Origin of the sequence: Pseudomonas guariconensis, assembly GCF_024127895.1 — a bacterium.
Lineage (GTDB): Bacteria > Pseudomonadota > Gammaproteobacteria > Pseudomonadales > Pseudomonadaceae > Aquipseudomonas > Aquipseudomonas guariconensis_B.
The window spans coordinates 1-57671 of the sequence record NZ_JAMYBK010000004.1 but is presented as its reverse complement, the minus strand read 5'-3'; the positions used below and the strand labels follow the sequence as shown (position 1 = coordinate 57671).

Sequence of the window (57671 nt, the reverse complement as noted above, 5' to 3'; positions counted from 1 at the left end):
TAGATCAGCACCGCCACCGCCGCGAACGACAGCCAGAAGCCCGGCAACAAGCTGGCCAGCGGCTCGACCAGCAGTACGCCCACCAGCGCCAGCAGCAAGGGAAACAAGGCACCGAGATGGCGAAAACGCAGGCGCCACAGCAGCACGGCCGCCAACATCAGGCACGCCCGCTGCACCGGTACCTGGAACCCCGCCAATGCGCCATAGCCCAGGGCCGCGAGCATTGCCAGGGCGCAAGCCCAAGGCAGCCAGGGCAAGCGCCTTGGCCAGGCGCCCAGACGCGCGGCCCCGGCCACCAGGCCATACACCAGCCCAGCCAGCAGGCCGATGTGCTGCCCGGAAATCACCAGCAGGTGCACCGTGCCGGTGGCCTGCAACACCTGCCATTGCTCACGCGCAAGCCCTGCGCCATCGCCCAGCACCAGCGCCGCCAGCACCGCCTCGCGCCCCTGGGCATCCACCGCCAGCAGACGCTGGCGCACGGCATCGCGCCAGGCCCCGGTGGCCGGTGCCAGCAACTGCCCGGCCTTGACCGTGCCCGTGGCGCCGACCCGCCGCGCCAGCAAGCTCGCCTCGCGGTCTGGGCCATGAGGGTTGAGCAGGCCATGGGGGCGCTTGAGCGTGACCGCCAGCCGCCAGCGTTCGCCAGCCTTGACCGGCGGGCCGTCGAACCAGCTCAGTTGCAGCCGCCGGGGCAAGCCCGCGCGGCGCGATACCGCCTCGTCCAGCTCGAAGCGCATGGCCCTCCCCGACTGGGCCGGCAGGCCCGTTACCCGCCCCTCCAGCCACAGCGTGCGGCCATCCAGCTCCGCCGCCAGGCGATCGTCCAGTGCCAACTGCGCCGACCAGCAGGCCCAGGCCAGGCCCAGCAGCAGGCAGCCCAGCGGCCAGCCGCGCGTACACAGGCCTGCCAGGCCGGCCAGGGCCAGCACGAGCAGCCACCCGACCGATGGCAAGGCCGGCAGAAAGCCCAGGCTCAACAGCCCGAGCGCGAGCGCAAACATCCCTGTGCGCATGAGGTAAGGCTCCAGAAGCACAATCGCCTTCTGAGGCATAGACGAAATGGCGACAAAGCCCGCTCAACAATTGTCACAAACTCTGAACGAGGCTGTGCGGGAATCAGGGCATACTGAGCGCCTTCGACCCGCCGGGAGCCTACATGCCGCGCCGTCTTTTCAAACGCTACATGCCGGATCCGACCAGCATTCGAGAACACAAGTCCTTACGTTTTCTCGGCCGATTGCTGCACGATCCGAACCTCTGGCACCTGAACCGCCATTCGGTGGCGCGGGCCATGGGTGTCGGCCTGTTCGCAGCGCTCATCCCCCTTCCCATGCAGATGCTGCTGGCGGCCAGCCTGGCGATCCCATTGCGCGGCAACCTGCCGATCGCGGTCAGCCTGGTGTGGCTGACCAACCCGCTGACCATGCCACCGGTGTTCTTCGTCACCTACATGACCGGCGCCTGGCTGATGCAGATCCCACCGCGCACCCTCCCCGACGAACTGACCTTCGAGTGGATCACCGCCCAGCTCGCCACCGTCTGGCAGCCGTTCCTGCTCGGTTCGGTGGTCTGCGGCGTGGTCCTGGGCGTGCTCGCCTACTTCGCGACCATGCTGTACTGGCGCTGGTGGGTGGGCCGGCAGTGGCGCCGGCGCAAGCAGCGGCTGTCAGGCACGCATGCCGCGGCCGCTGACCAGCAGGCGGACACACAGCAGGTAGAGCACCGCGGTGGCCACCAGCATGAACGTAATCGCCGTGCCAATACGGATATCCGACACCCCTAGGATGCCGTAGCGGAACGAATTGACCATGTGCAGCACCGGGTTGGCCAGCGACACGGTCTGCCAGAACGGCGGCAGCAGGTTGATCGAGTAGAACACCCCGCCCAGGTAGGTCAGCGGCGTGAGCACGAAGGTCGGGATGATCGAGATATCGTCGAAGTTGCGCGCGAATACCGCGTTGACGAAGCCCAGCAGCGAGAAGATGGTCGCGGTCAACAGCACCACGACGATGGTCACGCCCAGGTGATGCACCTGCAATTGGGTGAAGAACAGCGACAGCAAGGTGACGATCACCCCCACGGCCAGCCCCCGCAACACACCGCCCAGCACATAGCCGACGAGAATGGTGTGCGGCGACACCGGCGAGACCATCAGTTCCTCGATCGAGCGCTGGAACTTGCTGCCGAAGAAACTCGACACCACGTTGCCGTAGGAGTTGGTGATCACCGACATCATGATCAGCCCCGGGACGATGTACTCCATGTAGCTGAAGCCGCCCATGTCGCCGATCTGCCGGCCGATCAGGTTACCGAAGATCACGAAGTACAGGACCATGGTGATCGCCGGGGGCAGCAGGGTCTGTGGCCAGATGCGCAGGAAACGCCGGACTTCGCGGTAGACGATGGTATTGAGGGCGACCCAGTTGGTGCGCAGTTCCAGGTTCATACGGCCACCTTCGACAGGTTCTTTTCCACCAGGGCCACGAACAGTTCCTCGAGTCGGTTGGTCTTGTTGCGCAGGCTCTGCACCTCGATGTTGCGCAGCGCCAGCTGGCCGAACAGCGCGGTGATACCGATGTCCTTGTCCACTTGCACCTCGAGGGTGTGCGGGGTGATCAGCCGGCACGGATATCCCTCCAGCGCCGGTGCGGCGGGCAAGTCGTGCTTGAGGTCGAGGACGAAGGTCTCGACGTGCAGCTTGCCGAGCAGCTTGCGCATGCTGGTGTTCTCGACGATGGTGCCGTGGTCGATGATGCCGATGTTGCGGCACAGTTGCTCGGCTTCCTCCAGGTAGTGCGTGGTCAGGATGATGGTGATGCCCTTCTGGTTCAGCTCGGTGAGAAAGCTCCACATCGAGCGGCGCAGCTCGATGTCCACCCCGGCGGTCGGCTCGTCGAGGATCAGCAGGCGCGGCTCGTGGATCAGCGCCCTAGCGATCATCAGCCGGCGCTTCATGCCACCGGACAGCGAACGCGATGGCACGTCGCGCTTGTCCCACAGGCCGAGCTGGGTCAGGTACTGTTCGGCGCGCTCCTTGGCCAGCTTGGCCGGGATACCGTAGTAACCCGCCTGGGTGACGACGATATCGAAGGTCTTCTCGAACTGGTTGAAGTTGAACTCCTGGGGCACCACGCCCAGGCAGCGCTTGAGCGCCGCAGGCTCGCGGTCCAGGTCGTGGCCGAAGACATTCACCGTGCCGCTGGTTTTGTTCACCAGGGTCGAGAGAATGCCGATGGTGGTGGATTTGCCGGCGCCGTTGGGGCCGAGCAAGGCGAAGAAGTCGCCCTCGGCAACCTCCAGGTCGATGCCCTTGAGGGCCTGGAAGCCATTGCCGTAGGTCTTGGTCAACTGTCGTATGGACAGGGCGGAACTCATAGCGGGTCACTTACCGAAGAAAAAGGTGCAGGACACGCCAGGTAAAGTCACTGGCGCAGTGAGTGCGGCCAATGGTGCAAGGCCTGGCCGCACAAGTACAGTCATGTCTATTGATAATGACTATCGAAGAAGCCGAGGTGTTCGATCAGGTCAGCGCGGTCATCACCGCTGCCTGGTAGGCCGGGCGCGCCGTCAGGCGCTCGTACCAGGCCTGCAGGTGGTGCATGGCCGGGCGCTCGATGGGCATCTCGAACCAGGCATAGATGAAACTCCCCAATGGGATGTCGCCCATGCCGATCTGGTCACCAGACAAGTACGGCTGGTGGGCCAGGGTTTCATCGGCGATGGCCAGCAGTTGGGCACATTGCTTGTGCGCGGCGTTGATCGCCACCCAGTCGCGCTGCTCTTCGGGCGTGCGCAGCAGGCCCCAGAACAGCGGGCGGAACGGGCCGGCGAAGGACGAGGTGGCCCAGTCCATCCACTTGTCGGCCTGGGCGCGCTGGCGAGGATCGTCCAGGTACCAGCCCTGCTCCTGGCCGTACTCGGCGCAAAGGTAGCGGACGATGGCGTTGGACTCCCACAGCACCAGGTCGCCGTCCTCGAGCATCGGCACCAGGCCGTTGGGGTTGCGCGCCCGGTAGTGAGGCTCGTCGACCACGCCGAAGGCGCCGCCGGCATCGATGGATTCGAAATCGAGGCCCAGTTCATGGGCGATCCACAGCGCCTTGCGCACATTGCTCGAGTTCTTGCGGCCCCAGATCTTCAGCATGACCCTGTCCTTGTGAATGCGGAGGGTGACCAGTCTACTCCAGAGAACCGCTTCGTGCCCCATCGCCGGCAAGCCCCAGGTTCGGCAACGCCCCCAAGAACGGCTCGGTCCGTGTGGAGCTTGCCAGCGATGGGCTGCAAGGCAGCCCCAGGATGACGAACCCGACAGAACGCCTGCAACCACACCCTGTCATCGTTCAGACCCTACCCTTCATGCCGTTGCGTCTAAGCTCTGTGGGACGGCTCAAGCCCCTGGTTCCAAGGAGGACCGATTATGTTGCTGTTGTGGTTGGTGGTGCTGGTGATCGGCGCGGCGTACCTCACGCACCGGCGCCTGGCGCCCTTGCAGATCCTGGGTATCCTCGCGGCCTATGTGCTGCTGATGGGCATTTTCAGCAGCGCCCCCGGCTGGCTGCTGACCCTGCTGTGGATCGTGCTGGCACTGAAGATCGCCCTGGTGGCATTGCCGCAGTGGCGGCGCAAGGTATTCACAGGCCCGGTGTTCGAATGGTTCCAGCGCACCCTGCCGCCCATGTCGCAGACCGAGCGCGAGGCCATCGACGCCGGCACCGTGTGGTGGGACGGCGAGCTGTTCAGCGGCCGCCCGAACTGGAACACCCTGCTCGACTATCCGGCACCGAAACTGACCGACGAAGAACAAGCCTTCATCGACGGCCCAACCGAAGCACTCTGCGCCATGGTCAGCGACTGGCAGATCGGCCAGGACCTGGACCTGCCGCCCGAAGCCTGGCAGCACATCAAGGATCAAGGTTTCTTCGCCCTGATCATCCCCAAGGAATACGGCGGCAAGGGCTTCTCCGCCTACGCCCACTCCCAGGTGGCGATGAAGCTGGCCACCCGCAGCGGCGACCTGGCCTCCACGGTGATGGTGCCCAACTCCCTGGGCCCGGCCGAACTGCTGCTGCACTACGGCACCGACGAGCAGCGCAATCACTACCTGCCACGCCTGGCCCGTGGCGAGGAAATCCCCTGCTTCGCCCTCACCGGCCCCTTGGCCGGCTCCGACGCCGGTGCGATGCCTGATACCGGTATCGTCTGCAAGGGCCAGTGGAATGGCGAAGAGGTCATCGGCCTGCGCCTGAACTGGGAAAAGCGCTACATCACCCTCGGCCCGATCGCCACCCTGCTGGGCCTGGCGTTCAAGGCCTACGACCCGGACCACCTGCTGGGCGAGGAAGAAGAGCTGGGCATCAGCCTGGCGCTGATCCCCACCGACACCCCCGGCGTCGAGATCGGCAAGCGCCACCTGCCCCTGGGCGCCGCCTTCATGAACGGCCCCAACAGCGGCAAGGACGTGTTCGTGCCGCTGGACTTCCTCATCGGCGGCCAGGGTATGCTCGGCAAGGGCTGGATGATGCTGATGAACTGCCTATCGGTAGGCCGCTCGATCTCCTTGCCTGCCGTGGGCACCGGGGTGGGCAAGTACACCAGCCTGGTCACCGGCCAGTACGCCAACATCCGTGAGCAGTTCAACGTACCGCTGGCGGCCTTCGAGGGTATCCAGGAATCCCTCGCCCGCATCGGCGGCAACGCCTGGCTGATGGACAGCGCCCGCCTGCTCACCGCCAAGGCCGTGGACCTGGGCGAGAAGCCCTCGGTGTTGTCGGCGATCCTCAAGTATCACCTGACCGAACGTGGCCGCGAGTGCATCCAGCACGCCATGGACGTGCATGGCGGCAAGGCCATCATCATGGGCCCGAACAACTACCTGGGCCGCAACTGGCAAGGTGCGCCGATCTTCATCACCGTCGAGGGCGCCAACATCCTCTCGCGCAACCTGATGATCTTCGGCCAGGGCGCGATCCGCTGCCACCCGTTCGTGCTCGAGGAAATGGCCCTGGCCGGGCGCGAGGACCGCGGGCAGGCGCTGGTCGAGTTCGATGAGCTGCTGATGAAGCACATCATGTTCGCCGCCGGCAACGCGGCCAGCACCCTGGTCTACAACCTCGGCCTGGGCCGCCTGGAGAACGTCCCTGGCGATGCCCTGAGCCAAGGCTACTTCCGTGCGCTCAACCGCCAGGCCGCGGCCTTCGCCCTGCTGGCCGACCTGTCGATGATGCTGCTCGGCGGTGCGCTGAAGCGCCGCGAACGGCTGAGCGCACGCCTGGGCGATGTGCTGAGCCACCTGTACCTGGGCTCGGCGGCGCTCAAGCGCTATCACGACCTGGGTTCGCCCGAGCACATGCAGCCCCTGTTGCGCTGGGCCATGGAAGAAAGCCTGGGCCAGGCGGAAAACGCCCTGGACCGGTTGCTCGATAACTTCCCTAACCGTTTCGTCGGTTGTGCCTTGCGCGTCCTGGTGTTTCCGTTCGGCCGTCGGCATACCGGGCCGAGCGACGAGCTGGACGCCGAGGTGGCGGCGCTGATCGGCCGAAGCAAAGGTGACCCGGCGCTCGAAGAATTGTTGACCGGTTGCTTCCGGCCCCAGGCGGAAGGCGACCCGGTGGCGGCACTGCAGCGGGCCTGCGACCTGCTGGATGAAACCGGGCCTTTGCACAAGACGCTGCACCACGCCATCAAGGAGGGGGGGGTACGGCTAGCGAACGGGCAATCGGCTATCGACGAAGCCGTCGCAGCCGGTGTCCTGCAGCCAGCCGAGGGCCAGCGTTTGCACGAAGCCGAAAGAGCCCGACGGGCAGTGATCGACGTCGATGCATTCGAAAAAGACGCGCTCACGCTCAACCCAGACCAGGTGCGATAGCCGGCATAAGCCAGATAGCAGCGAGCGGTCATTCATTGAACAGCTCGCTCACTTTCTCCGCTGAGAACAACGGGACGGGAATGATCGTGAACGCCCAATACATGAACCGGGTGTCACTCAGGTCGCGCGCCCACACGGCAGTGAAAGCAGTGGGCAAGACAGCGGCGGGCGTGAACACGCCCGCCCGAGAGATCTTTCCATTGCCCGAAACGATCTTCCACTCGAGCTCGTCGACTGGAACTTGTACTTGCTCATCGGATTCAGCGCTCACGTACCATAGCGACAGCGACAGTTTGCCTGCTGACACCTTGGCCTTGAAAAAATGCGTCTGGGGCGCATAACGGGAAATGAATGTTGAGAAGGCAATGCTCTCACCTCGGCTGGCCTTGATCACATCCACCGTCACAGGCTCCCGGACCGTCGCCGACAGCGCGGCAGGGCGGTCGGTCTTGTTGTCAGGCTCCAGTTCGGCGGCTGGTTGCAGCGCCGCTGGCGGGAAGTAGTACTGCCTACCGTTTTCACGCCCCATCGTCCCCAGATGGGCACCTTCGAAAGCAAAGGTGGCTTCACCGGCAGGCTCAAGCACAAGTTCCTGCTTGGCATCGAAACTGCCAATCGCGCGGACCAGAGGCGTGATGGCCATTGTGTTCGTCAAACCGGCTATCTCATCGTCGGACGATCGTGGCGTTGCCGCCGTACCAGCCGCATAGAATGCCCAGTAACTGTAGAGGCTGGCTTCAAAGACACCGCCCTCGAATTCGAACGATGACGGCGGAGCCAAAAGCGAAGCGATCCATTGACTATCGCTCGGCGGCAGATCTTTATAAACCTCGGGGTACATCAACGATGAAATAATGATCACATTGTAATCACTGGCGATCTCTGCTGATGGCGGTGCTGCTGCAAAAGCGCGCGTGTCCTCGCCGAACAGCCAAAGCCAGGGCGAAAACTTACCAGCGTTTTCGAAATGCACCGATATATCATGCATGAGCGGGTTCAACGGTGGCGTAAGGCGATACAACAGCGTTTGCCCCCGACGTTCGAAATAGCCTCTGAAAAACGCAAGATCCGCATCGCTACCATTAAAGGTGTACTCGGCCGGGCTCGACCACTCCAGGCGCAGCGCCCCCAGGTCCAAGGTCCTGTAGCGTAACCGACTGTCCCCCAGCAAGGCCTTGATCGACAGGGTCTTATCGTCACCGGGCCATGTCTGGCTTATGTCACTGACCCAACCATGACTTGTGCCTGCTTCGTGGGTCAGGGTCATCTCCAAGTCACTCAGCAGGTGCTTGCTCACTTCAATATGCTTATCGGTATAGAGAAGCGATGGGTAACCCAGCCACACCAGCCTGATTTTCCTACTGACCGGGCCGGTGATGCGGTCAAAATAGACCCTCTCGCTTTTTGCAGTTGCTTTGTCGGCATGCAGCCTCCACTGGCGATTGGTCGTGTCCCGATCAATCAGGAAAAACACCGGCGAAGGCTCGAGCTCCATGATTTTCATCGCAACTCTCCTCTTTCGTCCAAGTGGAACACCTTTCCCCTCGGCTCGAAACTGGCAGAATTGTCAGGTACGAAAAATCTGGCTGGCCGGTGATGCACCGACCTCTATAATCCCGTCCCACTCAATTTCCTCGAGGACTTTTTCATGGCGACCGACTACCAAGCCTACCACCTGCAGTTGCTGCATCATCTGCGCACCATCCTGGTAGCACTCGGCGACGCCGAGCAGGTGCCTGAAGAAAGCCACACGCTGTTCCTGGAGCGCTTCGATGAACTGCTTGCCGTGCTTCCCAAGGACCCGCTCGAAAGCCAGTACCTCGGCCAGGACCTGATCTGCCAGGTGATCCAGCGCTACCCGCAGATTGCCCATCTGGTCCCCCGTGACCTGCTGTGGTTCTTCGGCGGGGATTGCCTGCATTTCATGCCTGACGAAGAACTGGACCTGTATCAGCGACTGGAAGAACTCCGGTACGAGGCAGAGCAGAAAGGCGAAGCGTTCGACTGGCACCAGCAAAAGCAACGGCTCAGCCTGCCAGACGGTGACGGCCGGCACTGAGGTGCCCTCGTGCGTCACGCTCGAGCGCCTGAGCCTTAACGGGCTGCAGAGTAACCGTCCATATTTCCACGCCCCTCGGGTGAAGAGCCTTACATTTTTGTAGAGCCATCCCACCTATCCTGCGAGCCGAACATGCGCGTCCATGTTTGAGCATCGTTTTTCACCTTCAGGATCTATGGATATGAAAAAGACTTTGGCAGCCCTCGCCTTGGGCTTAGCAAGCAGCGCCGCAGTGGCCAATACAGGCAACATCAATTTTCACGGCACGGTCACACCGGGGGGCACCTGCCCCATCGAAATCGTCGAGCCCGGCAGCGGCGGCACCATTCTCCCCCGCGTGGTGATTGGTAACTTTCACCCCAGTTATTTCGACAGCGTTGGCAAGCGAACCCCGCATATTCCATTCGCCCTGCGTGTCACACCGGGAGCCGGTTGCACCATCAACCCAGGTGAGCAAGGTTACGTGACCTTCTCGCCCCTCCACGGCCCCAGCGGCACCGATCTCTATGCACTGCGACCAGGCGGTGCCGAGGGGCTGGCACTGGCCATTCAAGACAAGAGCAGGACCAACCTGGCGCCCGATGCGGAGTCGGCAGGCTACGCGCTCGACGATACCAAGCCCACTGACATGCTGTTCTACGCCATGTACCAGGCTACCAACGCAACCGTCACCCCAGGTTATGCTGCCGCTGATGTGACCTTCCTGGTCGACATCAAGTAATACGTTGCTCCAGGCAGTCTCGAACCAGCCTGGAGCATTCCGTTACCCGCCCACCACGAGATTCTTCCATGTTTCGCAAGATCCTGCGCGGTTGCCAGTTGCCAGTAGCGGTGGCAGCCTGCCTGGGCCTGCTCTCGCCGCTCGACGCCCAAGCAGCCCTGACCATCAGCGCAACCCGCCTTATCCAGCCCAGCGACAAGCACAGTACGTCCTTGATCGTCGCCAACCCCAGTCAGCGCACTTATGCCGCGCAAGCCTGGGTCAACACCAGCACCGACGACAACACCACCGCTGTCCCGTTGATCGCGTCGCCAGCCTTGTTCCGTATCGATCCGGGCAGCGAGCAGACCGTGCAGATCAACCGTCTGCCCAATGACCTGCCGCAAGATCGCGAGTCATTGTTTTTCTTCAATCTGCAGGAGATTCCCCAGTCGGATGCCGAACCAGGCAACGCCTTGACCATCGCCATGCGCACCCGTATCAAGGTCTTCTACCGCCCAAGCCAGCTCAAAGGTCGCCCGCAAGATCGGCTGGCGGAGCTGGCCTGGTCAGTGCAGTCGATAGAGGGCAAGGCGCATCTGGTGGTGGACAACCCCTCCCCTTTTCACTTCACCTTCAACCAACTCACCGTCACCGGCCCCCAAGCGAGCGAGAAAATCGAATCCAGGCACATGGCGCTCCCCTTGGGCCGTCAAACCTATCCACTCCATACGTTGTCGGTCCAGGATGGACTGAAGGTCGAGTTCACCACCGTCAATGACTATGGTGGTATCACTCCCAAAGTGATCAGCCCCGTGAGCCGATCCTGATGCGTCTCATGCCTTCAGCATCGGGCTATAGGTGGGGAAGTCGACCCATGTCTTGCCCGCGTCGAAACTCACCCCCACATGCAGCGTGAAGGTGTGGTTACGGCGCAGTTGCGCCAGATACGTCTTGGGAACTGTCACGCTATCGTTCATCCCGATACCCTGGCTGACCTCGCCCGGTGTGACGACATGCGCTTCGAGCACAGGGTAAGGCTGTGCATCACCACCACTTTGCAGGACGCCAGTGATGGTGATCCTGACCTGCTGGCCAACGGCCATCCATGACCAGATCCCCAACCTGACAGGTACCAGCGCTGGCGCCGGCCCGAGACTGAAACCATTACCATCGGCCCCTTGCAACTGCACTTGGGGCAAGTGCTCCGACAATGGGCTTACAGCAAGATTACGCGCAGCAGAGGGGAAGGTCTCCACCCCATCAAACACGTGGTAGCCGACAACCACCGTTTGCCGACTGTAGGCCAGGAGGCTCTTCACCGGGATGAGAAAATGCCGCTCGGTTCCAGGCTGCGGCTCGGCTGTGGAGAAATAACCATAATCGCCAGGATCGCCCCACGTCACCGTCACCGTCTCGTCCGGAAACAACCGTGCTGTCTCAGGGATTTCTACCAATAAAGGCTCGACGAATGCATTCATCGACAACGTAAGGTCTGGCCCTGCGCCGGTTGCCTGGGGAATTTCCACCCAGCCCAGGTCGCGTGGTATTGGCTGAGCGTTCACCCCCATCTCCAACGAACGAGCCTGCGCGCTCAGATTGCCCGCGCGATCCTCTATCTCGTAGTAGGCATAACGTTGGCCGTCTTGACGCTCACGAATCATCTGGCCTTGAAAGTCGATGAACAAGGGCTGCGCGATGTCATCGACGTTCAGGGTTCTACTGTCGACGCGTTCCGAATCATCAGCGCTCGCTCCCCAGTACCACGTGATGATGTCGCCCGGCATGGGGGTTTCGTAATCGGGGACCCGGGTACGTAAACGGTCTTGGTGACGCTCCAGATAACGAGCGGTCAGCCCGTCCCTCTCGATCTGCTCGGCATCCTCGACGATTTCGAGTCGACCACGTTGGCCGCCTAGCGCAGGTGCTGTCTTGTCGATGTACAGCGTAAGCGGCTCGGACGCTTCCGTCCCTTCGTTGCCCAGTGTCACCCGGTACGTCAAGCTATGCCGCCCCTCGACCAGTTTCTCCACCGGCACCTCGAAATCCAGGTCTTCTTCACGCACCGGAACGGTCCAACACCTGGAGTCGAGAAACTGGCCATCCCACTGCAACTCCAGGGTTTCTGGTTCCTCTTCACTGGGGTCGGATATCAGCCACTTGGGAACGCTGACCAGAAGCGGCCTTCGCACAGCCCTGACGGGCAACAAGTTAGGCTCACCTCCCGGAATATCCTCCAGCAGATCAGGAACAATCACCGGTTTGAGCAAGAGCAGGCTTTCATCGGACTGGCGCATCGTCGACCTCTCCCCAAAAAAAAAGGAAGACTCGGCGTCTTCCTCTTCAGCGTTGTTCACCAGCTGTAGCGCAGCCCCAGGTTCACCCCCCACGGCTGGTCAATATGTTCGCCACGGCTGTAGTCGAAATCAGCATGCAGTTGCAAGCGCTCCACCATCGATACAGCCACACCCACACCGAGTTCGCCACGCGAGCCTGACAGGTCGTTATCGAAGCGATGGGTATTGACCTTGACCTCATTGTCATCGATGAACTCGTATGCATAGGCGGCGCGCAAGTACGGTTGAATGATTCGCCCCGCCCCCAGGTCGATGTTGCGGCCCAAGGTAGCGCCTACCTTACCCAACAGAGACCGGGCCGTCTCGCCCTTGGCCTGTAGACCGTTGTCGAGCTCGTAGTCCCGACCTTGAAACTGCGCCATCGACCATTGGGTATAAGGTTCTACGAAGTAATCGTTTTGCAAGGCGATATGGCGACCGAATTCGGCCGACGCGCCAACGCCATAGTTGCTGTAGTCACCCTTGGCCTTCTGGCCGTCGCTCAATGCTACCTTGGCATCGTTTTCAAAACGGTTCAGCTTGAGCACACCATCGAAATAGTAACCGCTCTGTTTATCCAGCCACGTCGTGTACAACCCCACGTAGTAGCTGTCGATTTCGCCGGAAGTACCTTGGCTCAGATCCAGGTCCGAGCGGCTGTAGCCCGCCAACGCGCCGACCAGCCATTGCCCGTCGCCGATCGGCAGGGGGACGTCCGCACCAAAGGACATCCCATGTTGCACCTGCTTGTAAGCGACACCGGAACTGGCCGCGACGTCATATTTGTTACCGTATGCCCGGACCCAGGCACCGGCCTTGCCTTCATCCAAGCGAAGCTCGCCCATTCGGCCACGCAACGAGGTCAGTTCGCCGTACCATACCGTGGGGGTAGCGTTGAACATGGCCAACACTGAACGCGTACCAGGGCTGATGATTTTGCGCGAACCGTCCAGGTACCAGTCGTTCCCACGTTGGACCAGCTCATAGGAAAAAGCACCCAGATCAACCGGACCATTGACCAGCGAGAACGATGCATCGCCGCCAGCGGTGTGCACCATATGCAGCTGATTCTCTTCTTCGGGATCTTTGCCAGCGCTGCCGATCAGCAAGCCATGGCTGCCGCTCGCCTGGCCGGTAACCTCCAGAAAGTCGCTCTGCCCCGTCGAAAAATCGGCATCCATGACGAAGGTCCCGTTACCTGAAAGGTTTTCCACGGTCAATCGATGGAATGCGCCTGGGCCACCGAACTGCACAGCGCCGTCCTTGAGTGCCAGGTCACCAACAGAGGCATCGCTGACCATGACCCAGCGCGACTGGTCGCTGATGCTCAACCGCGAAACACCCTCCAGTTGGCCGGTGAGGCTGGCCTGGTTGGCAAGCGTCAATGTTGCGCTGGAGCCATCCTCTACCGTTACGTTACCCACCAGGTGCGAATTATCGACCGTCATGTCGGCCGTCGAGCGGTCGCGTACCTCGAGCACGTTGCCATTGCTGCCTGAGAGTTGCGAGCCATTGCCGACAGTGATCCGCGCCGAAGCCGGCACCGTGCCGCCACCGGCGACGACGATCGCGGCCCCGTCCAAGCCATCGACAACCGTGCCCTGCAGGTCGATCTGGGCCTGACCATCCAGCGAAGTGTCGCCCGACACCAAGATACCTTCCTGGGCTCCCACCACCTGGCTGTCCATCGCCTCGAACCGCCCATTGAACATACGCAAACCGGCACTTGCGGCACCTGTGCCACGTAGCAGGCTACCGCTGACATGAAGCTGCGAGTTGCTGGCCAACGCCGCACCACCGCGCTCACCGACGATCGTGCTATCCGTCACATTGACCGTGGAACCGATGTCACCGCTACGCGCCGCGACAATACCGCGGCCCTGACTGACGATCTGGGTGCCCTTGAGGCTCGCTACCGAGTCGCTTCCGACCACCAGCGCGTCGCCCGTCGCAGTGATACCGCCACCGTTGAATTCCAGCGCCGATCCAGCGCGCAGTTGGATCTCCTGCGCCTGGGCACCATTGGCCGTCAACGTGGCACCGGCAAGGACTTGATAACTGTCCAATGGCACTGTCCCATCTATGACTTGGTCCTCCACGATAGTGGTCAGTGCCAATGCCACTTGACTGACCAGGTACAATGGCGCGAACGCGAAGGCAAAAACGTGCCGACCCGCGCCGCCGAAGCGTGCAGAGTGTTTGTTCATCGATATATGCTCGCCAACATGAATGATTGAAATCAGGTTCGGATCGTCCCTGAATTTCCTGACGAGACTACATGGCTTTTTCTGCCAAGCATGTAAGAAAAAACCTACATTCCTACGCGAAAAAACCACAATTTACTGCGCGTACCACAACGACGCACAGTCAAGTCAAATCGCATGCGCCGCTGGGCTCATACATGGCCAATACGATTTCGCCGCGCTCGGAAGCAATGTCTTCCGTTCCTGCCTTAAAGCTGTAGACCACCCGCGCGCGGGCTCTGTAAAAAAGTGGATCATCAGGGTCGAATGTAGGCGCAACATGCTTCAAGTAAGGTACCCGCCACGTAAAGCCTTCCAGAGGGTAGTCAGCGCCCAAGGGCACCGGGAACGACTCCCTTACACCAGGTACTTCATCCTCACCTTGATCTTCATTTCCTCCTTTCACGGCCCACCAGGTAAGAACGAATTCAGTGATTGCTCCGTACTGGGTGTATTGCGTCAGGTCAGGCACCGTCACTTGCACCGCGCCACCATCGGCGTGCGGCAAACTGGCCCTGATCGTGCTGCAATTCAACTGGCCTGCCGCATTGGCATCCAGGAATCCAGGCGCCTGTGCAACGATCTTGATGGCGTTCACCAAGACAGGCGTATCACGCGACTTCAGCGGATTGTGCACATCGGGCCGGCTGACCCAATAACTCACCGGCAGCGCAGGATTGTTCCCTCCTGCCTCGATCACCGCCCAGGGCACTTCGAACGTAACGTCTTCCCCTGGCACGTCAGAGTCGCTCACGGTGTAGCGCGCAGCACCCTCCTGGTCGCCCCAGGAAAGCGTCAGCACATCATCCTCCAGTGCAAAGTCATGCAGTTCGATCGTGATATCGGCGGCCTTGCCTGTGTCGTTGATGTCGAGTTCGTTCTCGCCGCTTGTCCCTCCCTTTCCTGCTACCCGCACAGGGTTCAGGCCCGCATGCTCAGGGTCCGGCCAATCTGGGCCTGGCCAGCCGGGGTCGATCGATTCGAAGTCGACATTGACCTGCGTCTCGTTCCCACCCAACAAATGAGTACCCCGATACACCTCATAACGAACCAGCGTGACGTCCGGCACCGATGAATCATCGTATTCGGTCAACAGGATTTCGCGGCTGTCCACCGGGAACCTGATCATGGATTCAGGCGTAGACCCGACAGGCTGCGGCTTCAAGTGCGCAGCCTTCCAGATCACTTTCACCGTGTCTGTGGGCTTGTGGTCATCGAACAACGGCACCCATACCTCAACGCCCTCCAAGGCATCGGCCTGATCGATGAGAAAACCATCCGCCGCCGTGGCCAATGGTACCTCCGGCGGATCGAACACCGTTGGCAAGGTACCGAGCGCCACATCGACAGCGAGGTAGTCGGAGATTTGGCTGATGTTGCCGGCCTTGTCGAACAATACATACACGGCATAGACGCCGCCGTCGTTGACCTTGCGTACATAGTCGCCGGGCACTTCGAGTTGCTGAGCCTGGCCCGTGGTTGCAAGGGTGCCGACCTCTTCGATGTTTTCAACGTCTGTGGGTATCTCGTTCAACCAGTACCAACGGACTTTGTCACCTGCTTCCCAGTCGGGGTAAGCGGGTAATGTCAAAAGAACCTTGTCGTTACCTGCCGCGAGGCTGTCATCTGTGACCACCGGAATACCCGCGAACTTGTTAGGCACATCCCTGTTATAAGGGGGAACACGATCGAAGCGCAGCGTGATAGGGTCGGAATACTTCTCTTCAAAATTATCCGACATGATGTAACTTCTGAAATAGTGTACCCCTTCTGGCTGCAAAGCATCGAGCGTCAAGTCGAGTTTGACGGGATATGGGAAACTAATGGGGTCATCAAAGAAGCGGATACGCTCCTCATGAATAGAGGTAAATCCGACGCCATCACGCGAGTGCTCTATCCGCAGGAGATCTTCATCGGTCACGAACCATTGGGGTACCTGGACGAATAAGCCAGCGCCATCCGAGCGCAAAAGCACACTCTTCACTGTCCTATCGGAAGGGTCGGCAAAATAGTCTGGATCGACGATAAGTGGATCTAGCGGGTCGGCCCTCAATATCTCGGCACGGCGAAGCCTAAACGCCCGTCGTACATTGTCAGCCGCATCGATTTTGGCGTCGGAGCTATTCACATCCACCTCCCTGGGAGACACAGATTAAGAGTTACCACCTCCGCTCACGCGACTTCATTCAACGCATTCCGATACACGATGACAACTGGCATTTTTATCAGGTCGACACGTTTTCGATATGCACGCCAAACGTGCTCGGGGCAAGCCAGCTTCTTATAAATCGACACATGACTCGTTGATTGCAGAGGCCCTGTAGGAACGGGCTTGCCTGGGCTGCAAAGCCGCCCCTGGATTGCAAGGCCCCCCTTGCTAGCCAGTATTGGGGCTCGCCCGTAAGACTATGAAAGGCTCAGTTGCTCTGCGTCACCAAACGATCCAACGGATCATATCCATACAACGCGTCAATGCCCTGCGCGGGTGCCTGAACGCGCTCCAACCGCCCCAGCGCGTCATATACCAGGGTCCGGCCCTGCTCGTCGCACGTCAGATTACCGTCTGGGTCATACGTCAGGGCAATGACACGCGGCACGTCCTCAAGCCCAGTGATCTCGATTCCGGTCAACTGCGCCGGATCCTGCTCGTTCTCGAAGCGATACCTTGCATCGATCCTGCCCCCTTCGAACAACGTGCGAACCCGGATGATGTTGTCCAGGGCATCGAAGGTGAAGACTTGGGCCTGGATCTTCTTGCCATAGGAATCGACTGGCACGTATTCATCCTCCCCCTCGCAATCGTACTCCTCCAACCGGCCCCGAGGGTCATAGCCATAGGTTTCTTCGCGCAGCAACTGCTCGCCACTCTTCAAGGTCTTGGTCTTGATGGCATCGACCGCGTCGTAGCACTGCTTGAGTACTTGCACCGAATCACCAAGATCGAAAGTTCGGCTGCTTTCGCGATCGAAATCGTCATAAGCCAGAGCGGTCTTGAGATACCGAGGCTGCCCATCCGGATCTTGGGTTTCAGTCAGAATGCTGTCCATACGGCCCAAGCCGTCATAGGTGAACGTGCTCACGATATTTTCAAGGCACGTCTGCTCGAGCTGGCCATACGCGTTGTAGCGATAAGACTGGGTATGCTCCAGCACATCGGTATAACTGAGCAGACGCCCTTGCAGGCTGTACACGTACTTCATCTCAAAGGGGGCCTCCCCGGGACGTTCACGCCTTTCCAGCTTCAGTTCCCCGGTACTGAAGTACTCCCGGCTCAGCGACTCGTCGTTTTCCTCGCACCACAACAAGCGGGCATTTTCCTTGTCGTACTGGTAGTTCGCTTCAACACCAGACGTCGTCAAGATGCGGCGCAAGGGTTCTTCACCCAGTTGCGGGAGGTATTCATATGTGATGCACACGCCCGCTGGAGTGATGACTGCCTCGGGCTGGCGCTGCCCTGGCGCGTAGAGCTGCGTACGTTCACGCCCTCCCGTCACCGAGCCGATCAGACGGCCCAGGCCATCGAACGCCTGGGTACCCAGCAGGTACCTGGTCTGGTCGCTGCCATCGACCACCTCGATCGAAACAGGCAAGTCTTCGGTACTGTGAGAGGCATAGACTCTGTGTACCACCGAGTCATCGGCCAGGGTGTGATCGGTAAGCCTGCCGAACTCATCATGGCGGAACGAGGTCTGCGCACCACGCCCATCGACCTCCCGGGCCCTGCGCCCGAGCCCATCGTAAAAGTACTGATGCAAGCTGACACGTCGTTGCTCGGTATCTACACGCTCGACCCATACTGGCTGGTCGAAAAGATTGAGCTGCGTGATCGTCATGCCGCTGCGCAACGACTGGTCTGCCGACTCTCGCCATTGCCTGCGAATCGGCCCGGTGAAATCCGGTGCACCAGTCAAGTCGGTAACATCGTGGTTACGCACACGATCGGGCCCGACTTCGCAGCACCGCTGCCGCCAACCGTCGTACTCGTAGCTTGTGAGCAATGGCAAATCGACCAGTTCAAGCCAATCATGCTCGGCCTCCCATACCAAGTTGCCTAGCTCGTCAAAAAGCGCCTTGTAGAAAAGTCGTGCCGCCTCCTTGGCCTCGGAGGTTCGTCCATAATCCGGGTCCTGCCGTTCTTGCCTGACCACACGGTTGAGCCCGTCCACGTAGGTCCAAGTCGTCACGCCTTTGACATCAACTTGTGTCTGCACGGCCGGCTCACCATTGGCGGACAGGTGGTAGCTGTAGTTGCGCGTAGCGCAGTATGGAGTGCCAGGTGCGACCGTCTCTTGGGTAACGCGGCGCAGCACGTCGTACACGTAGGCGATCTGCACCTCGTTATCGTCATAATTGAGCATGGGCTCGCCGATCAGCACCGAATGCTGCAACGTATTGACCTTCCGTGCATGGCGCACGGTACCAGCCTTGGTGTGTAGCGTTTCGCGCAGCGTCAATGGCGCGCCGTGATCGAAACCGGTGATGGTCTGCTCGGTTTGCACCACAGGATGACCGTCCAACGAGGCCAGCGCGTAGGCGTAATCGCTACAGGTGCGTTTGCCATCGAGCACGAGCACCTGCTGCCGGGGCCGGCCGTAGCGCAGCGGGTCGCCGACCGTCGCATGGTACTGGGTCTCGGTGAGCTGCAAGACGGCATCGTCACGCACACGCACCAGCTTCTCGGTCTCGAGCAGCAAGGTGCCTTTCCCATCCTGCGCCAGCGATGGCAGTTCGATGTAGCTGTACACGCTGCGCAAGGCCTCGGCCATTCCCTCACCGGTCGTTGGGATCACCTCCTGAGTGTCGAGATGGCGGACGAAGCCCTCCGGATCTTGCTCGGCCGGCAGGTAGCTGGAGTGGGTTTGCACGCCGTTGGCCTGCTGTTGCCAGATCAGGTTGCCGTAGTGGTCATACGTGGTGTTGACCTCTTCGTCGCGCCGGTCATTGCCTCGGCGCCAGGAGGTGATCGTGAGGCAAGGCAACTGAAAGTTGGCCGGCTGGTCTTCGAAGCGCATATTCGCGAGTTCCCCATACTTGATGGTCTTCGCTTCGACGCACCCCTGCTCGGTAATGACCTGCTCGGTCATCAGATGGAAACGGTTGAAGGTGCACGCGACCGTTCTTGCCACTTCGCCGTGCTGGTAATGGCTGGCGACGGACGAGTAGAAATAGTCGGCCCCCGTGAACCGATAGAGATTGTCCAGGCCATCGTCGATCCAACCGATGCCCGAGCCGTAGCCCAGAAAGTTCTCCTCGCTGAAGCAGTAGCACGTCAGCATGTCGGGTTGTCCAGCGCCTGGCTTGATCACATGCTGCTTGACCCAAGGCAGGGTTCTGCCTTCATCACCTGGCAGGTGGTGCCCACGCTCTTCGTATTCGATCTCTTCGACGCCCGCCAGAGGCGTTTGCAGCCGGGTCAGGCAGCGGACTTCGCCCAGTGTGCGGTAAGTGAACGTCCAGCTGGCCTTATCGGGAAGCACGACCCTACCCAGGTCATCTCCATCGCGCTCCAGTCGATAACGTGCAAAGGCCACTGTATCGGGGTTGATATCGAGGTCCACCCAGGCACCGCTGGAATAGTCCAGCCGGAGCAACACGCGGGCGCAGTCGTCGATGACAGTCTCCAGGCAAGGCACACCGTTGTGCGGCCGGTAGGCCAAGGTAATACCGTGCCCAGTCGGCGCCAGCACACGCACCGGAAGGGCCAGGGTGTAGTCCGGCGCCTGCGGCTCGAGCAGCTCCACCAGTCCCGACTTGTGCGCCACACGAAATCGCTGCGTTTGCCCTGTGGTGACGTTCTCGAAGTGAAAACTCTCGATCTTGCGTTCAGGAATCACTGGCGGCTGGCCAGGACCATTGTCGTAAACCAGGAAACGCTCGCCACTGTGCAGGCTGAGAAGGCCGGATGCCACGGCGTATTGGCTGAGGTTAAGGCTCCAACCTGTGCCAAAACCGGAATCGTGGGTGTTCATCGGGTTGAAGCCCAAGCGCAACGGCAAGCTCGGCCCATTGAGCTGATTGGCGGTCAGTTCGGGCAGTTCGATGGCCAGGCTGTATTGGCCTGTGCGCGGATCGACGCTGCCTTGAACGAAACTCATGAAATTGAACGCGTTTGAATGCACCAGCGATTGAGTCGTCATCGTGCTCACTCTCAAAGGCCATGACGTCGCCCCCAACGGGGCGACGATCATTGTCATTATTGAAAATCCCAGCCGAGGATGTTGCGGTGGTCTTGCGAGCCGGACAGCTCAAAAGACACCTTCAGCCTGTGAGGACTTCCGTAGTTGTCGAGCAAGGTGAAGGTCATCGGCCTGTCGAGCACCTGGCGGTACGTCTTCACTCCCCGGTCGTACCAGAAAGGCCAATCCGGCACACGGTCCAAACTCAGCAACAACGTGCCTTCGGAGACGGTTTCATGGCCCTTGAAGTTGTAATCCAACACGGCCTCCGGGGACTCCAGGGCCAACAGCTGCAACTGCGCCTGGTATTGAATGCCAGTGGAAGCAGGCCGGGCATCGGGGTGACGCTTGGGCTTGAAGGCAAAGCCGGTATAGCTGGCGAACGATTCGGCGAGCTGCTCACTCTCCCAACGTATCATCGAGCAGTGATCGAACCGCACGTCCGTGAAGCTGAGCCCGGCTCTACTCCGGAGAACCCAATAGTGCGTGGTGTAGTGCCAATAATTGAAGTTGTCGGTTTCCCCTGCCTCACCCACCCAGTCAAAGCCATTTTTCGCTTCCACGCGTTTGGGCTCGAACTCATAAAGTGCCCGATCCCCCTCCGGGACTTTGACACCGGTGATTTCAACCCATTTCTCGTCGATGTCCTTGGCATCCGAAAAGTGCCACCGGTTGCGATGGTCCTGGAACTTAGCCTTGATATTGCGAGGCTCCACTTCGAGCGTGTGCACATAAACGTTAAGGATCCGCGTATTGTCCCCGGCGACTTGCCCGACGTCCGTGCCTGAACCCGCAGTCGAAACCGGCAGGTAATCGAACCGATTGCGCAGTTTGCTGGCTGCCCACTGCTTGCCGCTGCCTTCTGCAAGTTCTGGATCGAGGCCTTCCACGCCGATCGGCAACCAGTCGATTTCGGTACCGTCCTCGTGCAGCAGTTTCAAGGTAGAGAGTTCGAGATCACTCACGGGGTCATAGATGATGCCATCGGGCGTTTCGATTGGCTTGGTCTCGATTTCGATCCGGATACCCACCTGCTGCCTGCCATTGGCCAGAACCTGCTGGGCATTGGCTCGATTGGGGGTCAGCTTGAAGTGATTCAACTCCCTCCAGCGCTCTTGGTTCACTGCCAGTTGCCGTGCCGAGCTACGCGGGTGTTCGATCACGGCAAACCCTGGCAGCCCGACAATGGAGCCCACGATGACACTGACCTCGCCCGTGATCGACTCCCCAGCGCGATACAGCCCATCCTCGATGTTGCCCACGCCATACACCGCCCAATCGATGTCTTGGGCGAGCTGCTGCGGCTCGGCGATGAGTTCGAATTGCTGCTGGCCATTGCTGGGCAACTGCGCCACATGAAAAGGCTCCACCTGCAGTGCCAAGGTCCTGGAAACGATCACCACCGTTGCATAGCCAGTATTCGCACCTTTGCGCACCTGGATGCGCTGTAGCCATATCGGCTCGCCGGTATCCGGTTCATCGGGTGTGAACAGAGCATGGCGAGTGTCCGCCGGCTCGACATCGAGCGTTCCGTATTCGGCCTCGACCAAGGACCACGTGCCGCCGTCTTCGGACGCGGTCAGACGAATGGGCTCCTGCCCTTTGGTCCACACCACCGCCCTGGGCGCGATGCCCAGCGCATCGGCAGAAGCCACTACCAATGCCGATTTGCCGGGGGCATCCTCGACACCCTGCGCACTCACCAGCATGATCTGCTGCTCACCAGCGATCGCGGTGGGGGCTGGGGTGGTGTAATTTCCGTTGGTGTCCATCGTGCCCGAGGCACGTGGATACGCCACATTGCGTGCCGACCAGCCAAGCGGTGCTGGCCCGCTCACGGTAAACTGCCGGCTCTGCGCTGCCCCCATGCTGCTCATTGCAGGCCGAACCTGGCGTGTCAGATCACCCGCCTGTACGTCTCCAAGCAGGATCTTGTCGTACGGCGCATGCTCGCTCGCCATCCGTACCTCATAGGCATCAGGCAGGAGCACCTGGTCCAGCCCACTGCGACCAAGGTCGTGAACCAACGGTGACCGCTCCCGGCTAACCAGCAACGCAGCGGAATAGTTGCTGGTCTCATCCTTGGGCGGTAACAGGTACGGCAGGTTACTAGGGAAGTTTCCTCGTGCACGGTCAGCTACCAACTGCAAGAGCAACAGCAGTGCACCCTCGTCTTCGCTCGCCCCACCCTCTTGGGCATCGCCAGGTGCTTGCTGACCAGTGACGGCAAAATCCACGGTCGCCAGGGCATGGTTGCCATAGAAGTCGATGTCCAGAATTGGCAACGGGCGGGAGAGCGCCAATTGCTGGTTGAGTTGCTCCAGGATGAACCCACCCATCTTTTGTGCGGCGATGGGCGTACTGCCGAGGGTACACGTCGGTTCGCTGGCGGCACTCAAGTCCAGCACGACTTGGCTGCGCCTGAGGTAGGTGTTGGGCACCACCTTCAGTTCGCCAATTATCTCGAAGCGATAGCCCATGCCCAGATAGAGCACGTCCTTTTTCCTGAATCGCTGGACGTTGCCCGCCAACATGGACGTATACAGACAACTGCCTGCAATCAGCTCCATCGTCACTTTGAGCTTGGCGCTCGTCCCCACTGCCCCCTTGAATGACAGTTGCGCAGGGCCCAGGACCACATTGTCGAAGGTCACCTGCCCGGTACGCGACTCGTCGATGTAATAGCTGCCACTGATCGGAGTCGCCATGCCCTCGAGGCCAAACGCCTCGACATACCGCGTCTGCAGCGCTTCATTGACCGGATCGCGGCCCAAGGCAAGTATCGCGCCCCAACCGTGCATGGCGTCACCCTCCTTGAGCGCATCGAGCAAGTCTTGCAGTGAATAGGCCATGGTCAGAACCTCCGGCTACGTACCAACTGGCGCATCTGCGCGGTACATGCCGCCTCGGCGTCGGTATAAGGCATAGGCACCACCGTGTAATTCCAGATCGAGATGAGCGGACTGTTTTTAGCTGCGCCGGCGATAATCACGTAGTCGCCCTCGTCCGCCCCAGGGGTGTAGATTCCCGTAGCGGCATCGACGCTGCCTGTGCCTTTGACGGTGTACCAGTTAGTTTCGGCAGGATCGAAAATGACCTCACCGTCCTCCCCCTCGGCTGACAATACAAGCTTGAGACCATCGCCCACTTTCGACAGGCTGATGAACGCTGGCGTGGCGACCCAAGCCACTGGAATGTCGATGATTTCCGTGCGTCCAGCACCGGTCACCTGCAGTTGGTCCAGATGCATGAGCTTGGCAAGGCCCGGTTCTCGGTTGGCCGGTTTCTCGGGTGCGACATAGATCCGCACGTTCTTGTCCTTGGGAATGTCCAAGTCCGAATCGCCGGGCTCCGGTGCTCGTTGAGTGCCCAGTGAGTCTTCGGACATGGCCCATTGCAAGCTCGCGTCGATACTCCCACCCTCTACCACATAGCGCTGCGGCTTTTCGGCAGTGGAATAGAACGCATTGAGCAGGTTCGGGCGAACCGCCACGGCCTTGGGCACGACGCTCAACAAGGCGCTGCTGCTATGATCGCCAACGGTGGCGGTGACGATGACGCGCTTCACAGTACCGGTGATCTGCTCTGCTGCTGGTGCCTGGTAAAGACCGTCAGAGACACTCCCGACATCACCTTCTTCGCCGGGAAGCCCCTTGACCGACCAGGTTACGGCCCCAGCAGGTTGAGGGTCCAAACGCAACTGCAGCGTACCGTCTGCAGCCAGTACCTTCTCGAGTGGATCGATGGCGAACGCCGTATGTTTAGGGGCTAGGTACCCGAGTAATGACACATCGCCGGGTAGTTCAAGCAGACTTGGCGTAGCGACTTGTTCACTACGGAACAACAACGAGTTGAGCCGTAGCAGGTCGACAGTCACACTGATATTTTTCATTGCATTGAGGACAGGGGTGAAGCTTGCACGAGCGGCTTGGTTGAAGTTAGCCAGCATGTGAGGGATATAATCTCGATCGTACTCCTCATCGCCCGTGGAGAGGTTGACTGTGCCGGCGACCTCGCCACCAGTCAACACGATGCATCCCTCATCATCTAACGCTGCGGAAAACTCGCAGGACAAATCAATGTCACCATAGAGGGGCATCTTGCCCCCTTCCCAACCGTTATTAATGTATACGTAGAACCCAAAACCGTACGGCAGTGGGGCCATCCCTTTCCAGCGAAATACAATTTTTCCCTTGTTGAACTCTCCGCTTGCAACTCCTGACATTGCAAAGATATCAATATTTATTCGGTTCCGATTATCATTAAAAAGCTTATAATCTTGATAACCCTTCAATAAAATATGACCAGTACTGACTTTTGTTATAAATTTACTGTCATCACGCTCATACTCATAATTATTTCCACCATAACCCGGCATCTGCCGAAGGCCTTCGGTGAGGACATTTTTCATCCACGCTTCATTACCCAACAGGACACTCAGCGAGTAATCCTCCCCGTCCGTGGACTCGGGCAATAGAAACGGCATATCTTGGTCTCGGGTAGGGAAGTCACCATTACCCTCGCCATTGAATGCGACGCCAACCAATATGGCACCGTCTTCTTGCTCCTCTGCATCCAGACTCGGTGTCGATCTGCCAGCTCTGGCCAGGGAATGCGTCCGCACGGCAAATGAAGTAGGATCGATCCCGTCCTCGAATCGCCGGATCGTGTTCAACTCCCATACCCTTTCGTTATCCGGAAGCTTTCCGAACTCGTCCTTGATGAACTCACCCAACTTGAGGTTCAGGTCTTTCCAACTGGACACTTCGAAGGTATAAGTGCCCGCCTCCCCGTCCGACAGGTCGATCAGCACACGACCATCCTGATCGATAACCCCATCGGCATGGTTGAGTTTGATTTGCATGCGAACCTGTGGTGCGGTAAGCGGGTCGAGATGGGAAATGCCCACCAGTTCGGCCTGACCGTTATCGGAACGACGCCATTCGGTCAGCCTACCGCTCACCACCGGCATGCTCAGTGTCGCTATTGAACTGCCGATGTTGGCGGTTTCGAACGATAAACGCGGCTGACCAAGCTTGAAGTCGGACATTTGCGTCCAGATACCGCTATCGGTTTCCTTGGTTCCATTGATCGGCTTCAACCAGTGACTGTCATCGAAACGTGCGATGAACTCCTGCGCCAACAACCGGTTGGCCCGCTGGCGATCGTAAACCAACAGCGCCCCCCAGCCTTTGGTCCGGGGCTCTTGTTCAAGGTAATTCAGGTATTGCGAAAGTGTAGGCCTAGCCATGATCGGTTCTCCACCATCATCATGCGATAACGACCTGCATTAGCGGGTCGCGTGAGTACGATGTGCTGTTATGTCGCGCGGAACTTAGGGTACTAACTGCAAACTTTTGCTTTTGAACTCGGTGAAAAAGTCGCCACCATCGAAACTGGCCCTGGCGTACAGGGTGAAGGTGTCCCCGAGGGGCACTTTTTCGAGCAGGCTTTTCGCCAGTTTGGCCTTCACCCCCGCCGTCACCTCCTGCGCGGTCACCGGCAGGGCATCACGGATGGCCTCCTCCCATGAGCCGGGGCCCGAGCCCCTGCCAATCGATAAGGTGAGCAATTGCCCTTCGGCGATGAACGACCAGGTACCCAATGACAAGTCAGCACCCGCTGCCGGTACAGCTGCCAGCGACAAGCTGAGAGACTCGGCCTGCTCACAGGTGACTTGCGGATGGTACTGGGCAGGCTCCGGTTTTATCCGCAGGAAGAAATGCTCGGAATCCACGTGCCCCTTGGCACTGACCAGCCGGTAGAACACGGGGAAACGACGCGACTCGTCCTTCTCCCCTCTGCCCATGTTCGCTGGTACATATTCAGGCGGAATATGGAATCGCAACGGGTTGTCGGGGCTTGCCGGCTCCTCGGCGATGTATTGGCCGAGCGGCGAAATCCCCCACCAATGCACGTGCAGTGCTTCGCCTGGCTGCACGACCCCGGGCGGTACATCGACGTAAACGCCGCTCAGGGTATCGTCAGCTGCCAGGGTGCCCCAGTTGGGTGTCTTATCGGCAGTGGCACGGTTGACCAACAACGCCTCCAGCTGGCGTGCCATCACTACCTCGAGCCGCAACGCTTCGGAGCGCAATCCAGCCCCTTCTCGACCGAACAGATAGCTCACCTCCACAGTGGCCCCCTGGCTCTCGGCCAAGACCGCGAAATCCACCTGGAACGCAATCGATTGCGACGCGACCGTGCTGGGGTCGACGCGCAGGGTCTGCAGGTAATCCCGGGCAGGGCTGCGCCAGCGCAGGACAATGCGGTCGGAAACAGCCATCTCGTCGTAGATGGGCACCCGCACGACCAGGCCATTGCGAAATTGCGCCGGGTCCAACGGGTCGCCCTCCTCGTGCCCGTCGATGACCGGCTTGCCCAACGGAGGCGGCAGCATTGCCGTCGAGTCGACGGCCAGGCGCTGCACGGGAGACCCAATACGCTCGCCGTCGACGAACTCGATCTCATACGAAGCCTGCACATGCCCTGGGTCGATGAACCTGAAGAACGTACGCCTCACGTCATGACTCAGCGCCGCTTTGTCCAGATGCTCCTGGGTGACCGTGAGCACCTTGCGCTCTTCGTCGTCTTCGTCACCCTCCTCGTCGTAGCTCACTACGGTCAGGGTGACCTTGTCACCGACCTGCATCGCCTGGTAAGGAGGGACAAGGAACCTCACGCCCGTAGCGTCGAGGGTATCTGGCTGAATGATCAATCCTTGCGACTGGATGGCTTGCATGACGGGCAAACGTTCGTCCTGCCCACGTGTTCGCAGGCCAACATAACAAAACTGGCGGAGCGACTCGCGCCCGGCCTGGGTATACGAAAAAAACGCCCAACCGCCAGCAGCGGAGGTTATGGTGCTGTTCGCGATAGTGACCTCGAGCCCCCGCTCCAAGTCACCCTCCCTGACTGGCACGGTTGCCCCGACATCATCGAATGCCTCTCCGGCGGGGCTGCTGCCCACCCAACGGGGTGAGACCAAGTCGCCCTTTTGCATGCCGGTGTACTTGATGACGGCAACCAGATCAGCGCTGCCCAGTTTTTCCAGATCGATTTCATCGAACTCAGTCAAATCAGGAACAATAGGTACTTCAAGATTTGATGATTGGCGATCATTCATTTCCAACTGCTCCTGTACCAGCACCGTATTACCAAGACCTTGAGGGCTGCAGAAAATAACGTGCATACGAGTTTCGCCCTGCTGCCACACGGAAACTTTTTAGCCCAGCCCACCTTCTCCAACAACTGGCAAAATTGCTAGGTCATTGGGCTAATGCCGAAATCGAATAACCGCAGCCCACCCGACCTGATAAATCTGCCAGGTGCGTCCCCCTTGGCTTTTTTATAAGCTTTTTTGGCAAACGGGCGCCATTCGACGCTCCGCTCTGCCCGAACAGAGCGCATCTTTCCATTTGCCGCGACAGCGCAAGCGAGGCAACGTTCATGCATCCAGGAAATTCAAGAACATCGGCGGCACGACAAGCAGGCTCCATCATTATCTGGACCAGCGAGGAGCAAGAGTCCTACACGTTTCATCTTCCCGAGTCAGGAAGCGGTGAAACCGTAGTATTCGATATTGAAGAAAAGACCGAAGAACCTCGGTTCATCGAGATGTCTGGCATACCGTCGGCGGCCATCATTACCCTCGCGTCCAGAGACAAGGACGAGAACGACCAACCTAAATGGTGGGTAACATGGAAAACCACGCATGCCCCTTCAATGCTACGTCGATTTGAAGTTTATTATTTTGGTAACTCCTATATCGAAGGTGACTTCATTATCGAAGGCCTGGGCATACTGGTAACAAAAAAGTCCACCGAGGAAGTGAAGCGGGATGGCTTGGGCAGTATTACCGTTGAAATCTCCGCAGCCCCGCCCGCGGCCTGACCTCCTTCGCCCTCATCCCAACACGAGAGTTTTCATGCCATGGCCATTGCATCCAATGCCTTTAATTTCGGCAGTTTCGTGCAGAGCAATGTCGACCCGCGGACCGGGCAATTTACGTTGTCTATCGAACTGCCGGTATTGCACGCCAATGAGTTGTGCGGACCCGACCTGCCCCTGCGATTAACCTTCAATCCCTTGAACGAGCAAGATGCCGGGCTGGGGATCGGTTGGAGCCTCAAGCTCAGCCGCTATTCACTGACCAGCAACATGCTCGAGCTCCATACCGGCGAGAGTTTGAAGGTATACGACAATGGGCCCGGCCAGACACCCGTTATCCCCGAGCAAAAACTCAAGAGTTTCAACTTCAAGAACATCAGTGATGACGATACCAAGCGCTACCGGGTGGCTCATCAATCCGGCCTTATCGAGGTGCTCGAACCACAGCCGAGCGATCCGACTATGGCGCTACCGGTACGTATCCTGTCGCACACCGGTCATGGTATCCGTCTTGAATACACTCACGAGGCCAAGCCGCGTTTATGGAAGATCCATGACGACCACCGCACGCTGCTGAGCATCGATTACGAAAACGCCATTCGCCCGAAGCTGGACATCCATCCCGGCACGGAGGCCTTCGCGCGCTTCGCGCTGAAGCTGGACAACGACGAACTTCGAACGATCATCCTGCCCGACGATACCCGCTGGGAACTGACCTACCAGCGCTACGGCAAGCTACGCTTCATCACCCAGCTGCAAAACCCTGGCGGCGGTAGAGAGTCAGTGACCTATAAGGAAAAAGGTCATCAGTTTCCTGGCATCGCCAGGTACCTGCCCTACGTGAGGGAGCATGTGGTCAAGCCCGACCCGTTTGATGAAAAAAGCTTCATTCACACCTGCTACAGCTACACCCCCGAAAACTTCCTGGGCAACGGTACAGGCATTACCTGGAACGACGACCTGGGCGACAACCTCTACGAGTTCACCGGTAGCGATTTCGAATATGGCAGCACGGCCAGCCACTACCTGGACGGCAAGGTATTGCGCACGGTCGAGAGTACGTTCAACCGGTTTCATCTGTTGCGCAAACAGGTGACTTGCCAGGAGGGCTGCATCGACACCGTCGAGACCCTCTACCACGAAGTCGATAACGCCCGCTTCCCGGACCAGCCAGCCCACTTCCAGTTGCCCCGCGAGGTAAGAAGGGTCTGGACCTTGCGTGACGATCCACGCCTACGCCAGGAAGAAGTAGCCACCATGACCTACGACGAGCATGGCAACCTGCTCGAAGAACGACTGGCCAACGGCATGCGCATGGTGCGGGAGTATTACACCAACGACGAGAACGACGATTGCCCAGACGACCCAGAAGGTTTCGTACGCAGCGTCAAAAGCCTGACCGTGTATCCGGCGCCTACCGCCAGTACCGAAGGGGCACCCGCCCAGACGGTGACCACCCGTTACCGCTACGTCAAGCTGCCCGCCTTGGCACAACAGGACCCAAACCTGAAGCTCGGCGGTTGGCTGGCCATCGAACAAGAGGAACTGATCGAACTTCAAGGCGAGGGCGAGGGCAAGACCGAGCGGGTGCTCAGTTGCACTCATCGCCGCTACCTGCACAAACCCGACAATCCCTTCCTGCATGGGCGCCTCGACCAGCAGACCGTCACCATCGACGGCACCTCGTCGACCAGCCGCTGGCGCTACCAACGGGTCGAGGACGATGCCGACAAGCTGACCTGGAGCCAGAGCACCGAGACCTTCAGCGCCCCCTGCGGCACCGTGGAAAAAACCACCAGCCGTAAGCACTCCCTGCACACCGGGTTGTTGGTAGAAGAAGAGGACCCCAACGGGATCGCCATACGCCACCACTACGATGTGCTGGGCCGCCTGGTGGAACAAACCACCGCCACTGGCATGCCCGAGCAGGCGACGCGTCGTTTTGCTTATCGACTACTCACCGAGAACGGGCGTACCTATGCCTGCGAAGAAACCACCGACGTCAATGGCGTACTCACGCGCACAGTGTACGATGGCAGCGGCCGCCCGCTGCGACGAGAGCGTGATACCCAGGAAGGGGAGGACGCCAAGGTGGTCACCCGCAAGGTATCGGACAGCCAATACGACTCGATCGGGCGCCTGGTCGGTGAGACCTTCCATGATTACCTGCCCCCCGAAGAGGACAGCCCGACCCAGCAGGAACGCATCCTGAGCATGCCCTACACCTATGCCTATGACGGCTGGGGGCAGCGCTGCGAGGTCACTCGCCCTGATGGCGTCAAGGAGCGCACCGACACTTCACCCTTCGGTATCGACGGACAACGCATCGCCCATTGGCAGGAAAGTCCCGAGAACCCTGGCCAACGCCTACAGTTGAACGTCAGCGAGTTGAACCGTTTCGGCAAACCGATCCACCACTACCGGCTGATCGAAGAAGACGGCAAGGCCCCACGACAAGTAGGGCGTACCGACTATGCCTATGACGGCCTTGGCCGCTGCATCCGCGAAACCCTCACCCTCGACGACACCCCCCAGCGAAAGGCGATCGAACGCACCAAGCGCTACACATACGATGCCCTGGGCCGCATGTTCGAAACCCAGCGCGCGGACGGGTCGATACTGACCCGGCATTTCGCCAAGCACAGCCTGGGCGAGCTGACCACACTGCTACAGGTGCGCGCTGGCGAAGACGCACCGAGCAAAACCGTCTGCAAGCGCGGCTACGACGGGCTCGGGCGCCTGACCCGCCTGAGCGTTGGTCCGCGTATCGAAACGTATGGCTACAAGGCCGCTACATCGCTCATGGAAACCCGAACGGCATACACCCTGCAACCGACCGACAACCGAACACGCAAGCGGGTGATCACCTATAAGTATCGGCCCGAACTCACCGAGCAACCCAGCCAGGTGACCGCCAGCATCGAAGGGGGCAATCAGCCGCTTGCCAGTGAAACGGCAGTTTTCGGCTATGACACACGCACAGCCGGCATCAGCAGCGCGAAGAACGATCTTGGCGAACGCATCTACCGCTACGACGCGCTAGGGCAATTGACCGAGGAGTGCTGGATCGGCAACCAGGGCATCCCCTCCTACGAGACCCAGTACCGACATTCCCAGCAAGGCCGCGCCCTGTATCGGAAACACAACGACGGTGTGGCCTGCACGTACACCTACGACGACCACGGCAGGGTCAGCAGCGTCCGTCAAGGCACCTTGCAGTCGACACTGACCTACAACGCGCAAGGCCTGCTCCACAGCGCGCATACTCAGGACACCGCCAGCCAGCAGCAAGCCCTGTGCACCCTGCAATATGATGCCCTGGGCCGGGAAACGACCCGTACCCTCAGCGCCAACGGCCAGCAGCAGACATTGACGCTGGACTGGCAGGATAACGACATGCTGCGTGCCCGCACCCTGTCGCGCGAAGGCAGGCAGGTACGCCGCGAAACCTTCGGGTACGACGAACTCGACCGTCTGGACGCCTATGACTGCGAGGGCGAGGCGCCGCCCGGCAATGCCCGTGGCCGGGCGATCAGCAGCCAACTGTTCCGCTTCGATGAGTTGGACAACATCACCCGATGCGTCACCCATTTCGTCGACGGCAACAAGGACGATGCACGTTTCTCTTACGCCCCCGACGGCAGTTTCCAATTGCACGAAGTCACCCACACGTTGCTCGAAGATTATCCGCAACAACAGGCATTCCGATATGACGACCAGGGCAACATGCTCAACGACGAATATGGCCGCACCCTGCAATACGACAGTTTGGGGCGCCTGCAACGGGTAATAGATACCGATGGTACGTCGGTGCTGGCCGAGTACCTGTACGACGGCCACAACCAACTGACCGCGACACTGGAAGGCACGCGCCAATCGCAACGTCGCTTCCTCGACCACCGCCTGGAAAGTCTTCTGGAAGACGGTGCGCTGACGCAGTACCTCTACGCAGGTGGCCAGCCGACAGCCGTGCAAGCCGCCAGCAATACACTGCTGTTGACCGACAGTGCGGGCAGTGTGTTGACCGAATGCGACGAGGACGGCGTTCGGCATGCCAATTACAGTGTCTATGGCGAACAGTCCTGCGAAGTAGCGGGCGACACCCTGCGCGGCATGCTGGCCTTCAACGGCGAGGCTCGCGAACAAGCGCTGGGCTGGTACCTGCTAGGCAGCGGTTACCGTGCCTACAACCCTGGCCTCATGCGTTTCCATAGCCCAGACTCCCTGCCGCCCGAGGTTTCAGGCATCAACCCTTACCTGTATGCATTGGCCAATCCCGTCAACTGGCGCGACCCTACGGGCCACCGTGCACGCTCGATCTGGCGGCCGGATGCGCCATGGTCCTACATCGATCCACCCGAAAAGCCCAAAATCCCCTGGTATGCATGGATCGGGGTCGCCGTAGCCTTTGCCGTACTGGTGGTGTCGGTCATCAGCATGCCGTGGACGGCACCTGCCACGATAGGCATTACCGCAGGCTATATCGCAGGGGTGGCAGGCGTGGCTGCCAACGCCGCGGCTGCGGCTTTGCAAACCGCGTCGGTACTGACCTGGGCTGATGATCCGGAGATGTCCAATACACTTTCCAATGTCGCGTATGGGGTAGGCTTCCTGGGTATGGTGCTGGGTGGAGCGGGGGTCGCAGCGGTCAATCAGTCACTGCGGGCGGCAAATCAGGCCCAAGCATCCGGCGCCCTGGCAAGTGGAGCCAATGCCGGCGCCAAGAGCACTGCCAATGTGGGCGTACAAGTCGAGCTCGGTACGTCGACGGCACGAGCCGCAACTCAGTCGGGCGGAAACATCCGCGCAACCGCTGTCAATCTGATGGATGAACTTCCATTCCCGGAGGGTTTCGAGTCGGTCACCCGAACGCGGACTGCGGCCAGTCGTGTGCCTGTCGCTTCGACGTCTCAAGGTATCAAGCCAAACCCCATCACCCAGGTGAAGGCTGACGTCCACCCGGTTCCCACTGTAGCCAAGACGACACCGAAAGCACATCCCATCCCAAACACTGGAAGAGGATTCGGAATGGATCTGACGTTACTTGGTGACAATCACAGATTTGTCTTCATGAGAAACCTTAATACTGGAAGGTATGAGGTCGTCGAGCGGTCTGGCACCATCCCAGGTGCGCCTAAGTAGTTCCCTCCACTACCGTTCCTGCTGCTGATCGCAGCAGGAACCCCTCTTGTTCATCGAATCATTCTCCCCACTCCGTAGATTCGCCCTACAGCCCAACTCGTCCTGAGTACTTAACCTAACCCCCGCATCCCGCAGTGACTGCACGACCGTCGTCACTCTCACTCATGCTCAGGCGCCACTTTTGCTCCATCTCTCGCTGGCGCCGCTCAGGACACGCCCATGCTCCAGCTCGCACGGCGCAGGCTAATGCCGTCGCGCCCCCCTTTTCCCCGATTGCCACCGCTGCTTGGCTGCAGCATGATCCTGTCCTTGGCTGCGCCCACGGCAGCGGCCACTGCACCCAGCGCATTCCAGGCAGGCTTCATGCGGCAACCGCCCGGCCAATCCGCCGAAGCCGGTGCCCTGGCGCTACAGGCCCTTGCCACCCAAACCGCCCTGCCTGCCGGGCGTTATCGCGTAGCAATCCTCCTCAACCTGGTACCCCTGCACGAACGCGATGTGGACTTCAGCGAACGTCGTGATGGCCGTGGCCTGCAACCCTGCATCAATGCAGAGTTGCTACGCGAGCTGAACCTGCGCGAAGAGGCCCTGGACATGCCCCTGCCTGATGACGACCGCTGTCTGGACTTGCAGCAGGTCATACCCCAGGCACGCGTCGAGTTCGACCCGACCCGCCTGCAACTATCGCTCTCCATACCGCAGATCGTCCTGCGCCAGGACCGGCTCGGTAGCGTACCTGAAGCGCGCTGGAGCGAGGGCATCGATGCCGCCTTCATCAACTACCAGGCATCGGCCCAGCACAGCAGCAGCCGCGCAGGGGGTAGCCGCAGCAGCCAGGACCTGTACCTCAATACCGGCCTCAATCTCGGTGGCTGGCGCCTGCGCAGCAACCAGGCCCTGCGTGAAGACCAGGACGGCTCGCGCAGCTGGACGCGCAGCGACACCTATGCCCAGCGCGACATACCAGGCTTGCACGCCAACCTCACCCTGGGCGAGACGTTCACCAACAACGAGATGTTTCGCAGCGTGCGCTTCAAGGGCGCGCAACTGGCCTCCGACCACGGCATGCTCCCTGACGCACTGCAGCACTATGCCCCGGTGATACGTGGCGTTGCCCAGAGCCGAGCGAAGATCGAAGTCCTGCACAATGGTTACCCGATCTATTCCACTTATGTGGCCCCGGGCCCTTATGCCATCGACGACCTGAGCGTAGGGTCGGGCCATGGTGAACTGGAGGTGGTGATCACCGAAGCCGACGGTCAAGTCCGCCGCTTTACCCAACCCTACGCATCGATCGGCAACCTGCTGCGCGACGGCATCTGGCGCTACACGGCAACCGTCGGCCGCTACGACGGTTCCGAGCATCTCGACAATCCACCCTTCTGGCAAGCCACGCTGGCCCGCGGCGGTGCCTGGGACACCACCCTCTATGGCGGACTGCTGTCGAGCGACTACTACAATGCCAGCGTGTTCGGCCTGGCGCGCGACTTCGCGCACCTTGGCGCCTTGTCGTTCGACGTGACCCGTGCCGACAGCGATCTTGGTGCCGAGCTGGGCAAGGTGCAGGGCCACAGTTTCGCCATCCGCTACGGCAAAAGCTTCCAGACCCGCACCAACCTGCGTTTCGCCGGCTACCGCTACTCCACCGAAGGGTATCGCGATTTCGACGAGGCCGTGCGAGAACGCAACGCTGCCACTCACTATCGAGGCAATCGACGCAGCCGCCTGGAAGCCTCGGTGTACCAGAGCATCGGCCAGCGCAGCACCCTGAACCTGACCTTCTCGCAAGACAGCTATTGGCACACCCGTTATCAGCGCCGCCAGTACCAGGTGCAATACACCACCCGCATGGGAAACCTGGGAATCAACCTCTTCGCCTCCCAAGCACTGGATTCACGCAACAGCGACAACCGCCTGTTTGGGGTGAGCCTGAGCCTGCCGTTGGACTTCGGCACCCCCCACCACGCCACATTCGATCTGCAACGCGACAATGGCCGCTACAGCGAACGCGCCAGCCTCAACGGCACCCTGCCGGGCAGTCGGCTCAACTACACCGCCTCAGCGACCAACGATAGGATGGGGCACAAAAGCGGCGCGCTGTCGTTAGCCTATCAAGGCAGCCAGGGCAGTATCGGCATGGGCTACACCGAAGGCGACGATTACCGGAACCTGTCGGTCAACGCCAGCGGCGCGCTTCTACTGCATGGTGAAGGCGCGGCATTGAGCCCGTACCTTGGCGAGACCATGGCGCTGGTCCATGTGCCGGAGGTAGCCGATCTGGGCATACAAAATACCGCCTCACGCACCAATGCCGAGGGCTATGCCCTGGTTCCCTACCTACGCCCGTACCGGAGCAACTCGTTGGTGCTGGAAACCGACCAATTGTCGCCAGAGATCATCATCGAAAATGCCAGCCAGCAGGTAGTGCCCCGGCGCGGCGCAGTGGTCAAGGCCGCCTTCGAGGCGCGCCGGGTCATACGCATGGTGCTGACACTCCGGCAAGCCGACGGCCAGCCACTGCCGTTTGGCGCCCAGGTCATCGACAGCCAGGGGCAAACCCTGGGCGTGGTGGGTCAGGCCGGCCAGACACTGCTGGCGACCAGCACGCAAGGCCAGCAGAACGTGACCGTACGCTGGGGCGATGCTCACGCGCAAGCCTGCCAAGTGGCGCTCGACCCGCACAGCATGGCAGTGGACAACGGGTATCGCCTGCAGAGCCTGGACTGCCATCGCATCCATGACCATGACGTCAGCCCTTCTTCCTCTTTGACTGCCCAGGAATTCTTCTAATGAAATCGAGTTACCGTCATCGTCACCGCGCCTTCGGGCTGGCACTTTGTGCGCTGCCCTGCTGGTTGCTGTCAACGTCCGTGCAAGCCTACTGCCGATTCCACCCCGGCCCGACCTACATGACCTTCGAACGCGCCATGGGCACCCTCTGGGTGCCCCGAGACGCCCCCATAGGCTCGGTCATCGGCAGCCCGCAAGACATGTATACGGGAAACAAGGAAGGCGCGGTCCTGAACTGCTTCTACATGCCCGACGATCCACCCACGGCCAACCTGCCCAACACGGCGCCTATATTCCCAGGCACTCTCCCTCCGATTAACGGCAAGGATGTCAATGGCCACGTGATGCAGACGAACGTGCCAGGCGTTGGCGTCTACATTGATTTGGGCTACCCCTACAATGACAGCGCCGATAACAACTTCACGCCCGACGACGGCTCTACGGCAATCCCCTATACCGGGACGATGAGAAGAGCTACAGGATTCAACATGCCGCTGTCAGCGATGTACGGTGAAGCCCTGTTCATAAAGATCGGCGACATCCCACCAGGGCCCCAGTTCGTCAGCGGCGAAATATTCCATGGCTTCATCCACCATTTCGGCAAAGTCATGGAGTATCACCTCAGTGCAACGGTCTATCAGGCCCAATGTTCGTTGAAAGCCGATGCCGTAAGCGCCGACCCGGTACTCTTGGGCGACTACAAGCTCGATGATTTCAAAGGTGTTGGTACGACAACACCTGCGGTGCCCTTCCATATCACCCTGAGCGACTGCCAGGATGCCAGCGCGCCTAACCCCCAGCCCGCCCGAGTTCATATCGAGCTCGATGGCGTGAAGGGCTCGACCCCAACCGTACCGGCTGAAGGGCGGTTCAGCCTGACGGGAAGCTCGGACGCCACGGGCATCGAAATCCAACTATTACGCAGCGATGGCACACCGATGCCGCTAGGTACCAAGGTAAATGTGAAACCCGTGGAGATAGGCGTGACACGCCTGGATTTCCAGGCCCGCTACTACCAGAGCGCCTCGAAGGTCACACCAGGGCTGGCGGAGGGCGCGTTGAGCTTTACAGTGAGTTACGAGTGACGGGGGCGGCCTCGGCTCCGGCAAGGCTCAGCTCGACCTCCAGACGCCAAGTACAAAAACCACCATGCTCCATTGGCAGGTTAGATTTCATCAGCCACCTGATTAAACATCCTGTTTATTTTCCTGGACACGGATTCAGCGCTACAGTGGTTGACCTATCAGCCCCGGCTAGCGCCGCCTCAACGATTCCAGAAAGAAAGGTAGTCGGACCGCCACGACCGACACAGGTCAGGCGTCAACCTACAAGGAGGTGCAATGAAATGCAGGACCATTGAACACTGGCAACGCTTGAGCGATCTACCTGCAATGCTCGACGCCCTGCCGGATATCACCAAGGAACTGGGATTTCGGTTCCATGACTTTTCCTTCTGCAGCCCTGGGCATCACGTCGAGTCAGGTAACCTGCCGGCGGGAGCCCCTGCATTGATTCACGCCGCACTCGAGCTTAGCGCCCCCCACCAGCAAGGTTCGGAGCTCCCGTTGTTCTGGACCCCAGAAATCTTCGCCGCCACCCCTGACATGTGGGCCAGGGCGCAAGCGATGGGCTTGACACATGGCTGGGTGCAGCCGCTGCACGACGGCACGGCCAGGAGCAGCCTGGCGCTCCTGCGCCCCGACGCCAGCGTGTCGGCAGCAGAGCTCTACGAGAAAGCGGCCATCGTCATCTGGGTGGGTAAACAGCTTCATCGGGCCGCAGCGCAAGCGGGTCACGGAGGCTCGAGCGTCTGACGCCCCCTTGCCCATGGCGCAATGGCCAGCCCATGTGTGCGGCGCCGCACAAACGAAAAAAGACGCCTAAGCGTCTTTTTTCGTTGATCTACAGACTCCCTTGGAACCCTGTAAATCGATATTTGGAGCGGGAAACGAGACTCGAACTCGCGACCCCGACCTTGGCAAGGTCGTGCTCTACCAACTGAGCTATTCCCGCATTGTGAAGCTTTACCGCCAATCGACGTGAAGCGCCTTGAAGACCTTCACCATCACTGCACCGCATAGACGCCACAGTATCGAAACTGGAGCGGGAAACGAGACTCGAACTCGCGACCCCGACCTTGGCAAGGTCGTGCTCTACCAACTGAGCTATTCCCGCAAATGGCGTCCCCTAGGGGACTCGAACCCCTGTTACCGCCGTGAAAGGGCGGTGTCCTAGGCCACTAGACGAAGGGGACACACAACGCTTTTCAGCGCACCAGGATTTCCTTTCGAAGCATCCTGGATTTCTTTTTCCAGCACCGCCGAAGGCCATGCCGTGGAAACTGGAGCGGGAAACGAGACTCGAACTCGCGACCCCGACCTTGGCAAGGTCGTGCTCTACCAACTGAGCTATTCCCGCATTGGCGTCCCCTAGGGGACTCGAACCCCTGTTACCGCCGTGAAAGGGCGGTGTCCTAGGCCACTAGACGAAGGGGACACGCTACATCTTTTCACTCCCTGCCGCATATCGCGTTGTGCTTTACGCTGCAAGTGGCGCGCATTCTATGGACGCCTTGGGAAGCCGTCAACCCTTTTGTGGAAATTTATTTAAATCAATGACTTCCGCCCTTCTTGATAGCCAGGGCTGGAGGCGCCCAAGGATTGGCGTTGATTTTCTGACGACACCCCGGCAAGCTCGCAGCAAAGTGCCAGCACCTGGGGAAATCGGGCTTTTTGCCGATACCCACTCGGTGGGGACCGCTTCGCGGGCAAGCCCGCTCCCACAGGGGGCTACAGCAGATCGAACGCTGTCCGCCCGGCTGCACTGTTCGGTCGAAAGCGAACTTACTACACTCAAGCTGTAAAACTTCTTCATGAGGCGTTAACGGTGACACCACTTCTGATCACCCTGCTCATCGTGGCGGGTATCGCGTTGCTGATCGTGATCGGCTATCTGAACAACGTGGTCGAGAACGCCAAGCTCGAGCGCGCGCGCCTGAAGATCGAACTGGGCGAGCGCCTGCGCCGCTGCGGCGAGATCACCGAGACCTTCCCCGGGCAACTGATGACGCCCGCCCTCAAATTGCTGCTGACCCGCCTGGAGCTGAACCTCAACCAGCGCCAACTGGCCCTGGACAAGCACAACGGCGACCTCGCGGCGCGCATCACCGAACTCGAAGGGCTGGTCGCCCAGGGCGAAGGGATTGCGGTGAACAACCCGCCCAGCCCGATCCAGACCGAGGCCAAGGCCAAGGACGTGCGTTTCCTGCTGGAGCTGCTGCACAACCAGGTCGTGCGCGCCACCCAGGAAGGCTTCCTGGCCACCAGCGAAGGCAAGCACTGGGTCAAGGAGATCCGCCACATGCTGGTGCTGCTGCACATCGAGTTCTTCAACAACCTCGGCCAGCAGGCCCTGCAGCAGAACCAGCCGGGGCAGGCGCGCCTGGCCTTCGAACGGGGCGTGCAATACCTGCGCAAGCAGCCCGAGCCCAAGGTGTACGAAGAGCAGCTGACCTACCTGGAGAAACTGCTGGCGCGGGCCAATGCCCAGGTGCTGGACCAGATGGAGCCGGCGCAGAGCGACGAGAACGCGCTGACCCAGGGACTCAAGACCGATGAGGACGAGACCTGGAAGAAGAAGGTGATCTACGACTGATCCTGGCTCAGCCGTGGGCCTGAACAGGCATGAAAAGGGGCCATCAGCATCGTAATGCTGTTCACTTAAGTCTGATGTGACATCGATTGGGGCTGCCTTGCAGCCCTTCGCGGGCAAGCCCGCTCCCACAGGATCGTGCTTGCAGCGTACTTGTGGGAGCGGGCTTGCCCGCGAAGGGCCGCAAGGCGGCCCCAATTGCTTAAGTGAACAGCATTACCATCATCATCGGCCCTTTTCTTTTATCGGCAGTCGGTCAACTCGAGGAAGATCGCCGCCAAGCGCTCCAGCCCCAGCTGATCCGCCTCGCTGAAGCGCGCCAGCTTCGGGCTGTCCAGATCCAGCACGCCAATCAACCGGCCCGCCTTCACCAGCGGAATCACCAATTCGCTGTTGGAGGCGCTGTCGCAAGCGATATGCCCCGGGAAGGCATGCACATCCTCGACCCGCTGGGTCTGCCGCGAAGCCGCCGCGGCACCGCACACCCCCTTGCCGAACGGAATGCGCACGCAGGCCACCTGGCCCTGGAACGGCCCGAGCACCAACTGCTCGTCGCGGTTGAGGTAGAAGCCAGCCCAGTTCAAATCCTCCACCTGGTTGAACAGGAAGGCCGAGAACTGCGCGGCGTTGGCGATGAAATCGCGCTCGTCGGCAAACAGCGCCTGTACTTGCGCGGCCAGCAGGTCGTAGCCATCGAGGCCGCTGCCACTGGCATTGAGATCGATCATTGTTTCTGCTCCAGCAATTGCAGTCCGACCCAGTAGCGGGCGAACTGATAGGCACAACGGCCATTACGGTTGCCGCGGCCAGTGGCCCAGCGCACGGCGAGTTTGTCCAGCGCCTCGTCGCGCTGCCAGGTGAGCCCGGCCGCCTGGGCCAACTGGCCGATCCAGTGCTCGACCACGTTGAGGAAATTCTCCTGGGTGAACGGGTAGAACGACAGCCACAGGCCGAAACGGTCGGACAGGGCGATCTTGTCTTCCACCGCCTCGCTGGGGTGCAGTTCGCCGTCGATCATCTTCCAGTTCTCGTTGTCGCTCTGCTTCTCCGGCACCAGGTGGCGGCGGTTGGAAGTGGCGTACAACAGCACGTTGTCCGGGGCCTGCTCCAGCGAACCGTCGAGCACGCTCTTGAGCACCCGGTAGTCGCCCTCCCCCGCTTCGAACGACAGGTCGTCGCAGAACAGGACGAAACGTTGAGGCAGCTTCTGCAGTTGCTCGACCACCCGCGGCAGGTCGGCCAGGTGGTCACGCTCGATCTCGATCAGGCGCAGGCCCCGGCCTGCGTGCTCGGCCAACAGGGCACGCACCAGCGACGACTTGCCGGTGCCGCGCGAGCCCCACAGCAGGGCGTGGTTGGCCGGCATGCCATCGATGAACTGCCGGGTGTTGCGGCCCAGTTGCTCGCGCTGCTGGTCGACGCCGATCAGGTCGTCCAGGCGGATGTCCAGGCTGACCTGAAGCGGCATCAGGTAGCCGCTGCGGCCATCGCGCTGCCAGCGCGCAGCCAGGGTGGTGCTCCAGTCGATGTCCGGGCGGGGCGCGGGCAACAGGGGTTCGAGGCGCGCCAGTACCGATTCGGCGCGTTCCAGGAAAGCATTCAAGCGAGCGTCCATGACGACTCCTAGCAGACAGATTTCAGTTTTTTCGGGGCCGTCAGGCGGCCCCCTCTAAGCCATCAACTGAAATGAACAGACAGACCCGCCAGCAGCCGAGGCTGATCGGCTATGCTTGCGCAGCGCAAGGGACATGAAACCGGCTCGGGACTCATGGATATCAAGTTCACCAATCGCCTGTCATACAAGCAAGCCCGGTTGACAGTCCTGGTCGGCTTCATCCTGGGAACATTGCTCAGTCTCATCCAGATCGGCATCGATTATGCCAGCGAAGACGCCTCCATCAACCGCGAAGTGCAAGCGCTGCTGCAAATCAGCCGTGATCCGGCCTCACGCGTGGCCTACAACATCGACGCCGAACTGGCCCAGGAACTGACCCGGGGCCTTCTGCAGGCACCGACGGTGATCCGCGCCCGGCTGATCGACAACAACGACACCGTGCTGACCGATGTCCAGCGCCCGCGCGTGGAAGACCGCTACCGCCCGTTGAGCGACTTCCTGTTCGGCGAGCAACGCCTGTTCCAGGAGCGCCTGTTCTTCGCCCACATGCCCCACGAGTACCTGGGCACGCTGTACCTGGATGTCGACACCTACGCCTTCGGCAGCCGTTTCCTCGACCGCGCCGGGGTCACCCTGGTCAACGGCTTCACCCGCAGCCTGGTATTGGCCGGTATCCTCCTGGCGCTGTTCTACATGATGCTGACCAGGCCGCTGGTCACGGTGATCGGCGCCCTGAGCAGCAGCGACCCGCGCCAACCGCAGCAGGCCCGCCTGGAATGCCCCCACGGCCACGAGCACGACGAGATCGGCGTGCTGGTCAAGGTGGCCAACCAGCAATTCGTCAGCATGGCCACCGAGATCCAGCAGCGGCGCAACGCCGAGAACCGCCTGACCCAGTACCTCAACGAGCTGGAAGACATCGTCTCGGCCCGCACCGACGAGCTCAAGGCCAGCAACGAGCGCCTGAGCCAGTCCAACCAGGAGCTGGAGCAAGCCCGCCGACGCGCCCTGGACATGGCCCAGGCGCGGGCCGCCTTCCTGGCCAACATGAGCCACGAGATCCGTACCCCGCTCAACGGCATGCTCGGCATGATCGCCCTGGCCCTGGACAGCCCGCTGGCCGCCGAACAACGCCAACAGCTGTCGATCGCCCATGATTCGGGCAAGGTGCTGGTCGAGCTGCTCAACGATATCCTCGACCTGTCCAAGTTCGATGCCGGCCAACTGGAACTCGAGCGCATCCCCTTCGACATGGGCGCCATGGTCGAGGACACCGCCAACCTGCTGTCGCAGAATGCCGCGGCGCATGTCGAGCTGACCTGCCTGGTGGCCAGCGACTTCCCCAGCAGGGTGCTGGGCGACCCCACCCGGGTTCGGCAGATCGTCAGCAACCTGCTGTCCAATGCGCTCAAGTTCACCCGCTTCGGCCGTGTCGACGTGCGCCTGGGCACGATCGTCGGCGGTGTGCGCCTGGAGGTGCGCGACACCGGCATCGGCATCCCCGAGCAGGCCCAGGCGCGGATCTTCCAGCCTTTCACCCAGGCCGGCGCCGGCATCACCCGCCAGTACGGCGGTACCGGGCTGGGCCTGACCTTGACCCACAACCTGTGCAAGGTCATGCATGGGCACCTGTACATCCACTCCGAGGCGGGCTTCGGCAGCCGCTTCAGCGCCGACCTGCCCCTGCCCGCCCATACCGAGGCCATGGCCCCGGCACCGTTGCAGGGGCGTGTCGTCGCCCTGTGCAACGCCACCAGTGGCCTGGCCGAGCTGCTACAAGCCCTGCTGCCCGGCTGGGGGCTCGACTACCGACGGCTGGACGACCTGGCCGAGGTGCAGATTACGGCGCCCGACCTGCTGATCACCGACAACCGGGAACATCCGCTCGCGCTACGCCCTGGCTTCAAGGCCCCCATCCTGCTGGTGACCGCCTATGGCAGCTTCCTGCACGGCGAAGCGGCCACAGGCCTGGCGCCACTGCTGCAACTGGCCCGCCCCCTGGCGCGCAAGGCCCTGTACCAGACCCTGCGGCGCACCCTGCAAGGTGGCGAGGCCGACACCCCGCAGGGCGGCGCACAGGCCAAGGCCCAACGACAGCGGGCGCGCATCCTGCTGGTGGAAGACAACCCGGTCAACCAACTGGTGGCCAAGGGCATGCTGGCCAAGCTCGGCTGCGAGGTGCTGCTCGCCACCCAGGGCGCCGAAGCCCTGGAGCAACTGGAACGGGAGGCCGTGGACATGGTGCTGATGGACTGCAACATGCCGGTGATGGACGGCTACGAAGCCAGCCGACGGATTCGCCAGGACGGGCGCTGGTCACAACTGCCCATCGTCGCCCTGACGGCCAACGCCATGCCCGAGGAGCGCGAACGCTGCCGGGCCGCGGGCATGGACGACTACCTGGCCAAGCCGTTTCGCCGCGAGGAGCTGCTGGCGCTGATCGACCACTGGGTGCCGATCAGCGGCTGAGCAAGGCCTCCACCGCCGCCTTGAGCGCCTCGGGCTTGGTGCTCGGGGAATAGCGGGTGACCTTGCCGCTGGCCGGATCGACCAAGAACTTGGTGAAGTTCCACTTGATGCGCTGGGTGCCGAGCACGCCAGGCGCGCGTTGCTTCAGTTCGACGAACAACGGGTGAGCGCCAGGGCCGTTGACCTCGATCTTGCGAAACAGCGGAAAGCTCACGCCGAAGTTGCGCTCGCAGAACTGGGCGATCTCCCGGGCATCGCCCGGCTCCTGCTTGCCGAACTGGTTGCAGGGAAAACCCAGCACCACCAGCCCGCGCTCGCGGTAGAGCTGCCACAGCTGTTCCAGGCCCTTGTACTGGGGCGTGAAGCCACACTGGCTGGCGGTATTGACCACCAGCAGCGCCTTGGCCTGGAAGTCGCCCAGCCGCTTGTGCTCGCCGCCCAGGGTGACGCAGGGAATGTCCAGCAGGGAATCGGCCATGTCGGTTCTCCGGTCAGTCACGCGGCTTGAGGTCCAGGCACACCGAGTTGATGCAGTAGCGCAGGCCGGTCGGTGGCGGGCCGTCGGGAAACACGTGGCCCAGGTGGGCATCGCAACGGGCGCAGGTGACCTCGGTACGGATCATGCCGTGGGAGGTGTCGCGTACCTCGATCATCGCGCCCTCCTCGATCGGCTCGTAGAAGCTCGGCCAACCGCAGCCGGCGTCGAACTTGGTGCGTGAGTCGAACAGCGGCAGATCGCAGCAGATGCAATGGTAGATGCCGTCGCGGCGCTCGCTGTTGTACTTGCCGCTGAACGGCCGTTCGGTGCCCTTCAGGCGACACACCTGGTACTGGGCGGGATCGAGCATCTCGCGCCACTGCTCCAGGGTTTTCTCGATCTTTTGCATGGGTGAACCTCGGCAGGCTGAATTTCACCGTGCGCCGTCTTTATTTATGGCGCCGGTGGCACGTATATTAGTCGGCTTGTTGTGCCAGCCAGTCTGGCACGCGCCTCGCCCTTTTCAAACCTTTTGACGGCGGCGCGCCGCGACTTCTCAATCGGGATCACATCATGCAGTTCAGCAAATCGAACAAGCTCGCCAATGTCTGCTACGACATTCGCGGCCCAGTGCTCAAGCACGCCAAACGCCTGGAAGAGGAAGGCCATCGCATCCTCAAGCTGAACATCGGCAACCCGGCGCCCTTTGGTTTCGAGGCGCCGGACGAGATCCTCCAGGACGTGATCCGCAACCTGCCCACCGCCCAGGGCTACAGCGACTCCAAGGGCCTGTTCAGCGCGCGCAAGGCGGTCATGCAGTACTGCCAGCAGAAGCAGATCGAAGGTGTCGGCATCGAGGACATCTACCTGGGCAACGGCGTCTCCGAACTGATCGTGATGTCGATGCAAGCGCTGCTCAACAATGGCGACGAAGTGCTGATCCCGGCGCCGGACTACCCACTGTGGACCGCCGCCGTGAGCCTGGCCGGCGGCAAGCCGGTGCACTACCTGTGCGACGAGCAGGCCGACTGGTTCCCCGACCTTGAAGACATCAAGGCCAAGATCACCCCGAACACCAGGGCCCTGGTGATCATCAACCCGAACAACCCGACTGGCGCCGTGTATTCGCGCGAACTGCTGCTGGGCATGCTGGAGCTGGCGCGCCAGCACAACCTGGTGGTGTTCTCCGACGAGATCTACGACAAGATCCTCTACGACGAAGCCGTGCACATCAGCACCGCCTCGCTGGCCCCGGACCTGCTGTGCCTGACCTTCAACGGCCTGTCCAAGTCGTACCGGGTGGCGGGCTTCCGCTCCGGCTGGCTGATCATCTCCGGGCCCAAGCAGCATGCCCAGGGCTACATCGAAGGCATCGACATGCTGGCCAATATGCGCCTGTGCGCCAACGTGCCAGCGCAGCACGCGATCCAGACCGCCCTGGGCGGCTACCAGAGCATCAACGACCTGGTGCTGCCGCCGGGCCGCCTGCTCGAGCAGCGCAACCGCACCTACGAATTGCTCAACGCCATCCCCGGGGTGAGCTGCGTCAAACCGATGGGCGCGCTGTACGCGTTTGCGAAGATCGACCCGAAGGTCTGCCCGATCCACAACGACGAGAAGTTCGTCCTCGACCTGCTGCTCTCGGAGAAACTGCTGATCGTCCAGGGCACGGCGTTCAACTGGCCGTGGCCGGACCACTTCCGCGTGGTCACCTTGCCACGGGTGGATGACCTGGAGCAGGCGATCGGGCGGATCGGCAATTTCCTGCGTAGCTATCAGCAGTAAGTTCGAGTGCCATGGGGGCTGCGGTGCAGCCCATCGCCGGCAAGCCGGCTCCCACAGGGTCCGAGTCGATCACAAATGGTGCGGCTTGCAGGGCCATGTGGGGGCTGCACACCGGCGCGCCGCGAATGGAGCGCGCAGCGTCCCCGCTTGCACCCGTCCGGATGGGATATCCCTTACATCCTGCAACGCTCTATCTTCGAGGCTTCTCAGAATCCTCTGTCATACTCCCCGGTACACAGTTTGAAATAGTCAACCGGTTGAATCGCCGGGACCCGCCCCTTATATAGCCCGCAGTAAGCGACATTTTCGTCCGTCAGGAGAACGTAACAACCATGATGCGCATCTTGTTGTTTGTAGCCACCAACCTCGCGGTGGTGCTGGTTGCAAGCATTACCCTGAGCCTGTTCGGCTTCAACGGGTTCATGGCGGCCAACGGGGTTGACCTCAATCTCAACCAACTGCTGGTCTTCTGCGCCGTGTTCGGTTTCGCCGGCTCCCTGGTCTCGCTGTTCATCTCCAAGTGGATGGCCAAGATGACCACCGGCACCCAGATCATCACCCAGCCGCGCACGCGCCATGAACAGTGGCTGCTGCAGACCGTCGAGGAGCTATCCCGCGAGGCCGGCATCAAGATGCCCGAGGTGGGTATCTTCCCGGCCTACGAGGCCAATGCCTTCGCCACCGGCTGGAACCGCAACGATGCCCTGGTGGCGGTGTCCCAAGGCCTGCTCGAGCGCTTCTCGCCCGATGAAGTGCGTGCCGTGCTGGCCCACGAGATCGGCCACGTGGCCAACGGCGACATGGTCACCCTGGCGCTGGTGCAGGGCGTGGTGAACACCTTCGTGATGTTCTTCGCGCGCATCATCGGCAACTTCGTCGACAAGGTCATCTTCAAGAATGAAGAAGGCCAGGGCATTGCCTACTACGTGGCGACCATCGTCGCCGAGCTGGTCCTGGGCATCCTCGCCAGCATCATCGTCATGTGGTTCTCGCGCCGCCGCGAGTACCGCGCCGACGAAGCCGGCGCCCAGCTGGCCGGCACCGGCGCGATGATCGGCGCACTGCAGCGCCTGCGCGTGGAACAAGGCATGCCGGTGCACATGCCCGACACCCTGAAGGCGTTCGGCATCAACGGCGGCCTCAAGCACGGCCTGGCCGGCCTGCTGATGAGCCACCCGCCGCTGGAAGACCGTATCGAGGCCCTGCGCCGTCGCGGTTGATCCGGCTGGAACAAAAAAGGGCGACTTCGGTCGCCCTTTTTCTTGCGAACTGGGGCCGCTTCGCGCCCCAAGATGCCCCCTCACCGCTGCAACAGGTAGGCCCGCTCGACCAGGCTCGGCACTCCAGCCTGGATGAACTTCGGGCTGTCCCGGAGCACCTCCTGCTCATCCAGCAGTTCCACTCGCCACCCCGCGAACCCTCGCCGCACTTCATCATCCGCTACGGAAAACGGCGGCCCGTCGAGCCGCGCCTGGTCATAGTCGAGCGTCACCAACAGCCCCTTGCAGGCAGCCGGCAACAGCGCCGACAGCAACGCCATGTAGCGCTCACGCATGCTCGGCGGCAGTGCAATCAAGGCCGCGCGGTCATACACACCGACGCAGTCGGCCAGGTCCTCGGCCCGCAAGGCGAAGAAATCCCCGCACCACAGCTCCACATCGCCGCTGCGCCAGGCTTCGAAATCCCCCTGCCCCCTGATTTCCGGCGTCAGGCCATGCTCATGGAAAAACGCCTCCACCGCCCGCCGCGACAGCTCCACGCCCAGCACCCGGTGCCCCTGGCCGGCTAGCCAGGCCAGGTCCAGGGTCTTGCCGCACAGCGGCACCAGCACGCGACTGCCCGGCGCCAGCCCCAGCACGGGCCAGTGGGCCTGCAGGCAGGAATTGACCTGCGCCTGGTGGAAGCCGATCTGGTTGTCTGCCCACCGCTTGTGCCAGAACGCTGGCTCCATGTTCCCTCCCGCTTTTTCGATGAAATACCCGGAAAACTTATATTGGATCTCGATCGGTATCTGATCGAAGATGACCTCATCTTAACCGCCAGGAGCACACCATGCTGCCCAGCCTGTTCATTTCCCACGGATCGCCCATGCTCGCCCTGCAACCCGGTGCCAGCGGACCGGCCCTGGCCGCGCTGGCCAACGCCCTGCCACGGCCGAAGGCGATCGTCGTGGTCTCGGCGCACTGGGAAAGCCAGGCGCTACGGGTGACAGGCCATGCACGACCACAGACCTGGCACGATTTCCGTGGCTTCCCCGCAGCGTTGTATGCCGTGCAATACCCTGCCCCGGGCGATCCCTTGCTGGCCCGGCAGGTCAGTGAGCGGCTGGAAGCTGCCGGCCTGCCCGCCCAGCTCGACCCTGAGCGGCCGTTCGACCATGGTGCCTGGGTGCCGCTGTCGCTGATGTACCCGGACGCCAGCATCCCGGTGATCCAGGTATCGCTGCCCAGCCAGCTCGGCCCGGCGTTGCAACTGCGGGTTGGCCGGGCGCTTTCGGCATTGCGCGGGGAAGGCATCCTGCTGGTCGGCTCCGGCAGCATCACCCACAACCTGGGCGAGCTGGACTGGCATGCCGGGCCGGATGCCGTCGAGCCCTGGGCGCTGGCGTTCCGTGATTGGGTGGTCGAGCGGTTGGGCGAGGATGACCAGGCGGCGCTGCTCGACTATCGGCGGCAGGCACCGTTCGCGGAGCGCAACCATCCCAGCGACGAACACCTGCTGCCGCTGTTCTTCGCCCTCGGGGCTGGCGGCACGTTCGGCCTGGTGCACCAGGGCTTCACCCTGGGGGCGCTGGGGATGGATATCTATCGGTTCGGCTGAAGGCCTGCTGCGACAGTGCAGCGGCCCCAGCATTAACGCTTGCCCCTACCGAGCAGACAAAAAAATCCCCAGCCTGAGCCGGGGATTTTTTCATTGCGCCAGGATCAATCCTCGCGGTAGCGGCGCAGCTTCAGCTGCTTGCCGGCCACGCGGGTGTCCTTGAGCTTGGACAGCAGGCGCTCCAGGCCTTCCTCGGGCAGCTCGATCAGGCTGAAGCTGTCGCGCACCTGGATGCGGCCGATGGCATCGCGGGCCAGGCCACCTTCGTTGAGGATCGCGCCCAGCAGGTTCTTGGCGGCGATGCCGTCACGGGCCCCCAGGGCGGTACGGCAACGCACGCGGCCTTCCGGCAGCGGCATCGGCGCACGACGCTCGCGGTCGCCACGCTCGCTGCGCTCACCACGCTCACGCGGGGTGTAGGTCGGCACCAGCGGCTGCTCGCGCTCCACCGAGGCCAGGTCCAGCGCCTGGCCGTTGGTGGCCTTGCGCAGCAGGGCCGCGGCCAGGGCACGCGGGGTGCAGCCGAGGTCGGCGGTCAGGCGGTCGAACAGCTCGCCATGGCTGGCTTCCGATTCGGCCACCAGCGGCGCCAGGCTCGCGGTCAGCTTCTTGATACGCGCATCGAGCACGGCCTGCGGGTTCGGCAGGCGGGCTTCGGCGACCTTCTGCCCGGTCACACGCTCGATGACCTGCAGCATGCGCCGCTCACGCGGGGTGACCAGCAGCAGCGCGCGGCCATCGCGACCGGCACGGCCGGTACGGCCGATACGGTGGACGTAGGACTCCGGGTCGTACGGCATGTCGACGTTGAACACGTGGGTGATGCGCGGTACGTCCAGGCCTCGGGCGGCGACGTCGGTGGCGACGACGATATCCAGGCGGCCATCCTTGAGCGAGTCGATCACCCGCTCACGCTGGTTCTGGGCGATGTCGCCGTTCAGCGCAGCGGCCTTGTAGCCCTTGGCTTCCAGCGCGGCAGCCAGGTCCAGGGTGGCCTGCTTGGTGCGCACGAAGGCGATCAGCGCGTCGAACTCCTCCACTTCCAGCAGACGCAGCACGGCCGGGATCTTCTGGTCGGCGTGGACCATCAGGTGGGCCTGGTCGATCGCGGTGACGGTCTGGGTCTTGCTCTGGATCTTGACGTGCTTCGGCTCGCGCAGGTGACGCTCGGCGATCGAACGGATCGACGATGGCAGGGTGGCGGAGAACAGCACGGTCTGGCGCGACGCGGGGATGGCGTCGAAGATCACTTCGAGGTCGTCCATGAAGCCGAGCTTGAGCATCTCGTCGGCTTCGTCGAGCACCAGGTACTGGACGGTGGAGAGGACTTTCTCGTCGCGGCGCAGGTGGTCGCACAGGCGGCCCGGGGTGGCCACGACGATCTGCGCGCCGTTGCGAATGGCACGCAGCTGTGGGCCCATCGGGGCACCACCATACACGGCCACCACGTTCACGCCCGGCATCTGCTTGGCGTAGGTTTCGAAGGCGGTGGCTACTTGCAGCGCCAACTCACGGGTCGGCGCCAGGATCAGGGCTTGCGGTTCGCGCTTGCTCACATCGATGCGGTTGAGGATCGGCAGGGCGAAGGCAGCGGTCTTGCCGGTGCCGGTCTGCGCCTGGCCGATCATGTCGTGACCGGCGAGGATGATCGGGATCGATTGTTGCTGGATGGCCGATGGCTCTTCATAGCCGGTAGCCAGCACGGCGGCAACGATGTTCGGATGAAGATCGAGAGCGGCGAATCCGCCGGTTTCCTGGGTCATGGGTCTGCCTCTAGGTGCATCCGCAAAGACCCATGCTCCAAAGCTGCACATGCCTTGAAAGACCCGAGGGTCACCCAGGCAGCTTTGGCGGCGGGGATTTGCGAAAACGATTGAAAAAGGAACGTCTTGGGGAGGTCCGCCTAGCGGACGCGCAGCCGAAGCTGGACTCGGAGGATTTGCACCACCTGATTTTAGGGTCCGCTAAAAGACCGGCGCGTACTATACCCGAATTCGCGCCGGGCCGTTAGATTTTTTTCAAGGGCACAGGCCAGCATTCGGCCACCTGCCCGCACAGGCTGAATCGTTTCCCTGCCCGTCAGGTCGCAGGCCGGATTTCCCGGATCAGGTAATCCAGCGAATACCCCAGGCGCGGCGCCAGCGCCTCGGCACGGGCACGGATACCATCAAGGTCCACCGCCTGCTCCAGGTCCGCCGGCACCAGCAGGATCACGTTGCCCTCCTTCACCGGCAGCTCCCAGTAGTGCCGGTGGTACAACCCGCGCAGCAATGCCGCGCCGAGCGGCTTGCCGTCGTCGCCGGCCCATTGGTTGATCACCAGCCAGCCGCCCGGGTTGAGCTGCCTCTGGCAGTTCTCCAAAAAACCCCAGGCCAGGTGGCCGACACCCGGCCCATGGTCGGTGTAGAGGTCGACGAAGATCAGGTCGGCCTTCTCCGCGCTGGGCAGCAACTCGATGGCATCGCCCACCCGCACGTACAGGCGCGGGTCATCGTCCAAGCCCATGAACTCCATGGCCAGGCGCGGCACATCCGGGCGCAGCTCGATCGCCTCGACATCTTCCAGGGGCAGGAACTTCAGACAGGCCTGGGTCAGGGTACCGGCGCCAAGGCCCAGGAACAGCGCGCTCTCCGGCTGCCCGTGGCACAGCGCGCCGACCAGCATGGCGCGGGTGTAGTCGTATTCCAGCCAGCTCGGGTCGGCGGTGAAGGTGCAGCTCTGCTCGATGGCGTCGCCGAACTCGAGGAAGCGATAGTCCTCCACCTCGTACACGCTGATGACGCCGAAGGCATCCTCGACCCGGGCCAGCAGCCGCTCTTCCCGCTCCGTCGTCATTGCTCGCCACCTGCCCCATGCAAAACGCGCATTGTCCGTCAATGCCCTCGGTGCAACAAGCGCAGCGCCAGCTGATACCATGACAGGCAGCCTACCCACGATATCGAGCCCGTGATGAACCGACCCTGGAGCCCCGACAGCTGGCGCACCCTGCCGATCCAGCAGCAACCGACCTACCCCGACGCCGCGCACCTGCTCAAGGTCGAGCAGACCCTGGCGAGCTACCCGCCGCTGGTGTTCGCCGGCGAGGCCCGTGAGCTGCGCCGGCAGTTCGCCGAGGTCACCGAAGGCCGGGCGTTCCTGCTGCAAGGCGGCGACTGCGCCGAGAGCTTCGCCGAGTTCTCCGCGGCGAAGATCCGCGACACCTTCAAGGTGCTGCTGCAGATGGCCATCGTCATGACCTTCGCCGCCGGCTGCCCGGTGGTCAAGGTCGGGCGCATGGCCGGCCAGTTCGCCAAGCCGCGCTCCTCGGGCGACGAGACCATCGGCCAGGTGACCCTGCCCGCCTACCGTGGCGACATCGTCAACGGCATCGGCTTCGACGAGCACAGCCGCGTGCCGGACCCGGAGCGGCTGCTGCAGGCCTACCACCAGGCCACCGCCAGCCTCAACCTGCTGCGCGCCTTCGCCCAGGGCGGTTTCGCCGACCTGCACCAGGTGCACAAGTGGAACCTGGACTTCATCGCCAACTCGGCCCTGGCCGAGAAATACCACCAGTTGGCTGGCCGTATCGACGAGACCCTGGCGTTCATGCGCGCCTGCGGCCTGGACGGCGCACCGCAACTGCGCGAGACCAGCTTCTTCACCGCCCACGAAGCGCTGCTGCTCAACTACGAGGAAGCCTTCGTGCGCCGCGACAGCCTGACCGGCGACGACTACGACTGCTCGGCGCACATGCTGTGGATCGGCGACCGCACCCGCCAGCTGGACGGCGCGCACGTGGAGTTCCTGCGGGGGGTGCACAATCCGATCGGGGTCAAGGTCGGCCCGAGCATGGACCCGGACGAGCTGATCCGCCTGATCGACATCCTCAACCCGGACAACGACCCGGGCCGCCTCAACCTGATCGTGCGCATGGGCGCCGGCAAGGTCGGCGAGCACCTGCCGGGGTTGATCCGCACCGTCGAGCGCGAGGGGCGCAAGGTGCTGTGGAGCTCAGACCCGATGCACGGCAATACCATCAAGGCCAGCAGCGGCTACAAGACCCGGGATTTCGCGCAGATCCTCGACGAGGTCCGGCAATTCTTCCAGGTGCACCAGGCCGAAGGCAGCCATGCTGGGGGGATTCATATCGAGATGACCGGGCAGAACGTCACCGAGTGCATCGGCGGCGCCCGGCCGATCACCGAGGATGGGTTGTCCGACCGCTACCACACCCATTGCGATCCACGGCTGAATGCGGACCAGTCGCTGGAGCTGGCCTTCCTGATCGCCGAGACGCTCAAGCAGGTGCGCCGCTAAGGGGCCGCTTCGCACCCCAATGCCGTCTAACTGACAGGCATTGGGGCAATGCCCCCTATCCTCACTTGCGCAACGGATCATCCCAGAACGGCCGCTCAGATTCCCGCAGGATATCCGCCCGGCTCAACCCCAGGTCCTCCAGCGTCGCATCGCTCAGGCTGGCCAGCTCGCGCCGCTGGCGATACAGCTGGTGCCAGCGGGCAATCCGCGCCAGCAGCCCACGCCCTACCCCCACGAAGGAAAAGGACGGTTTGCCATACAGGGTGGTGATTTGACCTTTCATCGCGAAGCCCTCCGTGTAGATGGCTTCAGTCTCCTGCCAGGCCTAAGATCAATCCAACGAATGTTTCTGATGCCATGCATCTCGGAGATTGATGCAATGTCCCAGTACCAGAGCCTGGATTCGGACGTGCTGCGCACCTTCGTCGCCATCGCCGAGCAAGGCGGTTTCACCCGCGCCGGCGAGGTGGTCAACCGCACCCAATCCGCCGTGAGCATGCAGATGAAACGCCTGGAGGAAGACATCCTGCAGCGCCAGCTGTTCGAGCGCGACGGCCGCCAGGTGCGCCTGACCGCCGAGGGCCAGGTGCTGCTCGGCTATGCCCGGCGCATCCTCAAGCTGCAGGGCGAGGTGTTCAACACCCTGCGCATGCCGCACATGGTCGGCGTGGTGCGCATCGGCACCCCGGACGACTACGCCATGCGCTTCCTGCCGACGATCCTGTCGAGCTTCGCCCAGGCCTACCCGCTGATCCAGGTGGAGGTGCATTGCGACTCGTCGAAGCAACTGATGCTGCGCCAGGACCTGGACCTGACCATCGTCACCCGCGAGCCCGGCAACGAGATCGGCGAGTTGCTGCGCCAAGAGCGCCTGGTCTGGGCGGCAGCCGAGGGCTTCTGCCCCCAGGAGCAGCGCCCGATACCGCTGGCCTTGTTCAACAGCGACTGCTTCTGCCGCGCCTGGGCGTGCAATGCCCTGCAGGCCCAGGGCGTCGACTACCGCATCGCCTACACCAGCCCGAGCCTGGCGGCGCTGTTCGCCATCGTCACGGCCGGCCTTGCGGTCACCGCGCAACTGCAAAGCCTGATCAGCGGCAACCTGCGCATCCTCGGCGAGAACGAAGGCCTGCCACAGCTACCCCTGGCCAACGTCATGCTGCTGCGCAACACCCAACACCAGTCGCCGATCACCGACTGCATGGCCGGCTACATCATCGAAGGGTTTGCGCCCTGAACCAGCGGCAAGCTGGGAGCTTGCCGCTTCACCCCTCCACCCCCAGCATCACCGCACAGAGCACCAGGAACAGGCAGAACAGCGAGCGCAAGACCTTCTCCGGCAGGGCATGGGCCAGCCGCACGCCCCAGCTGATGCTGAGCAGGCCGCCCACCGCCAGCGGTATGCCCACCGGCCAGGCAACGCTGTGGTGCACGCCATAGGTCACCAGCGTCACCAGGGTGCTGGGCGCGGCCAGGGCCAGGGACAGCCCTTGCGCCACTACCTGGGTGGTGCCGAACACGCTGGTGAGGATCGGCGTGGCGACCACCGCCCCACCCACGCCGAACAGGCCGCCCATGGTGCCGGCGAAACCGCCCAGCACACCCAGCCACGGCCAGGGGTAGCGCAGCTCGCTGCTCGGTGGCGCCAGCGGCAGGAACATGCGCGTCACGTTCCACACCGCCAGCGCGACCAGGAAACCGACGAAGCCCAGGCGCATGGACTGGGCATCGATACCCACCGCCCAGGTCGACCCCAGCCAGGCGAACAGGAAGCTGCACACCGCCAGCGGCAATGCATGACGCAACTCGATGCGATTACGCTGGTGATAGCGCCACAATGCCAACAGCACGTTCGGCACCACCATCACCAAGGCCGTGCCCTGGGCCAACTGCTGGTCGAGGCCGAACAGCACGCCCAGCACCGGGATGGCGATCAGCCCGCCGCCAATGCCGAACAAGCCTCCCATCGTGCCCAGGAAGGCCCCCAGGACCACGTACATCAACCACTCGATCATCAGCGCCTCATCCGCCTGTTTGCCAATGGGCGCATGCTAGCGAGTCGGGGCTGGCGGGGAAACGCATAGCAGCGCAAAATGGCTTTGCGTATTTCGCACAAGCAGAGCAGCCATGAGCCCCGATGCCCTTACCGAACAACTGAGCCTGTTCCTCGACGTCCTGGAAACCGGCAGCTTCTCCGCCGCCGCCCGCCGCCATCCACTGACCCCCTCGGCCGTGGCGCGGCGTATCGACAACCTGGAGCAGGCCGTAGGCAGCCGCCTGTTCACGCGCAGCACCCACGCCGTGCGCGCCACACCGGCAGGCACGGCCTTCGCCGAACGGGCCCGGCGTATCGTCGAGGAACTGCGCCTGGCCCGCGCCGAGGCGGTGTCGTTGAGCAACGCGCCGGAAGGCCTGATCCGCATCGACGCGCCCGCCGCCTTCGGTCGCCGCCACCTGGCGCCCGCCATCGCCGACTTCCTGGTGGCCTACCCGGGGCTGGACGTGCAACTGCGCCTGATCGACAGCTTCGTCGACCTGCACGGCAGCCACCTCGGCGAAGTGGACCTGGTGCTGCGCGCCGGCCCCCTGGCCGATACTCGCCTGGTCGCCACCCCCTTGGCCTACATGGTGCGCATCGCCTGCGCCAGCCCCGCCTACCTGGCCAGCCGTGGCGTGCCGGCCTGCCCGAGCGAGCTGCCGCAACACGATGGCCTGGACTGGGACGGCCTGGCACCACCGTTCGCCTGGCGCTTCGTGGTGAACGGCCAGACGCGCCTGTACCGCCCGTCGCGCATGCGCATGACCGCCAACAATGCTGAGACCCTGTTGTTCGGCGCACTGGCCGGGCTTGGTATCGCCCACCTGCCCACCTGGCTGATCAGCGACTACCTGGTGCGGGGTGACCTGCTGCCGCTGTTCTGCGACGGCGGCCTGCCGGCGGCGGAAAGCAGCGGCATCTATGCGCTGCGCCTTGCACATGAAACGAACTCTCGCAGCCGCTTGCTGCTCGAATTCCTCAAGAGCCGTTTCAGCCCGGTGCCCCCCTGGGACCTGGCCCTGCGCAGCGAACTGCGTGGATGATGAACGCGCTAACCATCAGCGTGCTAGATTCTTACCTGACCCAATCCAAGGACCTGCATGAACGCCAACACCCAAGCCCCCTGCGACGAGCTGCTGCTGGACAACCAGGTCTGCTTCGCCCTGCACTCCACCTCGTTGCTGATGACCAAGGTCTACAAGCCGCTGCTGCAAGCGCTCGGCCTGACCTACCCGCAGTACCTGGCCATGCTCGTGCTCTGGGAGCAGGACGGCCTGACCGTGGGCGAGATCAGTCAGCGCCTGCTCACCGACCCCGGCTCGCTCACGCCCCTGCTCAAGCGCCTGGAGAGCGAAGGCCTGCTCAAGCGCACCCGTAGCCGCGAGGACGAACGGGTGGTGCTGGTGCAGTTGACCGACAAGGGGCGAGCCCTGCAGGAAGACGCCAAGCGCGTGCCGCACTGCATCCTGCAAGCCAGCGGCCGCAGCGTGGAACAGCTGCAGCAGCTACAGGCCGACCTGCTGGAGCTGCGCGCCAGCCTGCAAAAGAACCTCTGAGGGCTATGCTGTGAAGTGGCCGTTCGGATGAACGGTGAACGATTTATCTTGCGCGCAAAATAATTGCGCGATAATTTAAATCCCGTACCCACCCCCGCGCCATGGCGCACAGCACACAAGCGAGGCTCAAGATGCAAAAGGTCACTCCACTGTACATCGCAGAAGCCACTTCCACCGGCGGTCGCGACGGCACATCGCGCTCCAGCGACGGCAAGCTGGACGTCAAGCTGAGCACCCCCAAGGAACTCGGTGGCGCAGGCGGTGAAGGCACCAACCCCGAGCAGATGTTCGCCGCCGGCTACTCGGCCTGCTTCATCGGCGCACTGAAATTCGTCGCCGGCCAGCAGAAGCAGCCATTGCCGGCAGACAGCTCGATCACCGCCAAGGTCGGCATCGGCCAGATCCCAGGTGGTTTCGGCCTCGACATCGACCTGCACATCAACCTGCCAGGGCTGGCCCAGGCGGATGCCGAAGATTTGGTGGAAAAGGCGCACCAGGTCTGCCCGTACTCCAACGCCACCCGCAACAACGTCGACGTGCGGCTGCATGTGACGGTCTGAGGGGCGGGCTTGCCCGCAAAGCCCCGAACACCGATACCACGCGCACGAAAAACCCGGCCGAGGCCTAATGTCAGTCAGTCAAGCGGCGCTTTGTCATTTTTGGGGCTACCTTGCAGCCCATCGCCGGCAAGCCGGCTCCCACAGGGACCGCGGCGACCACATATGATGCGGTTTGCACGGACAATGTGGGAGCCGGCTTGCC

39 protein-coding genes, 5 tRNA genes and 2 pseudogenes (1 of these 46 running past the window's edge) are annotated in these 57671 nt (G+C 61.8%); 20 read left to right on the top strand and 26 right to left on the bottom strand.

Annotated elements, in window-relative coordinates; all coding sequences use genetic code 11:
* Nucleotides 1-1016, bottom strand: a pseudogene (locus NJF35_RS06600) (DNA internalization-related competence protein ComEC/Rec2); its annotated part reaches 1195 nt to the left of the window's first position; the annotation flags it as partial.
* A gap of 143 nt (nt 1017-1159) precedes the next feature.
* Here NJF35_RS06600 and NJF35_RS06595 point away from each other — a divergent pair.
* Nucleotides 1160-1786 carry a DUF2062 domain-containing protein gene (locus NJF35_RS06595; protein WP_225787068.1) on the top strand — a complete coding sequence of 209 codons (627 nt, stop codon included), beginning with the start codon at nt 1160-1162 and terminating at the stop codon, nt 1784-1786.
* Here the strand turns inward: NJF35_RS06595 and NJF35_RS06590 are convergent.
* The 3 genes from NJF35_RS06590 to NJF35_RS06580 all read right to left on the bottom strand — a co-directional run bounded on the left by NJF35_RS06590 (nt 1670) and on the right by NJF35_RS06580 (nt 4147).
* Nucleotides 1670-2449 (bottom strand): ABC transporter permease, encoded by a 780-nt coding sequence (locus NJF35_RS06590; protein ID WP_225787069.1) that lies wholly within the window; start codon nt 2447-2449, stop codon nt 1670-1672. The genes NJF35_RS06595 and NJF35_RS06590 overlap by 117 nt on opposite strands.
* A complete protein-coding gene (locus tag NJF35_RS06585) occupies nt 2446-3378 on the bottom strand; it encodes an ABC transporter ATP-binding protein (protein ID WP_225787070.1) in 933 nt (310 codons plus the stop codon). The genes NJF35_RS06590 and NJF35_RS06585 overlap by 4 nt, the downstream gene beginning before the upstream one ends.
* 145 nt (nt 3379-3523) lie before the next feature.
* On the bottom strand, nt 3524-4147 hold the full coding sequence (locus NJF35_RS06580; RefSeq protein ID WP_225787071.1) for a glutathione S-transferase: 624 nt from the start codon (nt 4145-4147) through the stop codon (nt 3524-3526).
* A 273-nt stretch (nt 4148-4420) separates the two neighbouring features.
* Here NJF35_RS06580 and NJF35_RS06575 point away from each other — a divergent pair, with 273 nt between their 5' ends.
* A complete protein-coding gene (locus tag NJF35_RS06575; protein ID WP_225787072.1) occupies nt 4421-6868 on the top strand; it encodes an acyl-CoA dehydrogenase in 2448 nt (815 codons plus the stop codon).
* Between the two features lie 28 nt (nt 6869-6896).
* On the opposite strand, the gene NJF35_RS06570 is transcribed toward NJF35_RS06575, so the two are convergent.
* The gene (locus tag NJF35_RS06570) at nt 6897-8372 is read right to left on the bottom strand and encodes a hypothetical protein (RefSeq protein ID WP_253090862.1); all 1476 of its coding nucleotides are present in this window, start codon (nt 8370-8372) and stop codon (nt 6897-6899) included.
* A gap of 144 nt (nt 8373-8516) precedes the next feature.
* Between NJF35_RS06570 and NJF35_RS06565 the strand changes: the two genes are divergently transcribed.
* The 3 genes from NJF35_RS06565 to NJF35_RS06555 all read left to right on the top strand — a co-directional run bounded on the left by NJF35_RS06565 (nt 8517) and on the right by NJF35_RS06555 (nt 10457).
* Complete coding sequence (locus NJF35_RS06565) at nt 8517-8927, top strand: PA2817 family protein (RefSeq protein ID WP_225787074.1); 411 nt, start codon at nt 8517-8519, stop codon at nt 8925-8927.
* A 181-nt stretch (nt 8928-9108) separates the two neighbouring features.
* Nucleotides 9109-9648: a fimbrial protein gene (locus NJF35_RS06560; protein ID WP_225787075.1), complete on the top strand. Its 540-nt coding sequence runs from the start codon at nt 9109-9111 to the stop codon at nt 9646-9648.
* A 68-nt stretch (nt 9649-9716) separates the two neighbouring features.
* On the top strand, nt 9717-10457 hold the full coding sequence (locus tag NJF35_RS06555; RefSeq protein WP_225787076.1) for a molecular chaperone: 741 nt from the start codon (nt 9717-9719) through the stop codon (nt 10455-10457).
* A 6-nt stretch (nt 10458-10463) separates the two neighbouring features.
* On the opposite strand, the gene NJF35_RS06550 is transcribed toward NJF35_RS06555, so the two are convergent.
* From NJF35_RS06550 to NJF35_RS06520, 7 genes are all read right to left on the bottom strand, one after another.
* Entirely contained in the window at nt 10464-11924 is a 1461-nt protein-coding gene (locus NJF35_RS06550; RefSeq protein ID WP_225787077.1) for a hypothetical protein, read from the bottom strand.
* Between the two features lie 56 nt (nt 11925-11980).
* Nucleotides 11981-14170, bottom strand: coding sequence for an autotransporter outer membrane beta-barrel domain-containing protein (locus NJF35_RS06545; protein WP_225787078.1), 2190 nt, complete (start codon nt 14168-14170; stop codon nt 11981-11983).
* A gap of 160 nt (nt 14171-14330) precedes the next feature.
* On the bottom strand, nt 14331-16334 hold the full coding sequence (locus tag NJF35_RS06540) for a hypothetical protein (protein WP_225787079.1): 2004 nt from the start codon (nt 16332-16334) through the stop codon (nt 14331-14333).
* Nucleotides 16335-16623: 289 nt separating this feature from the next.
* Nucleotides 16624-20343: an RHS repeat domain-containing protein gene (locus NJF35_RS06535; protein ID WP_253080444.1), complete on the bottom strand. Its 3720-nt coding sequence runs from the start codon at nt 20341-20343 to the stop codon at nt 16624-16626.
* Nucleotides 20344-20399: 56 nt separating this feature from the next.
* Nucleotides 20400-23234, bottom strand: a complete 2835-nt coding sequence (locus NJF35_RS06530; RefSeq protein WP_253090861.1) for a hypothetical protein — start codon at nt 23232-23234, stop codon at nt 20400-20402.
* 2 nt (nt 23235-23236) lie between these two features.
* Nucleotides 23237-25633 carry an Ig-like domain-containing protein gene (locus tag NJF35_RS06525; RefSeq protein WP_253080445.1) on the bottom strand — a complete coding sequence of 799 codons (2397 nt, stop codon included), beginning with the start codon at nt 25631-25633 and terminating at the stop codon, nt 23237-23239.
* Between the two features lie 84 nt (nt 25634-25717).
* A complete protein-coding gene (locus NJF35_RS06520) occupies nt 25718-27574 on the bottom strand; it encodes a hypothetical protein (protein WP_253080446.1) in 1857 nt (618 codons plus the stop codon).
* 257 nt (nt 27575-27831) lie between these two features.
* On the opposite strand from NJF35_RS06520, the gene NJF35_RS06515 reads away from it, so the two are divergent.
* The 5 genes from NJF35_RS06515 (at nt 27832) to NJF35_RS06495 (ending at nt 38018) form a co-directional block, all read left to right on the top strand.
* Nucleotides 27832-28275: a hypothetical protein gene (locus NJF35_RS06515; protein WP_225787086.1), complete on the top strand. Its 444-nt coding sequence runs from the start codon at nt 27832-27834 to the stop codon at nt 28273-28275.
* 39 nt (nt 28276-28314) lie between these two features.
* The gene (locus NJF35_RS06510; protein WP_225787087.1) at nt 28315-33414 is read left to right on the top strand and encodes an RHS repeat domain-containing protein; all 5100 of its coding nucleotides are present in this window, start codon (nt 28315-28317) and stop codon (nt 33412-33414) included.
* 219 nt (nt 33415-33633) lie between these two features.
* Nucleotides 33634-36204 (top strand): fimbria/pilus outer membrane usher protein, encoded by a 2571-nt coding sequence (locus NJF35_RS06505; RefSeq protein WP_225787088.1) that lies wholly within the window; start codon nt 33634-33636, stop codon nt 36202-36204.
* Nucleotides 36204-37289, top strand: a complete 1086-nt coding sequence (locus tag NJF35_RS06500) for a fimbrial protein (RefSeq protein ID WP_225787089.1) — start codon at nt 36204-36206, stop codon at nt 37287-37289. Before NJF35_RS06505 ends, NJF35_RS06500 begins: the two co-directional genes overlap by 1 nt.
* A gap of 255 nt (nt 37290-37544) precedes the next feature.
* Nucleotides 37545-38018 (top strand): autoinducer binding domain-containing protein, encoded by a 474-nt coding sequence (locus tag NJF35_RS06495; protein ID WP_253090860.1) that lies wholly within the window; start codon nt 37545-37547, stop codon nt 38016-38018.
* A 123-nt stretch (nt 38019-38141) separates the two neighbouring features.
* On the opposite strand, the gene NJF35_RS06490 is transcribed toward NJF35_RS06495, so the two are convergent.
* The 5 genes from NJF35_RS06490 to NJF35_RS06470 form a co-directional block, all read right to left on the bottom strand.
* Nucleotides 38142-38217: transfer RNA gene (locus NJF35_RS06490), tRNA-Gly, on the bottom strand.
* An 86-nt stretch (nt 38218-38303) separates the two neighbouring features.
* A tRNA-Gly gene (locus NJF35_RS06485) sits at nt 38304-38379 on the bottom strand.
* 3 nt (nt 38380-38382) lie between these two features.
* Nucleotides 38383-38458: transfer RNA gene (locus tag NJF35_RS06480), tRNA-Glu, on the bottom strand.
* Between the two features lie 88 nt (nt 38459-38546).
* A tRNA-Gly gene (locus NJF35_RS06475) sits at nt 38547-38622 on the bottom strand.
* 2 nt (nt 38623-38624) lie between these two features.
* Nucleotides 38625-38700, bottom strand: a tRNA-Glu gene (locus NJF35_RS06470).
* A 390-nt stretch (nt 38701-39090) separates the two neighbouring features.
* Between NJF35_RS06470 and NJF35_RS06465 the strand changes: the two genes are divergently transcribed.
* A complete protein-coding gene (locus NJF35_RS06465; protein ID WP_225787091.1) occupies nt 39091-39858 on the top strand; it encodes a hypothetical protein in 768 nt (255 codons plus the stop codon).
* A 239-nt stretch (nt 39859-40097) separates the two neighbouring features.
* On the opposite strand, the gene NJF35_RS06460 is transcribed toward NJF35_RS06465, so the two are convergent.
* The gene (locus tag NJF35_RS06460) at nt 40098-40583 is read right to left on the bottom strand and encodes a GAF domain-containing protein (RefSeq protein ID WP_225787092.1); all 486 of its coding nucleotides are present in this window, start codon (nt 40581-40583) and stop codon (nt 40098-40100) included.
* Nucleotides 40580-41470, bottom strand: a complete 891-nt coding sequence (locus NJF35_RS06455; protein ID WP_253090859.1) for an ATP-binding protein — start codon at nt 41468-41470, stop codon at nt 40580-40582. The genes NJF35_RS06460 and NJF35_RS06455 overlap by 4 nt, the downstream gene beginning before the upstream one ends.
* Nucleotides 41471-41581: 111 nt before the next feature.
* Here NJF35_RS06455 and NJF35_RS06450 point away from each other — a divergent pair, with 111 nt between their 5' ends.
* Complete coding sequence (locus NJF35_RS06450; protein WP_225787094.1) at nt 41582-43939, top strand: response regulator; 2358 nt, start codon at nt 41582-41584, stop codon at nt 43937-43939.
* Here the strand turns inward: NJF35_RS06450 and NJF35_RS06445 are convergent.
* Together NJF35_RS06445 and msrB are read right to left on the bottom strand one after the other, a co-directional pair.
* Nucleotides 43929-44417 carry a glutathione peroxidase gene (locus tag NJF35_RS06445; RefSeq protein WP_225787095.1) on the bottom strand — a complete coding sequence of 163 codons (489 nt, stop codon included), beginning with the start codon at nt 44415-44417 and terminating at the stop codon, nt 43929-43931. The genes NJF35_RS06450 and NJF35_RS06445 overlap by 11 nt on opposite strands.
* Nucleotides 44418-44430: 13 nt before the next feature.
* Entirely contained in the window at nt 44431-44826 is a 396-nt protein-coding gene (gene msrB / locus NJF35_RS06440) for a peptide-methionine (R)-S-oxide reductase MsrB (protein ID WP_253080452.1), read from the bottom strand.
* Nucleotides 44827-44990: 164 nt separating this feature from the next.
* Here msrB and NJF35_RS06435 point away from each other — a divergent pair, with 164 nt between their 5' ends.
* Together NJF35_RS06435 and htpX are read left to right on the top strand one after the other, a co-directional pair.
* Nucleotides 44991-46202: a pyridoxal phosphate-dependent aminotransferase gene (locus NJF35_RS06435; RefSeq protein ID WP_225787097.1), complete on the top strand. Its 1212-nt coding sequence runs from the start codon at nt 44991-44993 to the stop codon at nt 46200-46202.
* A gap of 332 nt (nt 46203-46534) precedes the next feature.
* Nucleotides 46535-47422 carry a protease HtpX gene (gene htpX, locus NJF35_RS06430; protein ID WP_225787098.1) on the top strand — a complete coding sequence of 296 codons (888 nt, stop codon included), beginning with the start codon at nt 46535-46537 and terminating at the stop codon, nt 47420-47422.
* 80 nt (nt 47423-47502) lie between these two features.
* On the opposite strand, the gene NJF35_RS06425 is transcribed toward htpX, so the two are convergent.
* Nucleotides 47503-48153 carry a thiopurine S-methyltransferase gene (locus NJF35_RS06425; RefSeq protein WP_225787099.1) on the bottom strand — a complete coding sequence of 217 codons (651 nt, stop codon included), beginning with the start codon at nt 48151-48153 and terminating at the stop codon, nt 47503-47505.
* A 101-nt stretch (nt 48154-48254) separates the two neighbouring features.
* Here NJF35_RS06425 and NJF35_RS06420 point away from each other — a divergent pair, with 101 nt between their 5' ends.
* Nucleotides 48255-49022, top strand: a complete 768-nt coding sequence (locus NJF35_RS06420; RefSeq protein ID WP_253090858.1) for a DODA-type extradiol aromatic ring-opening family dioxygenase — start codon at nt 48255-48257, stop codon at nt 49020-49022.
* A 104-nt stretch (nt 49023-49126) separates the two neighbouring features.
* On the opposite strand, the pseudogene NJF35_RS06415 reads toward NJF35_RS06420, so the two are convergent.
* Together NJF35_RS06415 and NJF35_RS06410 are read right to left on the bottom strand one after the other, a co-directional pair.
* Nucleotides 49127-50819, bottom strand: a pseudogene (locus NJF35_RS06415) (DEAD/DEAH box helicase).
* 282 nt (nt 50820-51101) lie between these two features.
* Nucleotides 51102-51857: a spermidine synthase gene (locus NJF35_RS06410; protein ID WP_225787101.1), complete on the bottom strand. Its 756-nt coding sequence runs from the start codon at nt 51855-51857 to the stop codon at nt 51102-51104.
* 114 nt (nt 51858-51971) lie between these two features.
* On the opposite strand from NJF35_RS06410, the gene NJF35_RS06405 reads away from it, so the two are divergent.
* A complete protein-coding gene (locus NJF35_RS06405; RefSeq protein WP_225787102.1) occupies nt 51972-53318 on the top strand; it encodes a class II 3-deoxy-7-phosphoheptulonate synthase in 1347 nt (448 codons plus the stop codon).
* A 61-nt stretch (nt 53319-53379) separates the two neighbouring features.
* Here NJF35_RS06405 and NJF35_RS06400 read toward each other — a convergent pair whose 3' ends face one another.
* On the bottom strand, nt 53380-53601 hold the full coding sequence (locus tag NJF35_RS06400) for a DUF1127 domain-containing protein (RefSeq protein WP_225787103.1): 222 nt from the start codon (nt 53599-53601) through the stop codon (nt 53380-53382).
* Nucleotides 53602-53697: 96 nt separating this feature from the next.
* Here NJF35_RS06400 and NJF35_RS06395 point away from each other — a divergent pair, with 96 nt between their 5' ends.
* On the top strand, nt 53698-54552 hold the full coding sequence (locus tag NJF35_RS06395) for a LysR substrate-binding domain-containing protein (protein WP_225787104.1): 855 nt from the start codon (nt 53698-53700) through the stop codon (nt 54550-54552).
* A gap of 28 nt (nt 54553-54580) precedes the next feature.
* Here the strand turns inward: NJF35_RS06395 and NJF35_RS06390 are convergent, their stop codons facing one another.
* On the bottom strand, nt 54581-55330 hold the full coding sequence (locus NJF35_RS06390; protein ID WP_253090857.1) for a sulfite exporter TauE/SafE family protein: 750 nt from the start codon (nt 55328-55330) through the stop codon (nt 54581-54583).
* Nucleotides 55331-55442: 112 nt separating this feature from the next.
* Here NJF35_RS06390 and NJF35_RS06385 point away from each other — a divergent pair, with 112 nt between their 5' ends.
* From NJF35_RS06385 to NJF35_RS06375, 3 genes are all read left to right on the top strand, one after another.
* Nucleotides 55443-56396, top strand: coding sequence for a LysR family transcriptional regulator (locus tag NJF35_RS06385; protein ID WP_225787106.1), 954 nt, complete (start codon nt 55443-55445; stop codon nt 56394-56396).
* Between the two features lie 57 nt (nt 56397-56453).
* The gene (locus NJF35_RS06380; RefSeq protein WP_225787107.1) at nt 56454-56909 is read left to right on the top strand and encodes a MarR family winged helix-turn-helix transcriptional regulator; all 456 of its coding nucleotides are present in this window, start codon (nt 56454-56456) and stop codon (nt 56907-56909) included.
* Between the two features lie 131 nt (nt 56910-57040).
* Nucleotides 57041-57469: an organic hydroperoxide resistance protein gene (locus tag NJF35_RS06375; protein WP_225787108.1), complete on the top strand. Its 429-nt coding sequence runs from the start codon at nt 57041-57043 to the stop codon at nt 57467-57469.
* Nucleotides 57470-57671: the final 202 nt, after the last annotated feature.

What these genes read in the sequence shown, in the direction of transcription:
- NJF35_RS06500 (WP_225787089.1), top strand. Translation starts at nt 36,204, where the DNA reads ATGAAATCGAGTTACCGTCATCGTCACCGCGCCTTCGGGCTGGCACTT.
- NJF35_RS06565 (WP_225787074.1), top strand. Translation starts at nt 8,517, where the DNA reads ATGGCGACCGACTACCAAGCCTACCACCTGCAGTTGCTGCATCATCTG.
- NJF35_RS06520 (WP_253080446.1), bottom strand. Translation starts at nt 27,574, where the DNA reads ATGCACGTTATTTTCTGCAGCCCTCAAGGTCTTGGTAATACGGTGCTG.
- htpX (WP_225787098.1), top strand. Translation starts at nt 46,535, where the DNA reads ATGATGCGCATCTTGTTGTTTGTAGCCACCAACCTCGCGGTGGTGCTG.
- NJF35_RS06585 (WP_225787070.1), bottom strand. Translation starts at nt 3,378, where the DNA reads ATGAGTTCCGCCCTGTCCATACGACAGTTGACCAAGACCTACGGCAAT.
- NJF35_RS06410 (WP_225787101.1), bottom strand. Translation starts at nt 51,857, where the DNA reads ATGACGACGGAGCGGGAAGAGCGGCTGCTGGCCCGGGTCGAGGATGCC.
- NJF35_RS06575 (WP_225787072.1), top strand. Translation starts at nt 4,421, where the DNA reads ATGTTGCTGTTGTGGTTGGTGGTGCTGGTGATCGGCGCGGCGTACCTC.
- NJF35_RS06460 (WP_225787092.1), bottom strand. Translation starts at nt 40,583, where the DNA reads ATGATCGATCTCAATGCCAGTGGCAGCGGCCTCGATGGCTACGACCTG.
- NJF35_RS06590 (WP_225787069.1), bottom strand. Translation starts at nt 2,449, where the DNA reads ATGAACCTGGAACTGCGCACCAACTGGGTCGCCCTCAATACCATCGTC.
- NJF35_RS06495 (WP_253090860.1), top strand. Translation starts at nt 37,545, where the DNA reads ATGAAATGCAGGACCATTGAACACTGGCAACGCTTGAGCGATCTACCT.
- NJF35_RS06510 (WP_225787087.1), top strand. Translation starts at nt 28,315, where the DNA reads ATGGCCATTGCATCCAATGCCTTTAATTTCGGCAGTTTCGTGCAGAGC.
- NJF35_RS06505 (WP_225787088.1), top strand. Translation starts at nt 33,634, where the DNA reads ATGCTCCAGCTCGCACGGCGCAGGCTAATGCCGTCGCGCCCCCCTTTT.
- msrB (WP_253080452.1), bottom strand. Translation starts at nt 44,826, where the DNA reads ATGCAAAAGATCGAGAAAACCCTGGAGCAGTGGCGCGAGATGCTCGAT.
- NJF35_RS06385 (WP_225787106.1), top strand. Translation starts at nt 55,443, where the DNA reads ATGAGCCCCGATGCCCTTACCGAACAACTGAGCCTGTTCCTCGACGTC.
- NJF35_RS06390 (WP_253090857.1), bottom strand. Translation starts at nt 55,330, where the DNA reads ATGATCGAGTGGTTGATGTACGTGGTCCTGGGGGCCTTCCTGGGCACG.
- NJF35_RS06560 (WP_225787075.1), top strand. Translation starts at nt 9,109, where the DNA reads ATGAAAAAGACTTTGGCAGCCCTCGCCTTGGGCTTAGCAAGCAGCGCC.
- NJF35_RS06450 (WP_225787094.1), top strand. Translation starts at nt 41,582, where the DNA reads ATGCTTGCGCAGCGCAAGGGACATGAAACCGGCTCGGGACTCATGGAT.
- NJF35_RS06455 (WP_253090859.1), bottom strand. Translation starts at nt 41,470, where the DNA reads ATGGACGCTCGCTTGAATGCTTTCCTGGAACGCGCCGAATCGGTACTG.
- NJF35_RS06395 (WP_225787104.1), top strand. Translation starts at nt 53,698, where the DNA reads ATGTCCCAGTACCAGAGCCTGGATTCGGACGTGCTGCGCACCTTCGTC.
- NJF35_RS06525 (WP_253080445.1), bottom strand. Translation starts at nt 25,633, where the DNA reads ATGGCTAGGCCTACACTTTCGCAATACCTGAATTACCTTGAACAAGAG.
- NJF35_RS06530 (WP_253090861.1), bottom strand. Translation starts at nt 23,234, where the DNA reads ATGGCCTATTCACTGCAAGACTTGCTCGATGCGCTCAAGGAGGGTGAC.
- NJF35_RS06545 (WP_225787078.1), bottom strand. Translation starts at nt 14,170, where the DNA reads ATGAACAAACACTCTGCACGCTTCGGCGGCGCGGGTCGGCACGTTTTT.
- NJF35_RS06405 (WP_225787102.1), top strand. Translation starts at nt 51,972, where the DNA reads ATGAACCGACCCTGGAGCCCCGACAGCTGGCGCACCCTGCCGATCCAG.
- NJF35_RS06595 (WP_225787068.1), top strand. Translation starts at nt 1,160, where the DNA reads ATGCCGCGCCGTCTTTTCAAACGCTACATGCCGGATCCGACCAGCATT.
- NJF35_RS06515 (WP_225787086.1), top strand. Translation starts at nt 27,832, where the DNA reads ATGCATCCAGGAAATTCAAGAACATCGGCGGCACGACAAGCAGGCTCC.
- NJF35_RS06555 (WP_225787076.1), top strand. Translation starts at nt 9,717, where the DNA reads ATGTTTCGCAAGATCCTGCGCGGTTGCCAGTTGCCAGTAGCGGTGGCA.
- NJF35_RS06380 (WP_225787107.1), top strand. Translation starts at nt 56,454, where the DNA reads ATGAACGCCAACACCCAAGCCCCCTGCGACGAGCTGCTGCTGGACAAC.
- NJF35_RS06375 (WP_225787108.1), top strand. Translation starts at nt 57,041, where the DNA reads ATGCAAAAGGTCACTCCACTGTACATCGCAGAAGCCACTTCCACCGGC.
- NJF35_RS06400 (WP_225787103.1), bottom strand. Translation starts at nt 53,601, where the DNA reads ATGAAAGGTCAAATCACCACCCTGTATGGCAAACCGTCCTTTTCCTTC.
- NJF35_RS06445 (WP_225787095.1), bottom strand. Translation starts at nt 44,417, where the DNA reads ATGGCCGATTCCCTGCTGGACATTCCCTGCGTCACCCTGGGCGGCGAG.
- NJF35_RS06535 (WP_253080444.1), bottom strand. Translation starts at nt 20,343, where the DNA reads ATGACGACTCAATCGCTGGTGCATTCAAACGCGTTCAATTTCATGAGT.
- NJF35_RS06570 (WP_253090862.1), bottom strand. Translation starts at nt 8,372, where the DNA reads ATGAAAATCATGGAGCTCGAGCCTTCGCCGGTGTTTTTCCTGATTGAT.
- NJF35_RS06425 (WP_225787099.1), bottom strand. Translation starts at nt 48,153, where the DNA reads ATGGAGCCAGCGTTCTGGCACAAGCGGTGGGCAGACAACCAGATCGGC.
- NJF35_RS06580 (WP_225787071.1), bottom strand. Translation starts at nt 4,147, where the DNA reads ATGCTGAAGATCTGGGGCCGCAAGAACTCGAGCAATGTGCGCAAGGCG.
- NJF35_RS06420 (WP_253090858.1), top strand. Translation starts at nt 48,255, where the DNA reads ATGCTGCCCAGCCTGTTCATTTCCCACGGATCGCCCATGCTCGCCCTG.
- NJF35_RS06550 (WP_225787077.1), bottom strand. Translation starts at nt 11,924, where the DNA reads ATGCGCCAGTCCGATGAAAGCCTGCTCTTGCTCAAACCGGTGATTGTT.
- NJF35_RS06435 (WP_225787097.1), top strand. Translation starts at nt 44,991, where the DNA reads ATGCAGTTCAGCAAATCGAACAAGCTCGCCAATGTCTGCTACGACATT.